Origin of the sequence: Pseudomonas migulae, assembly GCF_024169315.1 — a bacterium.
GTDB lineage: Bacteria > Pseudomonadota > Gammaproteobacteria > Pseudomonadales > Pseudomonadaceae > Aquipseudomonas > Aquipseudomonas migulae_B.
This window is the reverse complement of the sequence record NZ_JALJWR010000001.1, coordinates 4504778-4562448: the sequence shown is the minus strand read 5'-3', so window position 1 is coordinate 4562448 and position 57671 is coordinate 4504778. Positions and strand designations below refer to the sequence as shown.

General features: G+C 60.2%; 53 protein-coding genes (1 of these 53 cut by a window edge). 33 read left to right on the top strand and 20 right to left on the bottom strand.

Annotated elements, in window-relative coordinates; genetic code table 11:
- From J2Y86_RS20920 to J2Y86_RS20895, 6 genes are all read left to right on the top strand, one after another.
- On the top strand, positions 1–1550 hold the 3' portion of the coding sequence (locus J2Y86_RS20920) for a TonB-dependent copper receptor (RefSeq protein ID WP_253435749.1). It extends 568 nt beyond the left edge of the window; 1550 of the gene's 2118 nt are visible here — the last part of the coding sequence; its start codon lies off the left edge, out of view; it ends in the stop codon at positions 1548–1550.
- A 154-nt stretch (positions 1551–1704) separates the two neighbouring features.
- A complete protein-coding gene (locus J2Y86_RS20915; protein WP_253435746.1) occupies positions 1705–3084 on the top strand; it encodes a PepSY-associated TM helix domain-containing protein in 1380 nt (459 codons plus the stop codon).
- 149 nt (positions 3085–3233) lie between these two features.
- Entirely contained in the window at positions 3234–5354 is a 2121-nt protein-coding gene (locus J2Y86_RS20910) for a TonB-dependent receptor (RefSeq protein WP_253435743.1), read from the top strand.
- Positions 5355–5495: 141 nt separating this feature from the next.
- Positions 5496–6284, top strand: coding sequence for an ABC transporter ATP-binding protein (locus J2Y86_RS20905; protein ID WP_253435740.1), 789 nt, complete (start codon positions 5496–5498; stop codon positions 6282–6284).
- Entirely contained in the window at positions 6281–7228 is a 948-nt protein-coding gene (locus J2Y86_RS20900) for an ABC transporter substrate-binding protein (RefSeq protein WP_253435737.1), read from the top strand. Before J2Y86_RS20905 ends, J2Y86_RS20900 begins: the two co-directional genes overlap by 4 nt.
- Positions 7225–8235 (top strand): FecCD family ABC transporter permease, encoded by a 1011-nt coding sequence (locus J2Y86_RS20895; protein ID WP_253435734.1) that lies wholly within the window; start codon positions 7225–7227, stop codon positions 8233–8235. The genes J2Y86_RS20900 and J2Y86_RS20895 overlap by 4 nt, the downstream gene beginning before the upstream one ends.
- A gap of 58 nt (positions 8236–8293) precedes the next feature.
- On the opposite strand, the gene J2Y86_RS20890 is transcribed toward J2Y86_RS20895, so the two are convergent.
- Positions 8294–12850: a DUF4329 domain-containing protein gene (locus tag J2Y86_RS20890; RefSeq protein WP_253435731.1), complete on the bottom strand. Its 4557-nt coding sequence runs from the start codon at positions 12848–12850 to the stop codon at positions 8294–8296.
- Positions 12851–13137: 287 nt separating this feature from the next.
- Between J2Y86_RS20890 and urtA the strand changes: the two genes are divergently transcribed.
- The 11 genes from urtA (at position 13138) to ureC (ending at position 23410) form a co-directional block, all read left to right on the top strand.
- Positions 13138–14403 (top strand): urea ABC transporter substrate-binding protein, encoded by a 1266-nt coding sequence (urtA, locus tag J2Y86_RS20885; protein WP_253435728.1) that lies wholly within the window; start codon positions 13138–13140, stop codon positions 14401–14403.
- A 227-nt stretch (positions 14404–14630) separates the two neighbouring features.
- The gene (urtB, locus tag J2Y86_RS20880; RefSeq protein WP_253435725.1) at positions 14631–16133 is read left to right on the top strand and encodes an urea ABC transporter permease subunit UrtB; all 1503 of its coding nucleotides are present in this window, start codon (positions 14631–14633) and stop codon (positions 16131–16133) included.
- Positions 16133–17212 carry an urea ABC transporter permease subunit UrtC gene (gene urtC / locus J2Y86_RS20875; RefSeq protein WP_253435722.1) on the top strand — a complete coding sequence of 360 codons (1080 nt, stop codon included), beginning with the start codon at positions 16133–16135 and terminating at the stop codon, positions 17210–17212. The genes urtB and urtC overlap by 1 nt, the downstream gene beginning before the upstream one ends.
- Entirely contained in the window at positions 17209–18078 is an 870-nt protein-coding gene (urtD, locus tag J2Y86_RS20870) for an urea ABC transporter ATP-binding protein UrtD (protein WP_253435719.1), read from the top strand. The genes urtC and urtD overlap by 4 nt, the downstream gene beginning before the upstream one ends.
- Before the next feature lie 105 nt (positions 18079–18183).
- Positions 18184–18882, top strand: coding sequence for an urea ABC transporter ATP-binding subunit UrtE (gene urtE / locus J2Y86_RS20865; protein WP_008031204.1), 699 nt, complete (start codon positions 18184–18186; stop codon positions 18880–18882).
- A 30-nt stretch (positions 18883–18912) separates the two neighbouring features.
- Complete coding sequence (locus J2Y86_RS20860) at positions 18913–19752, top strand: urease accessory protein UreD (protein WP_253435715.1); 840 nt, start codon at positions 18913–18915, stop codon at positions 19750–19752.
- A 138-nt stretch (positions 19753–19890) separates the two neighbouring features.
- Positions 19891–20193: an urease subunit gamma gene (gene ureA / locus J2Y86_RS20855; RefSeq protein ID WP_033055605.1), complete on the top strand. Its 303-nt coding sequence runs from the start codon at positions 19891–19893 to the stop codon at positions 20191–20193.
- Between the two features lie 9 nt (positions 20194–20202).
- Positions 20203–20736, top strand: a complete 534-nt coding sequence (locus J2Y86_RS20850) for a GNAT family N-acetyltransferase (RefSeq protein ID WP_253435713.1) — start codon at positions 20203–20205, stop codon at positions 20734–20736.
- Between the two features lie 6 nt (positions 20737–20742).
- Positions 20743–21276 carry a GNAT family N-acetyltransferase gene (locus J2Y86_RS20845; RefSeq protein ID WP_214380447.1) on the top strand — a complete coding sequence of 178 codons (534 nt, stop codon included), beginning with the start codon at positions 20743–20745 and terminating at the stop codon, positions 21274–21276.
- Positions 21276–21581 (top strand): urease subunit beta, encoded by a 306-nt coding sequence (locus J2Y86_RS20840; protein WP_253435711.1) that lies wholly within the window; start codon positions 21276–21278, stop codon positions 21579–21581. The genes J2Y86_RS20845 and J2Y86_RS20840 overlap by 1 nt, the downstream gene beginning before the upstream one ends.
- Before the next feature lie 128 nt (positions 21582–21709).
- A complete protein-coding gene (gene ureC, locus J2Y86_RS20835; protein WP_253435702.1) occupies positions 21710–23410 on the top strand; it encodes an urease subunit alpha in 1701 nt (566 codons plus the stop codon).
- Positions 23411–23471: 61 nt separating this feature from the next.
- Here the strand turns inward: ureC and J2Y86_RS20830 are convergent, their stop codons facing one another.
- On the bottom strand, positions 23472–23735 hold the full coding sequence (locus J2Y86_RS20830) for a hypothetical protein (RefSeq protein WP_367399717.1): 264 nt from the start codon (positions 23733–23735) through the stop codon (positions 23472–23474).
- A 383-nt stretch (positions 23736–24118) separates the two neighbouring features.
- On the opposite strand from J2Y86_RS20830, the gene J2Y86_RS20825 reads away from it, so the two are divergent.
- Positions 24119–25246 (top strand): sensor histidine kinase, encoded by a 1128-nt coding sequence (locus J2Y86_RS20825; protein WP_253435700.1) that lies wholly within the window; start codon positions 24119–24121, stop codon positions 25244–25246.
- Positions 25247–25308: 62 nt separating this feature from the next.
- On the opposite strand, the gene J2Y86_RS20820 is transcribed toward J2Y86_RS20825, so the two are convergent.
- On the bottom strand, positions 25309–25614 hold the full coding sequence (locus J2Y86_RS20820; RefSeq protein ID WP_064675666.1) for a chaperone modulator CbpM: 306 nt from the start codon (positions 25612–25614) through the stop codon (positions 25309–25311).
- 23 nt (positions 25615–25637) lie between these two features.
- Positions 25638–26585, bottom strand: a complete 948-nt coding sequence (locus J2Y86_RS20815; protein WP_253435698.1) for a DnaJ C-terminal domain-containing protein — start codon at positions 26583–26585, stop codon at positions 25638–25640.
- Between the two features lies 1 nt (position 26586).
- Between J2Y86_RS20815 and J2Y86_RS20810 the strand changes: the two genes are divergently transcribed.
- Entirely contained in the window at positions 26587–26808 is a 222-nt protein-coding gene (locus J2Y86_RS20810) for a hypothetical protein (RefSeq protein ID WP_253435696.1), read from the top strand.
- Between the two features lie 75 nt (positions 26809–26883).
- Entirely contained in the window at positions 26884–28158 is a 1275-nt protein-coding gene (locus J2Y86_RS20805; protein ID WP_253435694.1) for an Hsp70 family protein, read from the top strand.
- 118 nt (positions 28159–28276) lie between these two features.
- Here J2Y86_RS20805 and J2Y86_RS20800 read toward each other — a convergent pair whose 3' ends face one another.
- The 3 genes from J2Y86_RS20800 to J2Y86_RS20790 all read right to left on the bottom strand — a co-directional run bounded on the left by J2Y86_RS20800 (position 28277) and on the right by J2Y86_RS20790 (position 30701).
- Positions 28277–29290: an AI-2E family transporter gene (locus J2Y86_RS20800; protein ID WP_253435692.1), complete on the bottom strand. Its 1014-nt coding sequence runs from the start codon at positions 29288–29290 to the stop codon at positions 28277–28279.
- Between the two features lie 246 nt (positions 29291–29536).
- Positions 29537–29842 carry a PsiF family protein gene (locus tag J2Y86_RS20795; protein ID WP_253435690.1) on the bottom strand — a complete coding sequence of 102 codons (306 nt, stop codon included), beginning with the start codon at positions 29840–29842 and terminating at the stop codon, positions 29537–29539.
- A 64-nt stretch (positions 29843–29906) separates the two neighbouring features.
- On the bottom strand, positions 29907–30701 hold the full coding sequence (locus tag J2Y86_RS20790; RefSeq protein ID WP_253435688.1) for an AraC family transcriptional regulator: 795 nt from the start codon (positions 30699–30701) through the stop codon (positions 29907–29909).
- 97 nt (positions 30702–30798) lie between these two features.
- On the opposite strand from J2Y86_RS20790, the gene J2Y86_RS20785 reads away from it, so the two are divergent.
- Entirely contained in the window at positions 30799–31686 is an 888-nt protein-coding gene (locus J2Y86_RS20785; protein ID WP_253435686.1) for a DMT family transporter, read from the top strand.
- 102 nt (positions 31687–31788) lie between these two features.
- On the opposite strand, the gene J2Y86_RS20780 is transcribed toward J2Y86_RS20785, so the two are convergent.
- The 3 genes from J2Y86_RS20780 to J2Y86_RS20770 form a co-directional block, all read right to left on the bottom strand.
- Positions 31789–32679: an esterase/lipase family protein gene (locus J2Y86_RS20780; protein ID WP_253435684.1), complete on the bottom strand. Its 891-nt coding sequence runs from the start codon at positions 32677–32679 to the stop codon at positions 31789–31791.
- Between the two features lie 108 nt (positions 32680–32787).
- The gene (locus J2Y86_RS20775; protein ID WP_008031171.1) at positions 32788–33093 is read right to left on the bottom strand and encodes a DMT family transporter; all 306 of its coding nucleotides are present in this window, start codon (positions 33091–33093) and stop codon (positions 32788–32790) included.
- Positions 33094–33732, bottom strand: coding sequence for an FMN-dependent NADH-azoreductase (locus tag J2Y86_RS20770; protein WP_253435681.1), 639 nt, complete (start codon positions 33730–33732; stop codon positions 33094–33096).
- A 108-nt stretch (positions 33733–33840) separates the two neighbouring features.
- Between J2Y86_RS20770 and J2Y86_RS20765 the strand changes: the two genes are divergently transcribed.
- Entirely contained in the window at positions 33841–34788 is a 948-nt protein-coding gene (locus J2Y86_RS20765) for a LysR substrate-binding domain-containing protein (protein WP_253435678.1), read from the top strand.
- Positions 34789–34914: 126 nt separating this feature from the next.
- Positions 34915–35445: a ferritin-like domain-containing protein gene (locus tag J2Y86_RS20760; protein ID WP_017336293.1), complete on the top strand. Its 531-nt coding sequence runs from the start codon at positions 34915–34917 to the stop codon at positions 35443–35445.
- 131 nt (positions 35446–35576) lie between these two features.
- Here J2Y86_RS20760 and J2Y86_RS20755 read toward each other — a convergent pair whose 3' ends face one another.
- On the bottom strand, positions 35577–37652 hold the full coding sequence (locus J2Y86_RS20755) for an AsmA family protein (protein WP_253435675.1): 2076 nt from the start codon (positions 37650–37652) through the stop codon (positions 35577–35579).
- A 389-nt stretch (positions 37653–38041) separates the two neighbouring features.
- Between J2Y86_RS20755 and J2Y86_RS20750 the strand changes: the two genes are divergently transcribed.
- From J2Y86_RS20750 to J2Y86_RS20720, 7 genes are all read left to right on the top strand, one after another.
- Positions 38042–38596: a hypothetical protein gene (locus tag J2Y86_RS20750; protein ID WP_253435672.1), complete on the top strand. Its 555-nt coding sequence runs from the start codon at positions 38042–38044 to the stop codon at positions 38594–38596.
- Between the two features lie 172 nt (positions 38597–38768).
- Positions 38769–39401, top strand: coding sequence for a TetR family transcriptional regulator (locus J2Y86_RS20745; protein WP_253435670.1), 633 nt, complete (start codon positions 38769–38771; stop codon positions 39399–39401).
- A gap of 309 nt (positions 39402–39710) precedes the next feature.
- Positions 39711–40211: an urease accessory protein UreE gene (ureE, locus tag J2Y86_RS20740; RefSeq protein WP_253435666.1), complete on the top strand. Its 501-nt coding sequence runs from the start codon at positions 39711–39713 to the stop codon at positions 40209–40211.
- On the top strand, positions 40208–40882 hold the full coding sequence (locus J2Y86_RS20735) for an urease accessory protein UreF (protein WP_253435663.1): 675 nt from the start codon (positions 40208–40210) through the stop codon (positions 40880–40882). Before ureE ends, J2Y86_RS20735 begins: the two co-directional genes overlap by 4 nt.
- A gap of 24 nt (positions 40883–40906) precedes the next feature.
- Entirely contained in the window at positions 40907–41521 is a 615-nt protein-coding gene (gene ureG / locus J2Y86_RS20730; RefSeq protein ID WP_253435659.1) for an urease accessory protein UreG, read from the top strand.
- A gap of 34 nt (positions 41522–41555) precedes the next feature.
- Positions 41556–42128: a HupE/UreJ family protein gene (locus J2Y86_RS20725; protein ID WP_253435656.1), complete on the top strand. Its 573-nt coding sequence runs from the start codon at positions 41556–41558 to the stop codon at positions 42126–42128.
- A 173-nt stretch (positions 42129–42301) separates the two neighbouring features.
- Positions 42302–43429 (top strand): AGE family epimerase/isomerase, encoded by a 1128-nt coding sequence (locus J2Y86_RS20720; RefSeq protein WP_253435653.1) that lies wholly within the window; start codon positions 42302–42304, stop codon positions 43427–43429.
- 119 nt (positions 43430–43548) lie between these two features.
- Here the strand turns inward: J2Y86_RS20720 and J2Y86_RS20715 are convergent, their stop codons facing one another.
- From J2Y86_RS20715 to amaB, 8 genes are all read right to left on the bottom strand, one after another.
- On the bottom strand, positions 43549–44316 hold the full coding sequence (locus J2Y86_RS20715) for an SDR family oxidoreductase (protein WP_253435649.1): 768 nt from the start codon (positions 44314–44316) through the stop codon (positions 43549–43551).
- 842 nt (positions 44317–45158) lie between these two features.
- Positions 45159–45878 carry an ABC transporter ATP-binding protein gene (locus J2Y86_RS20710; RefSeq protein WP_253435646.1) on the bottom strand — a complete coding sequence of 240 codons (720 nt, stop codon included), beginning with the start codon at positions 45876–45878 and terminating at the stop codon, positions 45159–45161.
- Positions 45875–46747, bottom strand: a complete 873-nt coding sequence (locus J2Y86_RS20705; protein WP_253435642.1) for an ABC transporter ATP-binding protein — start codon at positions 46745–46747, stop codon at positions 45875–45877. The genes J2Y86_RS20710 and J2Y86_RS20705 overlap by 4 nt, the downstream gene beginning before the upstream one ends.
- On the bottom strand, positions 46744–48027 hold the full coding sequence (livM, locus tag J2Y86_RS20700) for a high-affinity branched-chain amino acid ABC transporter permease LivM (protein ID WP_253435638.1): 1284 nt from the start codon (positions 48025–48027) through the stop codon (positions 46744–46746). Before livM ends, J2Y86_RS20705 begins: the two co-directional genes overlap by 4 nt.
- Before the next feature lie 3 nt (positions 48028–48030).
- Positions 48031–48945: an ABC transporter permease subunit gene (locus J2Y86_RS20695; protein ID WP_253435635.1), complete on the bottom strand. Its 915-nt coding sequence runs from the start codon at positions 48943–48945 to the stop codon at positions 48031–48033.
- A gap of 299 nt (positions 48946–49244) precedes the next feature.
- The gene (locus J2Y86_RS20690; RefSeq protein ID WP_253435632.1) at positions 49245–50378 is read right to left on the bottom strand and encodes an ABC transporter substrate-binding protein; all 1134 of its coding nucleotides are present in this window, start codon (positions 50376–50378) and stop codon (positions 49245–49247) included.
- Positions 50379–50741: 363 nt separating this feature from the next.
- On the bottom strand, positions 50742–52025 hold the full coding sequence (gene amaA / locus J2Y86_RS20685) for an L-pipecolate oxidase (protein ID WP_253435628.1): 1284 nt from the start codon (positions 52023–52025) through the stop codon (positions 50742–50744).
- Positions 52026–52142: 117 nt separating this feature from the next.
- Entirely contained in the window at positions 52143–53633 is a 1491-nt protein-coding gene (gene amaB, locus J2Y86_RS20680; protein ID WP_150634650.1) for an L-piperidine-6-carboxylate dehydrogenase, read from the bottom strand.
- A gap of 174 nt (positions 53634–53807) precedes the next feature.
- Between amaB and J2Y86_RS20675 the strand changes: the two genes are divergently transcribed.
- The 3 genes from J2Y86_RS20675 to nadE all read left to right on the top strand — a co-directional run bounded on the left by J2Y86_RS20675 (position 53808) and on the right by nadE (position 56969).
- On the top strand, positions 53808–54719 hold the full coding sequence (locus J2Y86_RS20675) for a LysR family transcriptional regulator (RefSeq protein ID WP_253435625.1): 912 nt from the start codon (positions 53808–53810) through the stop codon (positions 54717–54719).
- 191 nt (positions 54720–54910) lie between these two features.
- On the top strand, positions 54911–56137 hold the full coding sequence (pncB, locus tag J2Y86_RS20670) for a nicotinate phosphoribosyltransferase (RefSeq protein ID WP_253435622.1): 1227 nt from the start codon (positions 54911–54913) through the stop codon (positions 56135–56137).
- A gap of 4 nt (positions 56138–56141) precedes the next feature.
- Positions 56142–56969: an ammonia-dependent NAD(+) synthetase gene (gene nadE, locus J2Y86_RS20665; RefSeq protein WP_253435619.1), complete on the top strand. Its 828-nt coding sequence runs from the start codon at positions 56142–56144 to the stop codon at positions 56967–56969.
- Positions 56970–57159: 190 nt separating this feature from the next.
- On the opposite strand, the gene azu is transcribed toward nadE, so the two are convergent.
- Positions 57160–57606: an azurin gene (gene azu, locus J2Y86_RS20660; protein WP_214380421.1), complete on the bottom strand. Its 447-nt coding sequence runs from the start codon at positions 57604–57606 to the stop codon at positions 57160–57162.
- Between the last annotated feature and the right edge of the window lie 65 nt (positions 57607–57671).

Here is a 57671-nt window from a genome sequence, read left to right as displayed (position 1 = left end):
TACTGGCCGGCTCCAATGGCCGCTTCGACAAAGTGGTGGATGCTGCCGCCGGCGGCCCGTTGGGGTACGTGCGCGTGATCGGCAACACCGCGCATTCCGACGACTACCGCGATGGCAACAATGACACCGTGGCTTCGCGCTACGACAAGTGGAACGGTGACGTCGCCGTTGGCTTGACCCCGGATGCCGACACGCTGCTGGAACTCACCGCCGGCAAGGGCGATGGCGAAGCCCGTTATGCCGGACGCGGCATGGACGGTGCGCAGTTCAAGCGCGAAAGCCTCGGCCTGCGCTTCGAGAAATCCAGTATCGGCGACGTACTGGACAAGGTCGAAGCACAGATCTACTACAACTACGCCGACCACGTGATGGACAACTACACCCTGCGCACGCCGTCCGGCACCGGGATGATGGCCGGGCCGATGGCCTCCAGTGTCGATCGCCGAACCCTCGGCGCACGGATCAAAGGCACCTGGCGCTGGGCCGATGTGCAATTGATCAGCGGCATCGACGCGCAGACCAACGAACACCGCAAGCGCAGCGCCATGGGCATCGACACCTACAAGGATCTGCCGCGCGACAAGGACGCCGACTTCCACAACTACGGCGTATTCAGCGAACTGACGTGGTACGCCGCCGACCGTGACCGGCTGATTAGCGGCGCGCGACTGGACCGCGCTTCGGCTAAAGACTTCCGCCAGACCACTGGTTCCGGAATGATGACCCGGCCTAACCCGACCGCCAACGACACCCGCGCCGACACCCTGCCCAGCGGCTTCGTCCGTTACGAGCATGATCTGGCCGACAGCCCTGCCACGCTGTATGCCGGCCTCGGTCACACCCAGCGTTTCCCGGATTACTGGGAGCTGTTTTCGCCTAACTCCGGCCCCGCCGGCTCGGTGAATGCCTTCGATTCGATCAAGCCCGAGAAAACCACCCAGCTCGACTTCGGCCTGCAATACAAGACCGAAGACCTCGAAGCCTGGGCCTCGGGTTACGTCGGGCAGGTGCGCGATTACATCCTGTTCAACTACACGCCGGGAATGATGGGCATGACCTCGCAAGCCGAGAACATCGACGCGCGGATCATGGGCGGTGAACTCGGTGCGGCTTACAAATTGACCTCGAACTGGAAGGCCGATGCGACCCTCGCCTACGCCTGGGGCAAGAACAGCAGCGACGGCAACGCGTTGCCGCAAATGCCGCCGCTGGACGCACGTTTCGGCCTGACCTACAGCGAAGACAACTGGAGCGCCGGCGCCTTGTGGCGAGTGGTCGCTGCGCAAAACCGCATTGACCAGAACAAGGGCAACGTGGTCGGCAAGGACTTCGACAAGACCTCGGGGTTCGGTGTGTTCTCGCTCAACGGTGCGTACCGCATCAACAAGAACTGGAAGGTCAGCAGCGGCGTCGACAACTTGTTCGGCAAGGCTTACGCCGAGCATTTGAACCTGGCCGGCAACGCCGGTTTTGGCTATCCGGCCAATGACCCGCAAGCCATCAAAGAACCGGGGCGCACGCTCTGGACCAAGGTGGACATGAGCTTTTAAGAGCATCGCGGGCAAGCCTCGCTCCTACGGGATTCGCGTCGATCACAAACGGTGCGATCACCACTGGACCTGTAGGAGCGAGGCTTGCCCGCGAATGACTGCGCAGCAGTCACCAGACAACAACAAAAGAACCAAGCCAAGCGGAGCACAACCGATGAAACAGCCCAAACCGAATTTCTACAACCTGGCCTGGCGTTGGCATTTCTATGCCGGTCTGTTCGTCGCGCCATTCATGGTGATGCTGGCCCTGACCGGCGTCATTTACCTGTTCAAACCGCAACTCGATCCGTTGATGTACGGCAGCCTGATGAATGTCCCGGCCGGCCACCACAGCGTCCCGGCCGACGACCTGCTCAAGCGCGTAAAAACTGCGTATCCACAGGCAACGATCAAGCAATACCTGCCGCCGATCAACGCCGAGCGCAGCGCGCAGTTTGTCGTGCTCGATGCCGGCAATGAGTTGAATGTTTTTGTCGATCCGTATCACGGCGACATCCTCGGAGAGCAAGACGCGAAGAAAAATCTGCAAGCGGTTGCCCGTGCGATCCACGGTGAGCTGATGATCGGCACGGTCGGCGATCGACTGGTCGAACTCGCCGCTGGCTGGGGCATCGTGCTGGTGGTTTCCGGGGTGTTCCTGTGGTGGCCGCGAGGTCAGGCCGCCGGCATCTTGTGGCCGCGCCTGAGCAGTCGCGGTCGCGTGCTGTGGCGCGACCTGCATGCCGTCACCGGGTTCTGGGGCGCCGCATTTCTGCTGGTAATGCTGCTGAGCGGCATGACCTGGACCGGGTTCTGGGGCAAGCAATACGCCGGTGTCTGGAACGTGTTCCCGGACGCCATGTGGAATGACATGCCCAAGTCCGACGTCGAGGCCCGCAGCCTCAACACCGCCACGCGCCAGACCGTGCCATGGGCAATGGAAAACACACCGATGCCGATGTCCGGCGACCACGCCGAACACATGGCCCACGGCACTGCGCAAGCCGGCCCGGCGGCGCCGACCATCAGCCTGCAAGACGTGCAGAACATCGCCGAGCAACGCAAGGTCGAACCGGGTTACAGCATCACGTTCCCGACCACGGCCACCGGCGTATTCACCATCGCGGTATTCGCCGACGACCCACGCAACGATGCCACCCTGCACGTCGATCAATACACCGGCAAGGTCCTCGCCGATGTGCGCTTCGAGCAATACGGCACCGTCGCCCGCGCCACGGAAATCGGCGTGATGCTCCATGAAGGCAAGATGTTTGGCGTGTTCAACCAGATCATCGTGCTGCTGATCTGCCTGATGATTCTGCTCAGCGCCGTCAGCGGCGTGGTGATCTGGTGGAAGCGCCGCCCGCAGGGCAAGTTCGGTGTGCCGCCGCTGCGTCATGATCTGCCGAAATGGAAAACCGGCGTGGCGATCATGCTGGTGCTGGCGGTGGCGTTTCCGTTGGTGGGCGCTTCGCTGGTGGTGGTGTGGCTGCTGGATCGAGTGCTGCTTTCGCGCTTCAACCGACAAACTGAATCAGCCTCATCTTCATCATGAAACAGGCGAGATGCGTGATTTAGAGGGATCTGTAGACTTCGGGCGCTTATCGCACGGTCATTTTTAGTGTTACTGTATAACGAAAATGCACCGCCCAACCCGCAGCCATGGCTGCGGGTTTTCTTTTGAAGAAGTGATTCACCGTCCCGATGAACAAGTACCTCTTGTCCGGCCTCTGCCTGCTCGCCCTGAACAACAGCGCCCACGCGCAGCCGTTGACGTTGCCCACCGGCACCATCACCGCCGACGCCAATGACAACGAAACCGTCAGCCTGAACACGCCGACCACCGCCGGCTCGCGCCTGAAGCTCACGGCCCTGGAAACCCCGGCCAGCGTCGAAAGCCTGACCGGCGAACAGGTTCGCGCCCGCGGTGATCGCAGTGTTCAGGACGCCGTATCGCGCAGCACCGGGATCAGCCGCACCGGCACGCCGGGCGATGGCGGCACATCGTTGTCCGCCCGAGGATTTACCGGACAAAGTTCGGTGATGCAGTTGTATGACGGCAACCGGATGTACACCGGCATGGGCACCGTGACCTTTCCGGTCGACACCTGGTCGGTGGAGCGCGTCGATGTGCTGCGCGGGCCGGCGTCGGTGTTGTATGGCGAAGGCGCGACCGGCGCAGTGATCAACGTGATCCCGAAGAAGCCGTTCGAAGGCGAGATCGAAAACCACGTCCGCCTCGGCTACGGCTCCTACGACACTCAGCAACAGGCCCTGGACAGCGGCGGTTCCCTGAGCGACACCCTGAGCTATCGCTTGAACCTCAATCGTCTGCGCAGCAACGGCTGGGTTGATCGTGGCGATTCCTCCAGCGACTTCATCAGCGCCGCCCTGCGCTGGCAGGCGACGGACGATCTGGCGTTCACTCTCGCCCACGATTACGGCGACCAGAAGCCGATGAATTATTTCGGCACGCCGCTGATCAATGGCCGCTTCAAGGAAAGCCTGCGAGACAAGAACTACAACGTCAGCAACGACAAGCAACACTACAACGATCAATGGACGCGCCTGACCAGCGACTGGCAAATCTCCGACAGCGTCAGCGCCAGCAACGAGCTGTATTACCTAAAGGCCCAACGCCGCTGGCAGAACGCCGAGAACTACAACTTCGACCGCGACACCCAACACCTCAGCCGCAGCGGTTACTTCGGTATCGGTCACCGGCAGGAACAGGTCGGCGACCGTCAGACCTTCAACTTCAAGCACTCACTGTTCGGCCTCGACAGCCAGACCGTGACCGGCGTCGATTACAACCGTATCCGCTTTCAGCTCGACAGCAACTCGCCGTTCAATGACGTGTTGCCGGGTGGTCAGCCGGTCGATCTGTACCATCCGCAACGCGGCACATTTGAAAGTGCCGATCCGTATCGGGAGCAGTTTCAGAGCACCACCAGACAGATGTCGGTGTTCGCCGAAAACCGCACGCAGCTGAGCGAGCGCTGGTCGCTGGTGACCGGCGTGCGCCGCGATTACGTGCAGGTTGATTACGACAATCAGGTCGATGGCAGCCAGAGCGACAAAACCCTGACCGGCAACAACTGGAAGGCCGGGCTGGTGTTTGCCGTAACGCCGGACACGTCGTTCTACGGCCAGTACGCCACCAGCACCGACGGTGTCGGCGGCCTTATTTCCCTGAGCCCGAGCCAGCAGCAATACGACCTGGCCACCGCGAAACAAACCGAAATCGGCGTGAAGCAGATGTTCTGGGATCAGCGTGGCGAGTGGACGCTGGCGGCCTATCGCATCGTCAAAAAGAAACTGCTGACCGACGATCCGGGCAACCCGACGCTCAAGCAGCAGGTCGGCCAGCAATCGTCCAATGGCCTCGAAGCCAGCCTCGATCTGCAACTGCCACACGCCTGGCAACTGCAGGCCAACGCGGCCATCGTCAAAGCGAAATACGACGATTTTGAAGAAGTGATCGCAGGTGTGCCGGTGTCGCGCAACGGCAATCGCCCGGTGGACGTACCACGGCGTACGGCGAATCTGTGGCTGAGCAAAACGATCAACGAGGACCTGAAGGCCGGCGCTGGCGTGCGTTATGTCGATGCGCGTTATGCCGACATGGCTAACCGGAACGAGCTGCCGAGCTATACGGTGGTCGATGCCACGTTGTCCTGGCAAGCACTGCGTAACACGACGCTGGGGTTGCAGCTGAACAATCTGTTTGACCGGCAGTATGCGCAAAGCCAATACAATGAGGGGCAGCAGTGGATTCTCGGGGAGCCGCGGTCGTTTTTCGTCACGGCTGATTACACCTTTTAGGCATCTGGTCCCTTCGCGGGCAAGCCTCGCTCCTACAGGATTTATGTCGTACGCAATGTTTGTGATCGACACATATCCTGTAGGAGCGAGGCTTGCCCGCAAAGGCGTCATCAGTATCACCGCAAATCTTTGAGTAAATGCATGACCTCGCTGAACCTCACAAACCTCGCCTGGACACCCCTGGGCCACGGCCACTGTCATCACCAGTTCCAGCTGCGTGAGGCCTCGCTGCACGTGGCCGCCGGTGAGTTCGTCGGGTTGATCGGCCCCAACGGCAGCGGCAAGACCAGCCTGTTGCGCTGCGCTTATCGCTTCAGCAAACCGGAGAGCGGTGAGGTAAAACTCGATCACCACAACGTCTGGAAGCAATCCTCACGCTGGTGCGCGCAACGCATCGCCGTGGTGTTGCAGGAGTTCCCTGACGCCTTCGGTCTGACCGTTGATGAAGTGGTCGCCATGGGCCGCACACCGCACAAAGGTCTGTTCGACGGCGACACGCAAGAGGACCGAAACCTTGCGACTCAAGCTTTGGCATCGGTCGGATTGAAAGGCTTTGAAGACCACGCCTTCGCCACCCTCTCCGGCGGTGAAAAACAGCGGGTGATTCTCGCCCGCGCCCTGGCCCAGCAGCCGCACGTGTTGATCCTCGATGAACCGACCAATCACCTCGACCCGCGCTATCAGCTTGAACTGCTTCAACTGGTCAAACGCCTGAAGATCAGCACCCTGGCGAGCATCCACGACCTCAATCTGGCCGCCGCTTTCTGCGACCGGCTGTACGTGATCAATCACGGCCGCATCGTCGCCAGCGGCACACCGAAAGAAGTCCTGACCGCCCCGCTGCTGCGAGAGGTGTTCGGCGTCGAAGCGCTGATCGATGAACACCCCCTACACGGCTACCCACGAATCACCTGGATAACCCAACCATGACTTTGCGTTCCCTGCTGTGTGTTGCTCTGATGCTGGGCAGTGCCCAAGCGTTTGCCGAGGCGACGAAATATCCGCTGACGATCCAGAGCTGCAACCGTGATGTGACCTTCGCCCAAGCGCCGAAACACGCGGTCAGCCACGACATCAACATGACGCAGATGATGCTCGCCCTCGGCCTCAAACCGAGTATGGCTGGCTACAGCGGAGTCACCGGCTGGAAATCGGTCACGCCCGAGATGCAGACCATCCTCGACGGCCTGCCGGAGCTGGCGGCCAAGTACCCGTCGGTGGAAACCCTGCTCAACGCCAACGTCGATTTCTTCTTTGCCGGTTGGGACTACGGCATGCGCGTCGGCGGTGATCTCACGCCGCAGACGTTGCAGCCGCTGGGCATCAACGTCTACGAGCTGACCGAGTCCTGCGCCTTCGTGATGAAGCGTCCGGCCGCCACCCTGGAAGACACCTACAACGACCTGCGCAACCTCGGCAAAATCTTCGACGTGCAGGCTCGCGCCAACGCCTTGATTGCCCGGATGCAGGAGCAAATCGCCGAGGTGCGCAAGGAGCTGCCCGCCGATAAACCGCGCGTATTCCTCTATGACAGCGGCGAAGACCGCGCCATGACCTCCGGCCGCCTCGGCATGCCGCAAGCGCTGATCGATGCGGCGGGCGGGCGCAACATTCTGGATGACGTCGACGCGAGCTGGACCCGGGTCAACTGGGAGAACGTGGTCGAGCGCAATCCGCAGGTGATCGTGATCGTCGATTACGGCGAGGTCACCGCCGAACAGAAGGCGCAATTCCTGCGCAGCAACAAGGCGCTGCAATCGGTGGACGCGATCAAGCACCAGCGCTTCATTGTGATCCCGTACGTGCAGGCCACGCCGGGCATCGATAACGTGCTGGCGGTCGAAACCCTGGCCAAGGGTTTCCACGGCGAATGAATAACCGTCGCTACGCGTTATTGCTGATCGCCCTCGGCGCACTGTTGCTGGTGTCTTGCGTGGTATCGCTGGGTTTCGGCCCGGCGCGGGTGCCGGTGGACGTGGTGTGGAGGATTCTGCTGCACAAGGCGTTCGGTCTCGGCGACGTGAGCTGGGCCGCCGGACAGGAACATATCGTCTGGTTGATCCGCGTGCCGCGCATGTTGCTCGGCGCGTTGGTGGGCGCTGGCCTGGCGTTGATCGGCGCGGTGCTGCAAGCGGTGACGCGCAATCCGCTGGCCGATCCGCATTTGCTCGGGGTCACCTCTGGCGCCACGCTGGGCGCGGTGATCGTGGTGCTGCATGTCGGTGAAATCGTCGGCCTGTTGACCTTGCCCATCGCCGCGTTTATCGGTGCGCTGCTGAGTATGCTGATCGTGCTGATCATCGCCAACCGTAACGGGCGGCTGGACAGTGACCGGCTGCTGTTGTGCGGCGTGGCGGTGTCGTTCGTGATGATGGCGATCGCCAATCTGCTGCTGTTTCTCGGCGATCACCGTGCCAGTTCGGCGGTGATGTTCTGGATGCTCGGCGGGCTCGGACTGGCACGCTGGGAATTGCTCGCGGTGCCGGCGGCGAGCGTGTTGCTTGGCCTGGTTTTGTTGCTGGGCATGGCCCGTCCATTGAACGCGTTGATGGCGGGTGAACAGACGGCGGTAACCCTCGGACTCAATGCCCGCACTGTGCGGTTGCGGGTGTTTTTGATTGCGTCGTTGATGACGGGAGTATTGGTGTCGATCAGCGGGTCGATCGGGTTTGTCGGGTTGATGGTGCCGCACATTGCACGCCGATTGGTCGGGGCCGAGCACCGACGATTGCTGCCGGTGTGCGTGTTGCTCGGCAGCATCTTCCTGGTCTGGGTCGACGTCGCCGCCCGTACCCTGATTGCCCCGGAAGACCTGCCTATCGGTGTCGCCACCGCTGCCATCGGTGGCTTGTTCTTCATCGGCCTCATGCGTCGCCGCTGAGTCTCTCATACCTTGAAGGCTCAGTGTTCCAGGCCGTCAGCGCTGTAAGGGCAGTGTTTCAAAGCTCGTCATGCACGGGCCTGACCGTCGGTTGCAAGGCGCTTTTCCAATCCGTCCCCACGATCCCGCGGCGCCAATAGCCATCGCCATCCAGCACCTCAAGCCTTCCGACGCTGGCGAGTCTGGCAAGGAAGTCATTGAGCCCCTTGTTGCTCTCTTCATCAAAAAATGCCGCCTCCTGCGCGGAGAAACTGGGCGTGAATTTGAACAGCGACCCACCGCGCCCGGTGAAATAGCAGCTACCACCCAAGGCACCGCTTTTGCTCACTACATTCGTGCAGAACCTCAGGTCTGCCAGGGCCAGGTGGTTCATCAGCAAGCGATCAGCAGCGCTGAGCCCCGTCACAAACTGATTGAACGCTTTGTAAAACTGATGAACCGCCACCCACTTGTAGCCCTGAGGAAAAACCGGTATCGGCAATTGCGGCGCCCCCGGCACCGTGACCGGTGCAATCGGCCCTCCCGGCCCCGAGTAAAACAATCGGCTGGCGGCGCCACTGTCTAACCCGTCCGCGAGCGGCTCAACGGCTACAAACGAAGCAGTGGCCTGACGAACCAGAACCCCGCCCAGGGACTGTTGACCCACATACTCACCAACCAGTCTCTGGGCCGAGCGGGCGGCATCATCGGCATGGGCGAATATCGGCCCCAGCGCAAACCGGTTGTCCTGCGGCCAACTCACAAGCCCGCCACCGGTCAGGGCGCCCTTGGCAATCCCCTTTAAAGGCGACCAAAAAGTGCTGCGCACCACCGCGCGTAATTCACCGTGCCGGATCACCTTGCGCAAGTACTCGACCAGCGACTCCCGACCCGATTGCAGAATTTTCTCGTAGGCAACCGTTGCCTGAAAAGAACCCCACTGCGCAGCGTTGGACGTTGGTTCGTATTGCAACAGGGCACCGTCGGCACAGGAGAGGTAGACACTGCGATAAGTAAACCCTTTAGCCGTGGTCACCATGACCGCCTCCATTCCTCGCACCAGATCCAGGGGCGAAATGAAGCTGAGCGTAAAGTCATGGGCCCGCTGCCCGGAAGCTGTCGAGGGACACAAATAGATCCCTTGAATGTCATATCCCAGCGGTAGCAATCCATTCGGGAACACCCGATCGAGAGAGAGACGCCCTTGCTCCCCGACTATCGGCAGCGTCGTCACATACCGCTCACTGCCAAGCGACTTGAGTACAAACCCGAACCTCAGGCGGGTGCGGGGGGCCTCCATTCGATGGATGTGGCGCACGGCGTCATCCATTTGTGTGAAGACCGGGCTGAGTGTCGGATCGGCGACGGCAAACCGGTGCAGCTCGGGCGAGATAACATCAGGATAAGGAACCCATCCCGACACTTGCTTCGCCTCCCCCCACAGTCGACTGCCCTGGACCACTTGCAACAGACCGGCCCTGGCAACCTGATTGACGTAGTCACTGGGGGACAGCGCGCCGCTGCGCATCTGCAGTTCTATCGCGTTATGCCAGCGCTGTAGTTGACTGGGGGCTGCCAATGCGCCGGCCAGCTTTTTCTCGGCAGCATTCCCGCTGAGGGTGTAGCTGATCAGGCTGTTATCGAGCCCCAACAGATACTCCTTACCGGGAGACAGCGATTGGGAACCTACGGAGGTGGGCAGAATGTCCGACAGGAAATTGGTCGAAAACATATTGAGGTACACGTCCCGTTCTCGGCTCGACAGCGCGAAGATAGGCTCGATGTGAACTCGAGAGTGGTATCGGGCGACGACCGTACTGCCCGCCAGAAACAATCCTTTTTCTGCCAGGTCGTCCAGGCGAATCCAGTTGGCCGGGAAGTTCTCGACGGCCACCGCCACCGGTAATGTCGCGACAAACAAACCATCAACCCGGCGCAACACCAGGCCACCGTAAACCCGTTCACGCCGGGAGCCCAGCTGCGCCATCGCATAGCGCACCGCGTCATCCTGTAGCAGAAAAACCGGGCTCAGGGCGCGCCGCTGGAGCTGTGCATAAGGCTTCCAGTCAGCGTCGACAACCCCCGGCTCATCCCACAGTTCACTGGTACGCAGCACCTCCAGCTCTCCGGCACTGGCGATCAAGCGGATCACCTTGGCATAGGGTGGTGTGTCATTGGCCAACACCGACGCCAGTTCTTGCGCGCCTTTTTTGTCGAACTGCGTAGAAGAAGACGAATACTTGAAGCGCAGCAATGCGCCATCCAGCGTCGCGATAAAGATGCTCAGGTCCTGATGATGAGTGAGACGTTGCGTATCTTTGTCATCGTAGATTGCCGCTGCCAGATCGCTGACGGGTACAAAGTGTCGGGCGAACCAGGCGTCCGCCGTCGACAACCGTTGAGGCATCCAGCTTGCCGAGTAAAAAAGACCGAAGGTGTGGAACTCTTCGATCAAGACGGGAGCGCCAAAATCACTGGACTGGTTCAGCACCTCAAGGCGCCGCGCTGGCACCGTTTCGGTCGCCACATATTCATTGCGGTTCTTGTGCCTGAGAATAAACCCCAGCCCGGAGGCAGCCGCACGGTAATCGCCCCGGGCTCGATCACGAGCGCTGAGCACCACGTCCTCGGGACTGGAAAAAACCGCACCCAGCGCCGGAGCGGCAACATCCGATGAGCCGATTTCATTGCTGACATCGTCACCCAACACCGTACCTCGCGGGCCCCATACTTCATTACCGACCACCACGCGCAATCTGCCGGTCCTGGCCAGTTCATCGACTACCTTGCCGGGCTCAAGCGTGCCGGCCGTCAGCTCTCGAGCAATCAGGGTGTTGCCATCAGCGAGCATGGCAACCCGCTCCTGCAACCGCTTGGTTGCCCCCACACTCCGTTCATCCGGGCTATAAACCAACAGACTGTCTGCCGAGCCTGAGAGATAAAATGCAGCGACATGCTTTCGTTTTTCGAGCACCGCGCGAATGTCGTTGTCGGTAAACATTTGCGCCAGCATCAACCGCTCCTCCTCGTCGGCGTCTGACACGACCCTGGAATCCGCTCGCCAGCGAGAGGCGTACATCCCATGCAGTGAATAGCCTTCAGTCAGGATGACCGGCGCCCCCGACGCATCCAGAGGACACAGTCTGTCCAGCGCAAATCGTTGCGTTGCCGTCCACACCGGCTCGGTCGCGACGAAGCGGTTGTGCCGATCCTGCAGGATCAATCCCACGTAACCCTGGTCACGTCGACTGCCAATTTCATCATGGGCGAAACGTGCGGCGTCGTCCGCCATGACAAAGACAGGACTCATGCGCCGCGATCCGGCGTAGGGCTCCCAGTCAGGCCCCACGATCCCGACGACATCCCACAACGCGCTGTCCTTGAGGACCGTCAGTTCACCGGCGGCGGCCACCTGCCGGACATAATCCATGGGTTTGAGCGTGCCAGCCTTCAGTTGCGCATTGAGGCTTGCACTGTCCTCCAGAGGGACTTCCTTGATGTGCACAGAGGGACGGTATTGCAATACAGCACCGTCTCCAATCCATCCGTACACCTTTAGATAGTCGGCGTACTCCTGCCGATAAACATCCTGCGTCGAAAAACTGATGCCTGCCGCCAGGTTGTCCGTTGAAAAAAAACGTTCATACAGCCACGGCTCGCTGGCACTCTGAACTGCGTCGGGCTGTGAGACAAAATAAACACCGTCGAGGGCGTAGTCCAACACCGGTTCGAGCTTGCGATCCGCTGTTGTGGGAAAGGTTTTGAGTAATGCCGTTTGCGGTGGGCTGGAGGGCGTCGGGTACGTTGCAACGCAGTCCGGACTGCCGGCGGATTTCAGCACGAAGCCAAGCCCGGCGCTGTCGTGAGACGTTGTTAGCGTCTGTGCTACGGCCTCAATGGCCTTGTACGCTCGGTCGAACACGGGACCATAAAATGGCTGCACATTCACAGTCATCAGCCTGGACGTCACAGCAGTACCGGGTGTCCAGTTGCCCGGCACTTGCCCTCGCACGCCACCCCACTGCGCATTGGCAACCAGCACGTTCAAGGTGCCGATCCGGACCATTGTCTGAATCAGACGCTCAACGTCAGCAAACGACGCGAAGGGCTTGATGGCGGGTTCAAAGAGCTTTTTATCCGCTGACACATCAGAAGACTGGTACTTGATCAATGAACCGTCCGGCCCTGAGACGTAGTGTCGTTGGCCGTAGCTGCTCGGGTCCTGCATGTAGCTGACGATATGCGCCCTGGAGAAAAACCCGAGATACAAACCGATCTGGTCAGCCGTCCAGTCCGGATGAAAACGCAGGACGTCGGCGTGCTCCGCCGGATTAAACAGGTAAAAAGCCGCACCACTGCATCCCACAGGAGACAACAGCTCCCCAGTGGGGGACCCGATGTACAGCAGCGCACTGAAATCGAAAAACCCCGTTCTTCCAGCCACTGGCAACGTGGGCTGAAATTTCCCGTCGCTGCGCTCCACGATCACGCCGCCATAGGCCTTGTCACGGCGTCCAGCCATCTGTCGATGTACCCAATAGGCCGCATCGTCCGCGCTGATGAAGCTCGGTCCCAGTGCGGGGAATTTGACCGCCACCGGGGATTTTGAAGAGGTATTGATAGAAGTGTCGTTCATGTTCTGCTCACTCGAATGGAGTGCTCATGATCAAGATTCCTCAGCGCGGCGGGCGGTACATATATATCTGTGCGGCTTTTGTACGGAACGCAATCGGCACCAATCCCGCGCACAGCAGTGCACCCCTCTCGCAAACCGGCCCCAGCCTGGTGCGCGATCGTTCCGGCTGACACGTTAAAAACGATACTTCATGGCCTTTTCCCGACCGGGCACAGCCCTTGCAAAACACCCTTCAGTAGTCCGCATCTGCCAACCAAGAAAATTCATAAGTTCATGGAGATCGCACAATGAAGCGTCGCAGCTTGATCAAGGCTTTTACACTCACGGCAAGCATTGCCGCGATGGGCTTGACCTGGACCGTCCAGGCCGCCGAGACCATCAAGGTCGGTATTCTGCATTCGTTGTCCGGCACCATGGCGATCTCCGAAACGTCGCTGAAGGACATGGCGTTGATGACCATCGACGAGATCAACGCCAAGGGCGGCGTGAACGGCAAGATGCTGGAACCGGTGGTCGTGGACCCGGCGTCGAACTGGCCGCTGTTCGCCGAAAAGGGCCGGCAGTTGCTGACGCAGGACAAAGTCGCGGTGGTGTTCGGTTGCTGGACGTCGGTGTCGCGTAAATCGGTATTGCCGGTGTTCGAAGAACTCAACGGTTTGCTGTTCTACCCGGTGCAGTACGAAGGTGAAGAGATGTCGCCCAACGTGTTCTACACCGGCGCGGCGCCCAACCAGCAGGCGATCCCGGCCGTGGAATATTTGATGAGCGAAGAAGGCGGCAGCGCCAAGCGCTATTTCCTGCTCGGCACCGACTACGTCTATCCGCGCACCACCAACAAGATCCTGCGCTCGTTCCTGCACTCCAAAGGGGTGGCAGACAAGGACATCGAAGAGGTCTACACCCCGTTCGGCCACAGCGACTATCAAACCATCGTGGCCAACATCAAGAAATTCTCGGCGGGTGGCAAGACGGCGGTCATCTCCACCGTCAACGGCGACTCCAATGTGCCGTTCTATAAAGAGCTGGCCAACCAGGGTTTGAAAGCCACCGACGTTCCGGTCGTGGCGTTCTCGGTGGGTGAAGAAGAATTGCGCGGCATCGACACCAAGCCGCTGGTGGGCAACCTCGCGGCGTGGAACTACTTCGAATCGGTGGAGAACCCGGCGAACAAGAAATTCGTCGCCGACTGGAAAGCCTACGCGAAGAAACACAACTTGCCGGGCGCCGACAAAGCGGTGACCAACGACCCGATGGAAGCCACCTACGTCGGCATTCACATGTGGGCGCAAGCGGCGGAGAAAGCCAAGTCCACCGACGTCGACAAAGTCCGCGAAGCCCTCGGCGGCCAGACCTTTGCCGCGCCGTCCGGGTACACCCTGACCATGGACAAGACCAACCACCACTTGCACAAGCCGGTGATGATCGGCGAGATCCAGGCGGACGGTCAGTTCAATGTGGTGTGGCAGACCGAAGGACCGATCCGCGCCCAGCCGTGGAGCCCGTTCATTCCGGGTAACGACAAGAAGCCGGAGTATGCGGTGAAGAGCAACTAAGCCATTGGGTGTCGGGCCTGGGTACGGAGCTTAGGCCCGACACAAATCCCTGTGGGAGCGGGCCTTTGTGGTGAGGGGATTTATCCCCGTTCAGCTGCGAAGCAGACGTCAACTCATTACATGCGGTTGGACTTTGAAATGCTGGGCGCCGCTTCGCGACCCAACGGGGATAAATCCCCGCGCCACAAAAGCCCGCTCTCACATTTAGTCCGCGCAAGGCCAAAGACATGCCGACTGCCCTTTACCGTTTCATTCTTGCCATCGCACTCTTGCTGCCGATGACCACGTTCGCCAGCGACGCCGAAGACTTCGTCGCCGCCAATCCCGTGCAGCAAGCCAAACTCCTGGAGGCCTGGGCCGCGCAGCCCAATCCGGCGCGTATCGAACTGATCAACGCCCTGCAACAAGGCGAGTTGACCGTCGATGGCCAAGCCAAAACCCTGCGTTTGAACAATCGCCTGCGGGGTCTGATCGACACCGCACTGGCCAGCCACCAATTGCTCGCCGCCGACGCCAAAACCCGTCTGGCTGCCGGGCAGCAATTGCAGAAAAGCGCGAAACCCGCGCAGCTGAAATTCCTCGACCAGCAACTGGCGGGTGAAAAAGATGAAAGCGTCCATGCCGCATTGAGCCTGGCCCTGGCCAACCTGCAACTGGTCGACACCGACCCGGCTGTGCGCCTCGCCGCAGTGCGCCTGCTCGGTGAAACCGGCGATCCACTGGCGCGCACCCGTCTCGAAAGCCTGCTGCAACCGGGTGTCGAAGCGGATGCCGCCGTGCGCACCGCCGCTGAAACCAGCCTGGCCCAGGTCAAACGCAAACTGCTGATCGGTGAAATGCTCGGGCAAGCCTTCAGCGGCATGTCACTCGGCTCGATCCTGCTGCTCGCGGCGCTCGGCCTGGCGATCACCTTCGGCCTGCTCGGCGTGATCAACATGGCCCACGGCGAGATGCTGATGCTCGGCGCCTACTCGACGTACGTAGTGCAATTGATGTTCCAGCGTTTCGCCCCGCAAGCCATCGAGTTCTATCCGCTGATCGCATTGCCGGTGGCGTTCTTCGTCACTGCTGCGATTGGCATGGCGCTGGAACGCACGGTGATTCGTCACCTCTACGGCCGCCCATTGGAAACCCTGCTCGCGACGTGGGGCATCAGCCTCATGCTGATTCAGCTGGTCCGATTGCTGTTCGGCGCGCAGAACGTTGAAGTCGCCAACCCGGCCTGGTTGTCCGGCGGGATTCAAGTGCTGCCGAATCTGGTGCTGCCGTACAACCGCATCGTGATCATCGCGTTCGCGCTGTTTGTGGTGGTGCTGACCTGGCTGCTGCTGAACAAGACGCGCCTCGGTTTGAACGTGCGCGCCGTCACTCAGAATCGCAACATGGCCGCCTGCTGCGGCGTACCCACCGGGCGGGTCGACATGCTCGCCTTCGGTCTCGGCTCGGGCATTGCCGGTCTCGGTGGCGTAGCCCTCAGCCAGATCGGCAACGTCGGCCCGGACCTCGGTCAGAGCTACATCATCGACTCGTTCCTGGTGGTGGTGCTCGGCGGTGTCGGTCAACTGGCCGGTAGCGTGCTCGCCGCGTTCGGCCTGGGTATCGCCAACAAGATTCTCGAACCGCAGATCGGCGCCGTACTCGGCAAGATCCTGATCCTCGCGCTGATCATTCTGTTCATCCAGAAACGTCCGCAAGGCCTCTTCGCACTGAAAGGACGGGTGATCGACTGATGAACCAGCCCCTGCTCGTTACCGCGACACAAAAAGCCGGCCCCAAAGTCACGCTGATCGTCGGCGTCGTGGTGCTCATTCTGCTGCTGACATTGCCGCTGCTATCGCTGTTGTCCGCCGACAGTGCGCTGCATGTCTCGGCCTACACCCTGACCCTGGTGGGCAAGATTCTTTGCTACGCCATCGTCGCACTGGCGCTGGATCTGGTGTGGGGTTACGCCGGCCTGTTGTCCCTCGGCCATGGCCTGTTCTTCGCCCTCGGCGGTTATGCGATGGGCATGTACCTGATGCGCCAGGCCTCGGGCGATGGTTTACCGGCGTTCATGACGTTCCTGCCGTGGACCGAATTACCGTGGTACTGGACCGGTACCAGCAGCTTCCTCTGGTCGATGTGCCTGGTGGTATTGGCGCCGGGGTTGCTGGCGCTGGTGTTCGGGTTCTTTGCCTTCCGCTCGCGGATCAAGGGCGTGTATTTCTCGATCATGACCCAGGCCCTGACGTTCGCGGGAATGCTGTTGTTCTTCCGCAACGAAACCGGGTTCGGCGGCAACAACGGCTTCACTAATTTCCGCACCATTCTCGGCTTCGGCATCACCGAACCCGGCACCCGCGCGGTGCTGTTTTTCGCCACGGTGGTGTTGCTGGTGGCAAGCCTGTTTATCGGTTGGCGTCTGGCGCAGAGCAAGTTCGGTCGTGTGTTGACCGCCCTGCGCGATGCGGAAAACCGTCTGATGTTTTGCGGTTACGATCCACGCGGTTTCAAGCTGTTTGTCTGGGTCTTGAGCGCTGTGTTGTGCGGTTTGGCTGGCGCGCTCTATGTGCCGCAAGTCGGGATCATCAACCCGAGCGAAATGTCGCCGACCAACTCCATCGAGGCCGCCGTGTGGGTGGCGCTGGGCGGACGCGGCACGCTGATCGGCCCGCTGCTTGGCGCCGGCGTGGTCAACGGCATGAAGAGCTGGTTCACCGTGGCGTTCCCGGAATACTGGCTGTTCTTCCTTGGCGCGTTGTTCATCGTCGTGACCTTGTACCTGCCCAAAGGGGTGATCGGCCTGCTGAAGAAAAGGGGTGACCAATGAGAGTGACTGCGACGGCTGAATTCATGCTCGAACCGGCCTTTTATCCACCGCATCCGAACAAGGACGCCGGCAGCAGCCGCGACGCCATCGGCCTCGGCCAACGCGTCGGCCCCGGCCTGGATACCCGCCACGGCACCATCCTGACCCTGGAAGACATCAGCGTCAGCTTCGATGGTTTCAAGGCGCTGAACGCGCTGAACCTGTACATCGGCGTCGGCGAACTGCGCTGCATCATCGGCCCCAACGGCGCGGGCAAGACCACCTTGATGGACGTGATCACCGGCAAGACTCGCCCCAGTCACGGCAAAGCCTGGTTCGGTGAAACCCTCGACCTGACGCAGATGAGCGAAGTGCAGATTGCCCAGGCCGGCATCGGCCGCAAGTTCCAGAAGCCAACGGTGTTCGAAGCCCTGAGCGTGTTCGAGAACCTGGAGCTGGCGCAGAAAACCGACAAGTCGGTGTGGGCCAGCCTGCGGGCGCGTTTGAGTGGCGAACAGAAGGATCGCATCAGCGAAGTGCTGGAGACCATCCGCCTGACCGCCTCGGTCAATCGCCCGGCAGGTTTGTTGTCCCACGGTCAGAAGCAGTTTCTGGAGATCGGCATGTTGCTGATGCAAGACCCGCAACTGCTGCTGCTCGACGAACCGGTGGCTGGCATGACCGACGCCGAAACCGAGTTCACTGCCGAACTGTTCAAGAGCCTGGCGGGCAAGCATTCGCTGATGGTGGTGGAGCATGACATGGGTTTTGTGGGCTCCATCGCCGACCACGTCACCGTGTTGCACCAGGGTAGCGTGCTGGCGGAAGGGTCACTGGAACAGGTGCAGGAAAATGAGCGGGTGATCGAGGTTTATCTCGGAAGATGATTTTGCTCCCGTAGGAGCGAGGCTTGCCCGCGAAGCTTTTGGCGGCCTTGAGGCCCCCTTCGTGGGCAAGCCTCGCTCCTGCAAGGGGATTGAGGAGTATTTAGAATGCTGCAAGTCGACAAGCTGCACCAGTACTACGGCGGTAGCCACATCCTGCGCGGCCTGACGTTCGACGTGAAGGTCGGTGAAGTCACCTGCCTGCTCGGGCGCAATGGCGTGGGCAAGACCACCCTGCTCAAATGCCTGATGGGTTTGCTGCCGGCCAAAGAAGGCGCGGTGAACTGGGAAGGCAAGCCGATCACCACCTTCAAGCCGCACCAACGGGTACACGCCGGAATCGCTTACGTACCTCAAGGCCGGGAGATTTTTGGCCGGCTGACCGTGGAAGAAAACCTGCTGATGGGCCTGTCGCGCTTCCCCGGCTCCGAAGCGAAGGAAGTCCCGGCCTTCATCTACGAGCTGTTCCCGGTGCTGCTGCAAATGAAGCAACGGCGCGGCGGTGACCTGTCCGGCGGACAGCAACAGCAGCTGGCCATCGGCAGGGCATTGGCCAGCCGACCACGGTTGCTGATCCTCGACGAGCCCACCGAAGGCATCCAGCCGTCGGTAATCAAGGAGATCGGCGCGGTGATCAAGAAGCTCGCGGCACGGGGCGACATGGCGATTCTGCTGGTGGAGCAGTTCTACGATTTCGCCGCCGAACTGGCCGATCAATACCTGGTGATGTCACGCGGCGAGATCGTGCAGCAGGGTCGCGGAGAAAATATGGAAGCCGAGGGTGTACGCGGTCTGGTAACGATCTAATCTGTAGCGTCCTAACGATAACTGAAAACCATGAATTTACCTGCCCACACCACGCTGTTCACGCCTAGCTGGCATGCCGAGCTGGAACTGGGCTATGCCCGATTCGGCGACAGCACGCGCCCGGTTCAGCGCCGGCACAAGGGTCCGTTGCGCGTGCAGAAGCATCTGTATGCCGAAGGACCCGAAGTGTGCCAGCACATCATCGTGCACCCGCCCGGCGGGATTGCCGGTGGCGACCGGCTCGACATCAGCGCCAGCGTCGGCCATGGGGCGTGGGCGCAAATCACCAGCCCCGGCGCAGCCAAGTGGTATCGCGCAGCCGGGCCGGCTTATCAGAACCTCGACTTGAAAGTGGCCGCCGGCGCGACACTGGAGTGGCTGCCGCAAGAGACAATTATCTTTAGCGCTGCCCAGGCCGAGCTCAGCACGTCCATTGATCTGGAAGGCGACGCGCGGTTGTTCTACTGGGACGTCGTGGCGCTGGGCCGCCCGGCCAGCGGCGAGCGCTTCGACCTCGGACATTTTCAGGCGCAGCTGGATATTCGCTGCGACGGCCAGTTGCTCTGGCACGAACGCCAGCGCATTGTCGGCGGTGATGGTTTGCTTGATTCGCCGATCGGGATGGACGGGCAACCGGTGTTTGCGACGTTGCTGGTGACGGGGGAGATTGATAGTGAGTTGCTGGAGAAATGCCGCTCGTTGCCCAACGATGTGCGCGGGGATTTGACGCAGTTGCCGGGGCTTTTGGTGGCTCGATGCCTGGCCGGTGAAGCGCTGTTGGCGCGTGGTTGGCTGATCGAATTATGGCGATTGCTCAGGCCGGCGTTGCTTGGCCGGGAAGCCGTCCCCCCCAGAATATGGAGCACCTGAACACCGCAATCTGTAGGAGCGAGGCTTGCCCGCGAAGCTTTTGGCGGCCTCAAGGTCCCCTTCGCGGGCAAGCCTCGCTCCTACAGGGTCTGTGTTTACAGTTCCGAACTTTTTTATCTGCCCAGATGGATTCCAACGATGGACCTGACCCCACGCGAAAAAGACAAGCTGCTGATCTTCACCGCCGGCCTCGTGGCCGAGCGGCGTTTGGCGCGCGGTGTGAAACTCAACTACCCGGAAGCCATGGCCTACATTTCCGCAGCGCTGCTCGAAGGCGCGCGTGACGGCCGGACCGTGGCCGAGCTGATGCACTTCGGCACTACCCTGCTCAGTCGCGAACAAGTGATGGAAGGCATCCCGGAAATGATCCCGGAGATTCAGGTCGAAGCCACCTTCCCCGACGGTACCAAGCTGGTCACCGTTCACCAACCCATCGCCTGAGGCCGCGCCATGACTTACCACATCCGCGATGCGGTGCACGCCGACCTGCCGGCGATCCGCGACATCTACAACGATGCCGTGCTCAACACCACGGCGATCTGGAACGAACAGGCCGTCGACCTGGGCAACCGTCAAGCCTGGTTCAGTGCCCGACAAGCCCAGGGCTATCCGATCCTGGTGATCGTCGACGGCGATAACAGCGTACTCGGCTACGCTTCATTTGGTGACTGGCGACCGTTCGATGGTTTCCGCCACACCGTCGAGCACTCGGTCTACGTGCGCAGCGACCAGCGCGGCAATGGTCTCGGCCCGCAATTGATGGACGTGCTGATCGAGCGCGCCAAAGGCTGCGACAAGCATGTGATGGTCGCTGCCATCGAAAGCGGCAATGCCGCTTCCATCCGCCTGCATGAACGCGTCGGTTTCGTGACCACCGGGCAAATGCCTCAGGTCGGCACCAAGTTCGGCCGCTGGCTGGACCTGACCTTCATGCAACTGACCCTCAACCCTGGCGCCGAACCGCCGCTCGCCAGCAAGGAGTAATGCCCGATGAACGCCGCCCAACTGCGCCGCGTCAATGTTGAAAGCTTTGCGCACTATCGTCAGGGTTTGATTGATCTGCTGCTCGACGCCGTTGGCTATGGCGCCAGTGTCGGTTTCATGGCCGATCTGGATGCCACTCAGGCACGTGCCTATTTCGATGAAGTTCAGGACAACCTCAACAAGGGCAACGTGCTGCTGTGGGTGGTGGTCAAGGACGAACAGGTGCAGGCCAGCGTGCAACTGACCCTGTGCCAGAAAGCCAATGGTCTGAACCGCGCCGAAGTGCAGAAACTGCTGGTGCGTGAACACGCGCGCCGCCGCGGGTTGGGCCAACAGTTGATGAGCGCCCTGGAACAGGCTGCGCTCCAGCACAAGCGCGGCATGCTCTACCTCGACACCGAAGCCGGCTCCCCCGCCGAGGATTTCTACAAGGCGCTGGGTTACAACCGCGCCGGCGAAATTCCCGACTACGCCTGCGATCCGAGCGGCCGGTACAAGCCAACTGCCCTCTACTACAAGATTCTCCAGGGAGCCCATTGATGATTCCCGGTGAATTCCAGATCCAGCCCGGCGACATCGAGCTCAACGCCGGCCGTCGCACCGTCAGCCTGAAAGTGGCCAATAGCGGCGACCGGCCGATCCAGGTCGGCTCGCACTACCACTTTTTCGAAACCAACGACGCCCTGACCTTCGACCGCGCCGCCAGCCGTGGCATGCGCCTGAACATCCCCGCCGGCACCGCCGTGCGCTTCGAACCGGGGCAGAGCCGCGAGGTCGAGCTGGTCGACCTGGCCGGACATCGCCGGGTGTTCGGGTTTGCCGGCAGGATCATGGGTGACCTTTAAGTCATTCAGCGCCGGTACCGGCCCCTTCGCGGGCAAGCCTCGCTCCTACAGGTGATCGCATACCCCTGTAGGAGCGAGGCTTGCCCGCGAATGCGATCTCCCATTCAATCAATTCCCAAGGCATGCGCATGAAAATCTCAAGACAAGCCTACGCCGACATGTTCGGCCCCACCGTCGGTGACAAGGTCCGCCTGGCCGACACCGAGCTGTGGATCGAGGTGGAAAAAGACTTCACCACCTACGGCGAAGAAGTGAAATTCGGCGGCGGCAAAGTTATCCGTGACGGCCAGGGTCAGAGCCAGCTATTGGCCGCCGAAGTCGTCGACACCGTGATCACCAATGCGCTGATCATCGACCACTGGGGCATCGTCAAGGCGGACGTCGGTCTCAAGGATGGACGCATCGCCGGCATCGGCAAGGCGGGCAATCCGGACGTGCAGCCCAACGTCACCATCGCCATCGGCGCCAGCACCGAAGTGATCGCCGGCGAAGGCATGATCCTCACCGCCGGCGGCATCGATACGCACATCCACTTCATCTGCCCGCAGCAGATCGAAGAAGCCTTGATGAGCGGCGTCACCACCATGATCGGCGGCGGCACCGGCCCTGCCACCGGCACCAACGCGACCACCTGCACCTCCGGGCCATGGCACCTCGCGCGAATGCTCCAGGCCGCCGATGCCTTCCCGATGAACATCGGCCTCACCGGCAAGGGCAACGCCAGCCTGCCGGAGCCATTGATCGAACAGGTCAAGGCCGGCGCCATCGGCCTCAAGCTGCACGAAGACTGGGGCACCACGCCGGCGAGCATCGACAACTGCCTGTCCGTCGCCGATCAATACGACGTGCAAGTGGCAATCCACACCGACACCCTCAACGAGTCCGGCTTCGTCGAAACCACCCTCGCCGCCTTCAAGGGCCGCACCATCCACACCTATCACACCGAAGGTGCCGGCGGCGGCCACGCGCCGGACATCATCAAGGCCTGCGGTTTTGCCAACGTGCTGCCGAGTTCGACCAACCCGACCCGGCCGTTCACCCGCAACACCATCGACGAACACCTCGACATGCTGATGGTCTGCCACCACCTCGACCCGAGCATTGCCGAAGACGTGGCCTTCGCCGAAAGCCGCATCCGCCGCGAAACCATCGCCGCCGAAGACATCCTCCACGACCTCGGCGCGTTCTCGATGATCAGCTCCGACAGCCAGGCCATGGGCCGCGTCGGCGAAGTCATCACGCGCACCTGGCAGACCGCCGACAAGATGAAAAAACAGCGCGGCCCGCTGCCACAGGATGGCGAGGGCAACGACAATTTCCGCGCGAAACGCTACATCGCCAAGTACACCATCAACCCGGCAATCACCCATGGCATCAGCCACGAAGTCGGTTCGGTGGAAGTGGGTAAATGGGCGGACCTGGTGCTTTGGCGCCCGGCATTCTTCGGGGTCAAACCGACGCTGATCCTCAAGGGCGGGGCCATCGCGGCCAGCCTGATGGGTGACGCCAACGCGTCGATCCCGACACCGCAACCGGTACATTACCGTCCGATGTTTGCCAGTTATGGCGGCTCGTTGCACGCCACCAGCCTGACCTTCATCAGCCAGGCGGCGCAGGAGGCAGGACTTCCCGAGGCCTTGGGCCTGAAGAAGAAAATCGCCGTGGTCAAAGGTTGTCGCGAGGTGCAGAAAACCGACCTGATTCACAACGATTACCTGCCGGACATTGATGTCGATCCGCAGACTTATCAGGTCAAGGCTGACGGCGTCTTGCTGTGGTGTGAGCCGGCGGATGTGCTGCCGATGGCCCAGCGTTATTTTCTGTTTTGACCGGCTGAGCAACTCGCTGGACCGGCACGAAGATCGTCAGTCTTCGTGCCGGTCTAACCGTTCAGGGATTTACGGTGAGAGGGATTTCGGTCCGTTGCAGCTTTGCCCGATCCATCGCTTGTTGGGTGAGCGTCTTGAGTAACGCCAGCTTCTGTTCATTGAGCAGATTCATTTCGGTTTCATACTCATCGGCGGTCATGACGCGGCCGGGGGCGAACTCGCTTTCCGGTTTGCCAAGCTCAGTCGCGAGAACCCTGATCTCTTCTTTCAGCTGCGCTTGTTCCTGCGCGGAAAGCGACTCGGTCGCCCGTTTTTCCAGCGCCATGTAAACTCCGTTGTCGCATCGAGCCGGCGCCTGATGGCCTTGAAAGGACCGTGATTGGAACCCTGAATGTAGGATTCCCGGAATGGCTGCTCGACCACTTTCGGAGAAACTCCCGACAGGGCTTTTTCTGGGACTACAGTCATTTTCGCAAGATCCCTATGCGATTATCAGAATCCCCAGCTTATTCAGCCTCCCCAAAAACAAAAGCTCAAAAATCTGCTGAAAAACACCGGAAAACTCAAAACAACACTTAACTTGAGCGCCTGAAAAATAACTAAATACCACCCTGCCCGCCGGATCGCTGATCCAGACCTTCAGCGGTAGTTTTTAACCCGGGACCAAAGGGACTAAGATTCCCTGACATTCCAAGCAGGAAACCGACCATGCGCCTTCCCGATTTCATCCGCCAACACGTGGACCGTATCGTCGATGAATGGGAACAGTTCGCCAAAACGATCATGCCGGCAGCCGAAAACATGGATCGAGTGGCCTTGCGCGATCACGCCAAGGCGATCCTGCTGGCCGCCGTACGCGACATGGTCACTGCGCAAACCCGCAACGAACAACTCGCAAAAGCCAGGGGTGAAGGCCCGGAGAAAACCCCGAGCCTGGACGAAGCCGGTGCCAGCCATGGTGAACTGCGTCATACCGTGGGTTTCGATCTGGTGCAGATGACCAGCGAGTTTCGTCATTTGCGCGCGTGTGTCATCCGCCTGTGGGTCGACAGCCTGGAGTCACCGGACCTGACCTATTTCCAGGACATGATCCGTTTCAATGAAGCCATCGACGAAGCCCTCGCCGAATCCACCGCGGCCTATGCCGAACAAGTGAATCGCTCGCGGGATATCTTTCTGGCGATTCTCGGCCATGATCTGCGTGCGCCATTGCAAGCGGTGAGCATGTCCACTGAACTGCTGTTGCGCAAAGTCACGCTCGAAGGTGATGCGCTGGCCTGTGCGAACAACATCAAGCATGGCTCGCGGCACATGGCGGCGATGGTCAGCGATTTGCTGGAGCTGGTCCGTAGCCGGTTGGGCAAGAGCCTGCCGATCGAACCAGCGCCCATGGACATGGCTGATGCAACGCATGCGGCAATCGCCGAAGCCTGCGCCGGTAATCCGGAGTGCGACCCGACGGTGAGGGTTGTGGGAGACACTCGCGGTGTCTGGGATGCCGGGCGGCTAGCCCAGCTGTTACAGAACCTGATCGGCAACGCGTTGCAGCACGGTGCAAACAAGCGCGACGTGACGGTGACCCTCAGTGGTGAGCCCGATACGGTTCGCCTCACGGTGCACAACTACGGGGTGCCGATTCCGGAGGAGGCCATCGGCACCATTTTCGATCCGCTGGTCCGCAGCGCCGACGAAGAACTCGGCCAGCCAAGCACCAGCCTTGGCCTGGGTTTGTTTATCGTCAAGGAAGTGGTCGACGCGCATAACGGAACGATTGAGGTCAGCTCGAACGAGACCGACGGCACGCTGTTTACGGTGGTGTTGCCCAGGAACATCTAGGGTTGTTGTGGGGAAAAGGCTTTTGTGGCGAGGGAGCGACCTCCCTTGCCACAGGTTCAGCGCTATTCAACCACCAACCGTCCCAACCGCTGCTTGAGCATGCGGTTCTCGGCCCGCAGTTGCTGAACCTCTTCGAGCAGGTCCAGCGCCAGGGCGACGCCTTCCCATTCCAGCTCCAGGTCGTGCCGAAGCTTGGCGGCACGCTTGGCCAGCGCCAGCTCATAATCGTTGAATCGCCAGTCCTTGGGCTGTTTGCCCTGAGGTTCGAGGATGCCGTGCTCGACGATTTCGATCACGTAGACGTCCGACAGGTCGGTCGCCTCACAGAATTCTGCCATGTCCAGTTGAACGATCAGGGGGTTGCTCATGATGGGCTACTCCGTCTCTTGGATCAGAAATTTTCTCTCGGGTTGAAAGCCGCTTTTTTCGCCAGTTCCTGCCACAACGCCTTGACCTCGTCGTCCGCGGCTTTAGGCATGACGGCTTTGAGTTGCACGAACAGATAACCCCGCTGGCCGGCCTTGTTCAGCAAACCATGGCCCTTGGCGCGCATGCGTTGGCCGTTCTGGCTGCCCGCCGGCACCTTGAGGTTGATCTTGCCTGTCAGGGTCGGCACCGCGACTTCGGCGCCCAACGCCAGCTCCCAAGGTGCCATCGGCAGGGTAATGATCAGGTTTTCGCCTTCCACGTCGAACTTCGGATGCGGCGCAAAACGAATGATCAGGTACAGGTCGCCATTGGCCCCGCCACCTACGCCCGGAGCACCCTGGCCCTTGAGGCGGATGCGCTCGCCGTCGGTGACACCGGCGGGGATTTTCACGTTCAGGCTTTTGCTGGTGTTGCTGACATGTTGGCCGGCAGCGTTGTACTGCGGCACCTGGAAGGTGACCTTCTTCGATTCGTTCGCGAGGGTTTCTTCCAGAAAGATCCCGAGTTCCATTTCCACGTCTTGCCCTCGACGTCCGGTTTCTCGACGCGATTGTCCACCACCAAAACCCGGCCCACGGTTGCCGAAGATCGAACTGAAGAAGTCCGAAAAATCGCCCGTGTCCTGGCCACCACCAAAACCGCCTGCGCCACGACCCTGCCAACCCGGCGGGCCCTGGAACGGTTGGCCGTGCTGGCCGTATTTGCGCAAGTCGTCGTACTCGGCGCGCTTGTCGGCGCTTTTCAGCGCTTCATAGGCTTCCGAGGCGTCCTTGAACTTGGACTCGGCGTCCTTTTCCTTGCTGACATCGGGGTGGTATTTGCGCGCCAGCTTGCGATAAGCCGCTTTGATCGTCTTATCGTCCGCAGTCGGTTCCACACCGAGAATCTTGTAATAGTCTTTGAAGTCCATCGTGGGAATCACCATCCGTTATCAAAATCGCGCCGTCACCGGCAGCATGCGCTCATTGCAAGCTGTCAGGTTGACCGATCTCAAGGTTGTGACCGGGGCGCGCATCAGAAGTTTATCGGCAGCAGTGGGCGGTTCTTGCGACCCTCAGATGGCTGCCAGGCTCAATGCAGACAAGTTTGGGGCATCCCGCCAGCTTATCAAGGCGCTATTGGCTGAGATTTAGCGGATAGTCGGCCTTCGAATCTGCGCCGCACTGACATACACTGCGCGGCCGTTTTTTAACCGGAACCTGATAGACATGAAAAACGCATCTCCAGCCCGTGCCTGTGGTATCGACTTCGGCACGTCCAACTCCACCGTCGGCTGGCTGCGCCCCGGCATGGAAACGCTGATCGCGCTGGAGGACGACAAGATCACCCTGCCCTCGGTGGTGTTCTTCAACATGGAAGAACGCCGCCCGGTGTACGGCCGGCTGGCGCTGCACGAGTACCTGGAAGGTTACGAAGGCCGGTTGATGCGCTCGCTCAAGAGCCTGCTGGGCTCCAAGCTGATCAAGCACGACACCAGCGTCCTCGGCACGGCGATGCCGTTCAAGGACCTGCTCGGGCTGTTTATCGGCCAATTGAAGAAGCGTGCCGAAACCGCCGCTGGTCGCGAATTCGAAGAAGTGGTGCTGGGTCGCCCGGTGTTTTTCGTCGATGACGATGAAATGGCCGACCAGGAAGCGGAAAACACCCTGGTGGACGTGGCCCGCGCCATCGGCTTCAAGGATGTGTCGTTCCAGTACGAACCGATTGCGGCGGCGTTCGACTATGAGTCGACAATCGAAAAGGAAGAGCTGGTGCTGATCGTCGACATCGGCGGCGGTACGTCCGACTTCTCGCTGGTACGCCTGTCGCCTGAACGCCGCAACCACGACAACCGTCACGATGACATCCTCGCGACCGGCGGCGTGCACATCGGCGGAACCGATTTCGACAAGCAGCTGAGCCTGCAAGGCCTGATGCCGCTGTTCGGCTACGGCAGCCGCATGAAGAGCGGTGCCTACATGCCGACCAGCCACCACATGAACCTGGCGACCTGGCACACCATCAACTCGGTGTACTCGCAGAAGTCGACCCTGGCCTTGGGCAGCATGCGTTACGACATCGAAGACACCGGCGGCATCGATCGCCTGTTCAAGCTGATCGAGCAACGCGCCGGGCACTGGCTGGCGATGGAAGTGGAAGAAACCAAGATCCAGCTGACCCACGCTGAAAGCCGTCATGTGCCGCTGGACCGTATCGAGCCGGGCCTGAGCGTCGAGCTCAGCCGGGCGCTGTTCGAGTCGGCCATCGACAACCTGCTGGAACGCGTGCGCAACAGCGTGACCCAGCTGCTCAACGACGCCAACGTGCGGGTCGATCAGGTCGATACGGTGTTCTTCACCGGCGGTTCGAGCGGGATTCCGGCGCTGCGCAACAGTGTGTCGGCGATGTTGCCGAAGGCGCGGCATGTGGAAGGGAACATCTTTGGCAGCATCGGCAGCGGGCTGGCGATCGAAGCGGCCAAGCGCTACGGCACGATGGACTGATCCAAGACCGAGGCGCGCCCTTCGCGGGCCAGCCTCGCTCCTACAGGATTGATGTGGTCCTTGTAGGAGCGAGGCTTGCCCGCGAAGGCGTCAGATCAGGCACTACATCTCGACCTGATCAAACCATCCCCACCTGCTTCAATTCACTCTTCAGATACGCGTAATAAATCGGCCCCGCCACCACCCCCGGCAGGCCGAACGCGGCCTCGAACACCAGCATTGCCAGCAGCAACTCCCACGACTTGGCACTGATCTGCCCGCCGACAATGCGCGCGTTGAGGAAGTATTCGAGCTTGTGGATAACAATCAGATAACCCAACGCCGCCACCGCGACCCAGATCGACAGCGACAAGCCGACGATGGTGATCAGCGTGTTCGACATCAGGTTGCCGATCACCGGCAGCAAGCCGAGCAGGAACGTCAGGACGATCAGGGTCTTGGTCAGCGGCAGCTTGATGCCGAACATCGGCAAGACCACCGCCAGGAAAATCCCGGTGAAGAAGGTGTTGAGCAGGGAAATCTTGATCTGCGCGAACACGATGTTGCGGAAGGCCTGCACCAGCAGGTGCAAACGATCGAACAATGCGGCGGCCAGCGGTTTGCGCTTGGTCAGGTCCGGTATACGTTGCAAGGCGATGATCGCCCCCAGCACCATGCCGATCAGCAACGTCACGAACATGTGCGCCGCGTCTTTGCCGACGAGCTGCAAGTCGCTGAGGTGTTTGCTCACCCACTCGCCGATGGCCACGCGGAACTCGGCCGCGCTGGCGGGCAGGTAAGCGTCGATGAACGGCGGCAATTGCCCGCGCGCCCGATCGACCACGCCCATGAATTTGTCGAGGGACGCGCCGGGGTTTTCTGCTTCATGCAGCAGAAAGCTGATGGCACCGGCAAAGATCAGCGCCAGCACACTCACCACCAGCGTCCCCAGCAACGCGACCGCCAGCCAGCGCGCACGCCGACCTTCGATCAGCCGCTGCAATTGCGGGGTGAGCATGTTGACCAGTTCGAACACCAGCAAACCGGCGAGCAGGCTCGGCAGCAAGCGCAGCGGGATCACCAGCAGCAAACCACCAAAGATGATGACCCAACTGATCAGCAGCAAAACTTGGCGTTGAGAAAACGTTGGCATACAGCCTCAAAACGAGCGGCGTAAAAGGATTGGCAGTCTGCCAGCGTTCGGGTGTCAGCACTAGGGATTGTGTGGGGCGACCTTGGTCGGGGGCTCGGGTGTTTTTTTGCAGTGACCTTACCGGCCCCTTCGCGAGCAAGCCCGCTCCCACATTCGATCGCATTTCATCTGGAGGAACTCGGCCGAATGTGGAGCGGGCTTGCTCGCAAAGAGGCCCTCACAACCGCCACATATCCCACCCCAAAGCTATTTTTTCTTAAGGCAATCACTCATGAACGCCTTGCGCTCATCACCCTTCAGAGCTTTGGTCGCCGCATCCGCATTACAGGTCTTCATCTTCTCTTGCTGCGGGGTCAACGCTTTCGCGTCATTGGCAGCAGGCTCGGCTTTAAGGCATGTACTCATGAAGGCTTTGCGCTCATCGCCCTTGAGACTCTTCGCAGTAGCGTCGGCATTGCACGTGGTCATCTTGTTCTGTTGGGCCGTGGCGGCGAATCCTTGGGAACAGAGCAGCAAACCGATCATCAACAAAGGGACACGCAACATCTTCATGGAGTTTTCTCCTTGTTGCCGCACCGAGGGGTACGGCCTCGTTCTGGAGTGTAGACAAAGCCTGTTACACCTTCCTGCTCTCGAGATGGCTGCGTCGATACTGTTCCGGCGTGCACCCGGCCTGACGTTGAAACATCGCGATGAACGCCGAACCGGTGCTGTAACCCATGTCGAAGGCGATCTCCTGAATGCTGCGCTGACTGTCCAGCGCTTCGATCGCCGCCAGAAAGCGCAAGCGCTGCCGCCACTCGCCGAAACTCATGCCCAGCTCGCGCACAAACTGCCGTGCCAGCGTTCGCTCGCTGACATGGATTTGCGCGGCCCACGCCGACAGCGGCCGGTTATCTCCGGGCTCTGCCTGCAAGGCTTCCAGAATGCCGAGCAGCCCGGGGCTGCTGGCGTAGGGCAAGTAGCACTCATGAACGGGCGCCTGTTGCAGCTGGTCCACCAGCACCTGCGCCAGGCGTTTGTCCGCAGCCTGTTCGGGAATCTTCACATCGCGGGCGGCGAAGTCCTTGAGGATCGCTTTGAGAATGTCGCTGATCGCCAGGGTGCAGGCCTGTTGCGGCAGCTCCTGGCAGAGCGCCGGCGCGAGGCAGACCGCGCGGTAGTTGATCGGTTGATTGCTGTAGAAACTGTGCTCGATCTGCGGCGGTACCCACACGGCATATTGCGGCGGCGACATGAACCGGCTGCTGCCGATTTCCATGTGCAGGACACCGTTGGCCGAATACTCCAGCGTGCCCCAGGGGTGGCGATGGGCCGAGGCATATTCGTGAGTATCGAAGTCGGCATACCGGAAATACACCGGAGAAGGCAGTTCGCTGAAATCCAGCAGGTCGATGTGTTTACTGCTCATGCTGTCCGTCATCCGGGGCCGGTTGTCTGGATCGAAGTATAGGCTTTCATCCAGACAGGCGATAATCACCCCTCATTAACGTTTCTGGTTTTTTCCAATGCAATACGCTTATCCCCTGCTGGCCATTTTCATTTGGGCCGGCAATACCGTGATCACCAAAATGTCGGCCGGGGCGATCTTCCCCGCCGAGATCGGTTTTTACCGCTGGTTGCTGGCCGGCTTGTTGTTCACGCCGTTCATGCTCAAACCCGTCATCGCCCATTGGTCGGCCATTCGTCCTAACCTGGGGAAGATTTTCATCCTCGGCGTGCTCGGTATGGCGGTTTATCAGAGCCTGGCGTATTTCGCGGCGACGCTGACCTCGGCCACCAACATGGGCATCATCCTGTCGCTGATGCCGTTGATGTCGCTGGCCATGGCGATCGTCAGCCTCGGCCAGCGCCTGACGGCAGGCGCGCTGGCCGGTGCCGTGTTGTCGTTTGCCGGGGTGGTTGTGGTGGTGTCGTCCGGCAGCCTCGCTGCCTTACTCGAACACGGAGTGAATCTGGGCGATGCGATGATGCTGATCGCCACGCTGGCCTACGCGATCTACAGCACGCTGCTGAAAAAGTGGCAGCTGCGTTTACCGCCGCTGGTGTTGTTGTACCTGCAGGTGTGGGTGGCGGTGGTGGTGCTGTTTCCGCTGTTCGCCGTGTCGCCGAAAATCGGCCCGACGCTGCAGAACATTCCGCTGGTGCTGTATGCCTGCCTGCTGGCTTCGATGGTTGCGCCACTGGCGTGGATGCAGGCCGTGGTGCGCCTGGGGCCGAGCAGGACCACGCAGTTTTTCAATCTGCTGCCGTTGCTGACGGCGCTGATTGCCGCGGTGGTGCTGCATGAGCAATTGGCGATGTATCACCTGGTGGGCGGTGTGCTGACGTTGGGTGGGGTGATTGTTTCGGAGCGTTGGACCACGGTGTTGGGCCGCAAGATTAGCGTCGCCTGATCTGTGGCGAGGGGATTTATCCCCGTTGAGCTGCGAAACGGCGCCAAAAAAAGGGACTGCTACGCAGTCCAACGGGGATAAATCCCCTCGCCACAACGCGGGTTAAACCCCCGCCGCTTTCAACCGCGCCGCATGCTCGACAAACAACCGGATCGGCTCGGCCCCCTTCCCCACCAGTCCCAGCGACTGATTGACGATATCGAAGTGATCCAGCGGATACTCATCGCCAATCACCGTCCCGAGATGCGAACTGTAGCGCCCGACCATCCCGTCACAATGCCCGACTTCACGCACGAAGGTTTTGGCAAACAGTCGACAACTGCGGTTGGTCCCGTCGAACAGATTGCGCCCGCGATCGGTCTTGCCCGGCTGCAAGGTGCCGGACCACGAGTAATAGCGCACGCCGTTGACCTCTTCCGGCCCGTGCCCGCCCCAGGTTTCCGGCAAGCCCTGTGGATAACGCTGATTGAACAGCGTCACCCCGGCTGTCGTCAGCGACTCATGGGAGGCGTGGATATCCACCGGCAGCTTCGGCCCGCGATAGCCGGTTTCCAGCAGGCTCATCACCGTACCGATGATCCGAAGAAAAAAGGCGAGTAACCGTCCCTTCGCGCTGTCCGCCGGGTAATGTTTGTGCAGGTAATCCGCCAGTTCCGAGCCGTGATTGGGGCCGGCCACCGACGTGACCGACGCCACACGATCCGGGCGTTTCGCGGCGGCATAACGGGCGGTCAGCGAGCCTTGGCTGTGGCCGATCAGGTTGACCTTCTCGGCGCCGGTTTCCCGCAGAATCTCGTCGATTCGCGTCAGTAATTGCTCGCCGCGCACCTCGGTCGAGTGGAGCGGCGAAACCTGCACCGCAAACACCGTCGCCCCGCCTTGGCGCAACGCCGCGACAATCCCGTACCAGTACGGATACAGCACCAGACGGATAAACCCGAGCATTCCCGGGACCAGCACCAACGGATAACGCGTGGCAGAACCTTGCGACATGGGCGGACGTCCTTGTGATCGATGAGGTGACGCAAGGCTGAATGCAAGACATCAGCCAAGCATCGTTATCAAAAATGACAACTCGACGACCAGTCTATGACATCCGTCTTACTTCAGCCCTGCCACCCCCGCCACGATCAATCCGACCGACACCAGTTTGACCGCCGTCAGGCTTTCCCCGAGCAGCGCAAACCCGAGAAACACCGTGCCCAGCGAACCGATGGCGGTCCAGATCGGATAAGCGATGCTCACCGGCAATTCGCGCATCGCCAGGGTCAGGAAGTAGATCCCGCCCACCGCCGCCACGACCGTGATCAGCGACGGCCAGAGCCGGGTGAAGCCTTCGGCGTACTTCATGCCCATCGCGAAGGTAACTTCGAACCCGGCGGCGATCAGCAAAAACACCCAGGCCATCTAGAACTCCCTGGCCAGCGCCAGCAAACGCTGCTCGGCCTCGGCGACGGAGACCTCGAAGGTGCGTTCGGCGGACTCTTCGCCCTCGGCGGCGACCACGGTGACGTCGGTAATGCCGATGAAACCCAATGCCGTGCGCAGCAGCGTATCGGCATGATTCAACGCTTCGAGTTCACCCCCGGGCCCGAAACCGAACCCGCCACGGCTGGTGACGATCAGCGCTTTCTTGCCCTGTACCAGCGGCTCGTATTGCGCAACGCCGTTGTCCAGCGTGTGATTGAAAGTCAGGCCGAGCCGCACCACCTGATCGATCCATGCCTTGAGGCCGCTGGGCACGCTGAAGTTGTGCATGGGCGTGGAGATCACCAGTAAATCGTGGCCCAGCAACTCACCCACCAATTCATCACTGAACGCCAGATCGGCCTGCATCGACAACGGCCGCGCCTCGGATTCCGGGTAGAACGCGGCGGCCACGAAGGCTTCGTTGACCGGTGGAATCAACGCCCGACCGACTTCCCGACGAGTCAGTTGCGATTGCGGATGGCGCGCCTGCCAGGCGCTGAGAAACACTTCGGTCATGCGACGGGAGTGGGAACGTTCGCCCCGTGGACTGGCGTGGATGGCAAGAACTCTGTTCATCTGAATCTCCTGAAGACTAAACTCAAACGGCTTGTGGCGTGCAGATTGAGCTCGCCGCTGTCTCGCCTCAAATGAGCAAAAATCAGTCTGGATGAATTCATTTCATCCATGGAGTGTTCAATGTTTGCCTCGCTGCCGCTGACCGCCCTGCGCGCCTTTGAATCAGCCTCTCGCCTGTTGAGCTTCAAGGCCGCCGCCGAAGAACTGTCCGTGACGCCAACGGCGGTTTCCCATCAGATTCGTTCGCTGGAGAGTTGGCTCGGCGTACCGCTGTTTGAGCGCCTGCCACGACAGGTTCGCCTGACCGAGTGCGGCGAGCGTCTGTTCCACAGCCTGCACGGGGCTTTTCTGGAAGTGGCCCAGAGCGTCGACACCTTGCGCCCGCAACGCAGCGGCACAAGCCTGACGATTTCCACCACGGCCGCGTTTGCCGCACTGTGGCTGGTGCCTCGGCTTGGGCGGTTTTACGCCCGGCATCCGACCATCAGCCTGCGCCTGGACACCCATTGCGAAGTGATCGATTTGCATCAGGATGCCAGCGTCGACCTAGTGGTGCGCTACAGCCTTGATGACTATCCGAACCTTTATGGTTTGTGTCTGTTCGATGAGTCGTTCGGCGTTTATGGCTCGCCGGAACAAGTCGCGCGGGCCCGAAGTGGTCAGGCCCCCACGTTGATCAGCGTGCGCTGGCACAACTCGAAGCTGTACGCCCATGGCTGGGAGGCGTGGTGCGCGCAATCCGGCGAAACCTGGCTGACGGGGCAACCGCCGGTCCGGGAATACGACGAAGAGCATTACGCCCTGCAAGCCGCCATTGCCGGGCAAGGCCTGGTGCTGGCGAGCAATATTCTGGTGTCCGAGAGTGTGGCCAGTGGTTTGCTGGTGGCTTACCGGAGTGACATCCAGGTGGAGGGCGCCGGCTACAGCGCGCTGTGCGTACCGGGTCGTGAACGCCATCCGCCCGTGCGTGTATTTTTTGCCTGGTTGCAGGAAGAAGCGCGATTGTCTGGCCTGCTGCCAAGATCGCAGGCCGCGCGAGAACGCATCCCGGTTTAGAAACCTGCGATGTTTTCGATTGGCAAATTACATCAAACTTTTCGCTGCGCTCATCACTCACACCTTAGGAGTGATCACTTCCCCAGAAAGTGACGCAAACCCGGATTAGCCTCCAAGGAGAACGAGATGAGTGACATGCATTTGTCTGATGTAACGACTCTTCGCGCACGTGCCCGCCAGAACGTCGAAAATGGTGCGGTAACCGAAAGCTACAGCGCCGACCTCGACGAAGTGCTGCGTCTGCTCAACGAGTCGCTGGCCACCGAACTGGTCTGTGTCTTGCGCTACAAACGCCACTATTTCATGGCCAATGGCTTGAAAGCCCATGTCGCCGCCGACGAGTTCCTTGAGCACGCGAACCAGGAAGCGGCGCATGCCGACCGATTGGCCGAGCGCATCGTGCAGCTGGGCGGTGAGCCTGAGTTCAACCCGGACCTGCTGTCGAAAAACTCCCACGCGCAGTATGTGGCCGGCAACTCACTCAAAGAAATGGTCTATGAAGACCTGGTCGCCGAACGCATCGCCATCGACAGCTACCGCGAGATCATTCAGTACATCGGCGAAAAAGACCCGACCACCCGGCGCATCTTCGAAGACATCCTGGCCCAGGAAGAAGAGCATGCGGATGATATGGCGGACATTCTGAAAGATTTGTAGCGCCTGACAGTCCACCTTCGCGGGCAAGCCTCGCTGCTACAGGATTCGAGTCGGTCACCAGTTATGGGGACGACGCTAAACCTGTAGGAGCGAGGCTCGCCCGCGAAGGCGTCTTCATAGACGCCGAAGATTTATTTGGTGGGCTTAACGGTCACCGGCGCCTTCCCCGCCTTCATCTGCTGCAACAACGGCGCACACTGATTCGGTTCACCACCACTCGGCGCCACCAACGCCAACAACCCCGCCGCCGGCGCCGCGATCACACCCAACGCCACCATCCCCGCGCCACGCAACATCAGAGGCACCGCTTTCACACCGGCATCCGGCTTGATGAACTTGCCCCGCACATACAGCGGCGAACGCAGCGAAATCAAACGCCAGCCCTTGGATTCCGGCGTCACCGTCAGGTCCAGTTGCTCGGTCGCCATGTTCGCCGTGCCATCGATGTAGATGATCGCGTTCTCGGTATCGAAGACGAACAGACGCGTGGTTGCCAGGCCTGTCTTGATGTCGAAGTCGGCGGCCGCGCAATTGATCTTCACTTCCTTGTCGCCAAAGATCTTGCCGACCACATAGTTGCCGACGTTGAGCCCGGCCAGCTCCATCAACTCGCGACTGATCGCCCCGTCGTTGATCAGCATCTTCAGATTGCCGTTGGCCGAGCCCAGCAGTTTTGCCACCGAGTTGCCGCGACCGTTGATATCGGCATCACCATTGAGTTCGCCGAAACTGGTCTTCATCGGTTCGAAGGTGGGGAACAGCTGCTTGAGCTTGAAACCGCGCGCGGTGAGTTTGGCACTGCCTTCCAACGGTTCGGTGCGCCCGTTCAGGCGAATCTGCGCATCCAGCTTGCCGCCGGCCACACCGAAGCGCAGGGGTTCGAGGCTGAGCACGCCATCGGTCAACACCAGGTGGGTATAAAGGTCATTGAACGGCAGTTTTTCACTGTGGACGATGCGTTTGCCGGTGAATTCGACATCGGCGTCCATGTCGCGCCAGCGCTCGGTCTTGAACTCCTCGACCGGCAGCACTTTGTCTGCCGGTTGCTTGCTTTCACCGCCCCGGGCCTTTTGCTTGGCGTTGGAGTCAGCGCCAATCAAGGGTGCGAGGTCAGCAAACAGCAGCTGATTGGAAAGCAGTGAACCGCTGAGTTTCGGCCGTGGCTGGCTGGCGACATAGGCCAGGCTGCCATGAATGTCGCTCTCGCCGATCTTGCCGTTGAACTCTTCATAACGGAACACCGCGCCGCCCGCCTCGTGCAGCTTGGCGATCAAGTGACCGTCGGTGGCGTAGGGCGGTGTATCCGGCAGGGTCACGCCGGTCAACGGATAGAGGTTGCCCAGGCTGCTGCCGGCCAGTTTCAGTCGCAGGTCCAACGCGCCGAGATTGAGTGGATCGGTCAGCGTGCCCGCGAGTTCGACGCTGGTGTCAGCGATCTTGACCTGGGCCTGGAGCGGAAACGGGCGGGCCGAATCCTGCAAGGCCAGCAAACCACCGACCTTGCCGTCGCCAGCGAGTTTCTGGCCGTGGTATTGGCCTTTGACCTTCAGCGCGAACGCGTAATCCTGAGGTGCGGCGCCCTTCTCCTGAGCGCTTTTCGCCGCTTTGTCGCCAACGATTTCGCTGAACGGAATCGGTTTGCCCAGTGGGTCGATGATCAGGTCGAGCTGAGTCTTCAGGCTCTGGTCGTCAAGGGTGACGTGACCCTTGTCGAAGCCGATTGCGCCGATGTCGACCACCCAGCTGGAAGGCTCGGCGTTCGGGTCTTTCGGGTCAAATTTGAATGTCCAGTTCGCGCGGCCATCGGCCAGGCGCTGCAGGTCTGCGTTCGGTTCGGTCAAGTCGATACGCGGGATCGCTACGCGTTGCGCCAGCAAGGCCAGTGGCGAAAGGCGCAGCTCGACGCGCTTGAGCGTGACCATCTGCGGCTGCTTCGACCAGTCCGGGTTGCCGAGGCTCAGGTCCTCCGCCACCACATGCGGCCAGGGCACCCACGCCCGCCAACCGCCCTCATCGGGCTCGCGCTGCCAGACCACCGCGAGGTTGCCATTGATGGCAAACGGTCGATGCAGTTCTTCGGAGACTTTGGTGTTGATGGTGGGTTTGATCCGGTTCCAATCGAAGAACACGATGATCAGAACCAGTATTGCCAGCAACACAACCAGGCTGGCAAAGGTCCAGGCAAAGATTTTCGGGGTGCGCGTCATTGCACAGGGCTCCTGAATACGACTGAGCGCCCTGACTGCGACGCACGTGTGAAACGTTAGGCCAGAACCGGCCTGCCATGAATCCTAGGACTGGGAAACGGCGCGCAGGTTTAACCAAAAATGGGCTTAACGTTCAAATAATCGGTCGGGGACACCCTGCTCTCGCAAACCCGGCGTTACCGACCCCGCACTTTTGCGCGGCACGAGTGGGTCGAAAATACCCACATCAGTGCGAAAACCCTCGCCGGAGAGGCCCGTTCTAGAGCCTTCGAATGGAACAATCAATTCTGTTGATTATTACCATTGCGTTTATGAACTTTTATATCGACTTATCGAGAGTAGCATTGCCCTCGTACCCACTTTATCGCCCTCCTACGGAGCACCCAATCATGAAACGCCAATTACTGCTTAGCCTTTCCCTCTCACTGCTGGCCAGCACCGCTTTCGCTCTGCCAGCTGCTGATCAGGCAACCCCACAAGTCAAATCGAGCCACTCGGTGTTCAGCCAGACCGTTGCCGAAGGTGGTAACGATCGCCTGAAAGAAAAAGGCCTGATCACTCAAGACGGTTCGGACCGTACCCCACAAGGCCAATCCCTTGCCGCTGATGGTTCCGATCGCACTCCACAAGGTCAAACCCTGGCCGCTGACGGTTCCGATCGCACTCCACAAGGTCAAACCCTGGCTGCTGACGGTTCCGATCGCACTCCACAAGGTCAAACCCTGGCTGCTGACGGTTCCGATCGCACCCCACAAGGTCAAACCCTGGCTGCTGACGGTTCCGATCGCACTCCACAAGGTCAAACCCTGGCTGCTGACGGTTCCGATCGCACCCCACAAGGTCAAACCCTGGCTGCTGACGGTTCCGATCGCACTCCACAAGGTCAAACCCTCGCTGAAGGTGGTGGTGACCGTGTAATCGAACGCAACAGCGCTTTGAGCTAAGCCCATGGCGGCCCTGAAAAAAAGCCCAATCCACGGATTGGGCTTTTGATTTTATAGAAGCACCCTTTCCCCGCCTGTCTCTCTTTCAGTTGCCCCCTCCGATAGTCGTTCGACGCCAGCAAAGCCGATTTGCTAGAGTGCGCCGCTGTCTTGTCCAGAAAACACCCTTGCGATGCTGCCCCGCGCCGAACAGAAACAACAAACCCGCAACGCCCTGATGGACGCTGCACGCCATTTGATGGAATGCGGCCGAGGATTCGGCAGCCTGAGCCTGCGCGAAGTGGCGAAAACCGCCGGCATCGTCCCCACCGGTTTCTACCGGCATTTTACCGATATGGATGAACTGGGCCTGGTGCTGGTGAGCGAAGTCGGTCAGACCTTCCGCGAAACCATCCGCCTGGTGCGCCACAACGAGTTCGTGATGGGCGGCATCATCGATGCCTCGGTGCGGATATTTCTCGACGTGGTGTCGGCCAATCGTTCGCAATTCCTGTTTCTCGCCCGCGAGCAGTACGGTGGATCGCTGCCGGTGCGTCTGGCCATCGGACGCTTGCGCGAAGACATCAGCTCGGACCTGGCGGCCGACTTGTCGTTGATGCCTAAGCTGCAACACCTGGACATCGCCGGCCTGAGCGTCATGGCCGATCTCATCGTTAAAAGCGTGTTCGCAACCTTGCCCGACATCATTGATCCACCGGCAGAAGCATTGCCCGAGCATCTGACGCCTCAGGCGAAAATCACTCAGCAATTGCGGTTCATCTTCATCGGCCTAAAACACTGGCAAGGCCTCGGCAGCACGGAATAACACCGTTTCCATGAACAACACACTTCCCTGTGGGAGCTGGCTTGCCAGCGATGGCGGTGGGTCAGGCCACATCATTGTCGCCTGAAAGGCCGCTATCGCTGGCAAGCCAGCTCCCACAGTAGATCTGCAGCGTGAGACCGATCTGGCGCACGATGCATGCCGTCATTTGGTGCGCCAATCAAAGCCGCGCACCAAATTGCCGCAACAACTGAATCGCCCGCCACGCTCCGACAGCCATTTCCTACGAATCCCCCGATTGGCAAGCCCCTTGCTCTAGCCACAGCAATGTCCATTGCTGGAAGCCTTCCGATGCTGGTGATTCATCGCAGAATCAACCCTCAACCCGTCTGGGCCGCTGAATTGCACCTGACCTTCGAAGCCCGGAGCAAAAGCCGTTTGCGCTGTTTCAGTGCCGAGGGTGAAGACGTCGGTTTGTTTTTGGAGCGCGGTCAGCCGCCGCTGTATGACGGCGAATGCCTGGAAGCCGAGGATGGTCGCATCGTTCGCGTCTGCGCCCGTCCCGAGCAACTGCTGCATGTCACCTGCGCCAACGCTTTCGAGCTGACCCGCGCGGCTTATCACCTCGGCAACCGCCACGTCGCCCTGCAAGTCGGCGATGGCTGGTTGCGCCTGCTCGATGATTACGTGCTCAAGGCGATGCTCGAACAACTTGATGCCAAGGTCGAAAACATCGAAGCACCGTTCCAGCCAGAACACGGTGCCTATGGCGGTGGCCATCACCATTCGCGGCATGGCGACGAGGATTTCAACTATCCGCCGAAACTGCACCAGTTCGGCGTACGCCTATGAACCCGGCCTGGGCGCTGCTGCGCCTGGCCAGTCCGCAATTGCCGATTGGCGGCTACAGCTATTCCCAGGGCCTGGAAATGGCGGTGGATAACGGCCGGGTGAACAATTCCGACAGCGCCCGGCGCTGGATCAGCGATCAATTGCTGCTGAACCTCGCGCGCTTCGAGGCGCCGCTGTTACTCGCCCATTGCACAGCCGCCGCCGAAGAAAACTGGGCTGAACTGCTGAAACGCTGCGAAGAACACCGCGCCAGCCGGGAAACCCGCGAGTTGCATCAGGAAAGCCGGCAGATGGGTTATTCCTTGCAGCAACTGCTCAACGGTTTACCGGAACTCGATGCACCGGCCCGCGCCTTTCTCGAGCAACGTCCCGAACCGCACCTGGCCCTCGGCTGGTCACTGGCCGCGCGCGCCTGGCGCATCAGTCCGCAGGACGCGTTGGCCGCCTGGTTGTGGAGCTGGCTGGAAAACCAGCTGGCCGTGCTGATGAAAACCCTGCCGTTGGGCCAGCAAGCCGCGCAACGCCTGACCAGCGAATTGCTGCCGCTGCTGCAAGAAGCCCAACAGAACGCCACCCGAATCAACCCCGAACACTATGGCAGCGCCGCTTTCGGCCTGTCCCTGATGTGCATGGCCCATGAGCGCCAGTACAGCCGTCTGTTCCGTTCCTAGGGCCTTTTTATTTTGGAGAAGCACATGAACACACAACCTCTGCGCGTCGGCATCGGCGGACCGGTCGGTTCCGGCAAAACCGCTCTGACGCTGGCCCTGTGCCTGGCGCTGCGCGACCGCTACAACCTGGCCGTCGTGACCAATGACATCTACACCCGCGAAGACGCTGACTTTCTGGTGCGCAACGAAGCCCTGGCGCCGGAGCGGATCATCGGCGTGGAAACCGGCGGTTGCCCGCACACGGCGATCCGCGAAGACGCCTCGATCAACCTCGAAGCCGTGGACCAGCTGAACCGCCGCTTTCCGGGGCTGGACCTGATTCTGGTGGAGTCCGGTGGCGACAATCTGTCAGCCACCTTCAGCCCGGAACTGTCGGACCTGACGATCTACGTGATCGACGTCTCGGCCGGCGACAAGCTGCCGCGCAAAGGCGGGCCGGGGATCTGTAAATCCGATTTGCTGGTGATCAACAAGATAGACCTCGCCCCTTTGGTGGGCGCATCGCTGGAGATGATGGACAGCGACACCCAGCGTATGCGCAACGGAAAACCGTTTGTCTTCAGCAATCAGAAAACCGGGCTGGGCCTGGAAGCAATCATCGCGTTCATCGAACGCCAGGGCCTGCTGAACGCAGCCTGATCCTGATCAAACTTATCAACAAGGAAGCTTATCCATGTCACTTAAACGCATTTTCGGCGCCATGGCCCTGCTGCTGACCCCGGCCATCGCCTTTGCCCATCCCGGTCACGGCGATAATGGCTTGGTTGCCGGTATCAGCCACCCGATTGGCGGCCTCGATCACCTGCTGGCGATGCTCGCCGTGGGACTGTGGGCCGCGCAGCAGAAAGGCGCGGCGCGCTGGGCGCTGCCGTGCACGTTTGTCGGCACCATGCTGTTGGGTGGAGTGTTGGGTTTTGAAGGGTTGAACCTGCCGGCGCTGGAAAGCGGGATCGCCGCGTCGGTGCTGGCGCTGGGTCTGGCGGTGGCACTGGCGGTGCGTCCGCCTTTGAGTGTGGCGGTGGGTGCGACGGCGTTGTTTGCGTTGTTCCATGGCGTGGCGCATGGGCTGGAATTGCCGGACATGTCGAGTCCGTGGGCGTATGCCGCAGGGTTTGTGGCGGCGACGGCGGCGTTGCACGCGGCGGGTTATGCGGTGGTTCGGGTGTTGCCGCAAGCGGCGGCGCCGTTGGTTCGTTTGGCGGGTGCAGCTTCGGCGGCGGCTGGGGTCTGGTTGTTGGCGGGTTGATTCTTTACCGTCAGTGATGGCCTCATCGCGGGCAAGCCCCCTCTCACAGTAGATGCGTGTACGCAGAACCAGTGTGGGAGCTGGCTTGCCAGCGATGGCGGCCTGACAGACACCACATCTCTCAGGCCTGATAACATGTCGCGCAATCGACCCTGCCGTGACGACGCCAGCCAATGCCTCATTCTCCCCGCTCCGCCTCCCAGCCTGAATTGATCGCGCTGTTCGCCTCAGTGCATCAGCATTTCCAGGACGTGATCGTGCCCCTCTGGCAAGGCCCCGGCTGGAATGCCGAGCTGGCGCTGCCCTACGAGGCGCTGGACGCCGGGCATCAACCCTTGCCGCCTCAACGCTACCGGGCCATGGCTTGCGCGCGGCAGCTGTATCTGTTTTCCAGCCTGATAGGCCAGGTGCCGGGTGCCGAAGAGCGTGCCGCGGCGTTGTTCCGCTCGTTGCAGCAACATTTCCATGACGCCGAACACGGTGGCTGGTTCTACAGCATCGATCCGCAAGGCGCGCCGCTGGATCAGCGCAAGGATCTCTACACCCACGCTTTCATTCTCTTCGCCTGCGCCCATTATTGGGACAAGGTTCGCGAGCCGCTGGTGGAATCGGTGCTCAACGCCGTGCTGGAAGTGGTTGCGCAGCGTTTCGCCACGGGCGACGGCCTGTACGAAGCCACCCTTGAACGTGACTGGTCGTCGCTGAATAGCGGACCGCTGCAAAACCCGCTGATGCACCTGGCCGAAGCGTTCCTCGCCACCCTGTCGGTGCGTGATGACGTCGCCGTGCAACGCGCGCTCGTCGAGTTATGCACAGCCATGCAGCAGCGCTTTATCGATCCGCAGCACGGTGTGCTGATGGAAAAGCCGCTGGGCGCTGTGGATAACTGGTTTGAACCGGGGCACCAGTTCGAGTGGTATTTTTTGCTGGAGTCTTCGCCGTTGTTGCGTGGTTCCAGGCTGCACGCCTCCCTGGAGCGCGCCTTTGCATACACCGAGCAGCTGGGGGTCGATCAATCGAGTGGGGCGGTGCGGGCAATGCTCACGCTGGACGGGCATTCGAAGGACGGCACTCAACGCATCTGGGCTCAGGCGGAATACTTGCGTGCGCTGACCTTGCGCCCGGACAGCGAGGCCTCGGTGTTGCGTCAATTGCAGGCGCTGCAACAGCGCTCTCTGCATGCGGGTGGCTGGCATGAATGTCGCGATGAGAACGGTGAAGTGAGCCGTCAGGACATGCCTTCGACCACGCCTTATCACTTGGCGACTTGCTACCGCGGTTTGGCCGAATATTTGCGCTGACTGACAGATCGCTATCGCGGGCAAGCCCGCTCCCACAGGGCTCGTGTCGTTCGCAAAGTGGCGATGCAACACAAAACCTGTGGGAGCGTGGCTTGCCCGCGAATGGCCGTCACACGGTCTCAAGCCTTCGCATTACGCTCAATCGCAAACCCGCTCCACGTCTGGCTCACCGGCATCAGCTCAAGGCTGTTGATGTTGATGTGTGCCGGCGCATTGAGCACCCAGAAAATGGTGTCGGCGATGTCTTGCGGCTGGATCGGCTCGGCACCGGCGTAGGTCGCGTTGTACCGCTCCTGATCACCGGCAAAGCGCACCAGCGAGAATTCGCTCTCGCACAGGCCCGGTTCAATGTTGCTGACACGCACGCCCGTGCCTTGCAGGTCACAGCGCAGGTTCAGGGAGAACTGTTTGACGAACGCCTTGCTCGCGCCATACACGTGGCTGCCCGGATACGGGTAGTTGCCGGCGATGGAACCGAGGTTGACGATGCTGGCGCCACGACCGTGGGCGATCAGGCGTGGCAGCAGCAGACGAGTGCTGTACATCAGGCCCTTGATGTTGGTGTCGACCATGGTGTCCCAATCATCAAGGTTGCACTTCGGCGCCGGGTCCACGCCGAGCGCCAGACCGGCGTTGTTGATCAGCCCGCGCAGCTTGGCGAAGGACGGCGGCAGGTTGGCAATCGCCTCCTCCATGGCCTTGCGGTCACGCACATCGAGCACCAGGCCATGGACCTCGGTCTGCTTCGACAACTCGGCACACAAGGCATTTAGGCGTTCTTCACGACGACCTGTCAGCACCAGTTTCCAGCCAGCCTCGGCAAAACGACGGGCACAGGCTTCACCAAAACCGGAAGTCGCGCCGGTAATAAACAGGGTGTTGGACATCGTGTTCTCCTTGCTTCGGCCGACGGGCAGCCATTGGAATAGAAAATCAGCTGGCAGCATGCCCGGCCTTGCCGACAGCGGCAACCACCACAAAAGCTGTACGAAAAACGATCAATGCCAGCGACACCATATCCCACGTGGCCTGCAGCCATGTACGCGCACGTTATCCACAGGCCGGTCCACAGTTTTCGGGGGCAAGTAAAAAAGCTGCAAGCCTCTGTGCACAAGGCTTTGCGAGCAGATTACAAAGTTTTTCGCTTGACCCTGGAGTCCTCACTGTGTAGCCCATGGCATTTTGCACGATTGATTCGATCAATTAGCGATGGCGCCAAGCCAGTAACTACGGCCCTCAGCCAAGTCTTTCCAGAGTTTAACCACAGACTTATCCACAGGACGCGCGCCTGCGTTTCCGACTGATTTTCCAGCCAATAAAAAGATTGACAAAGCCGAGCTTCGGCCACGTAAAAACCCCTGATCAAAAAACAACCACAACTCTGCAAGCCACGTATCCAAAGGCCTTCAGCCAGCTACTCCCACGTTATTCACAGCCAGCTCCACAGCAAACGGGGACAAGTCAAAACCGTGACAAAACAACTATTTGCAGCGGCTTTATGTCGCGCTTTAAGAGCTTGGTGAATTTGTTTTCCACAATTTCCAGAAAGCACACATCAGACACGTGTGGGAGCGGGCTTGCTCGCGAAAGCGGCGGCACAATCAGCATTGCTGCGACTGACACACCGCCATCGCGAGCAAGCTCGCTCCCACAGGGATTTGCGGTGGTTTGGAGATGTAAAAAAGCCCCGGCGATTGCTCGCCAGGGCTTGTTGATTACAACGGTGAACTCAGTGCCCGCCGAGATAGGCGTTACGCACCTCCTCGTTCACCAGCAACTCCTTGCCAGTGCCTGTGATGCGGATCTCGCCGTTGACCATGACATACGCCCGGTCCGACAGCTTGAGCGCGTGGTTGGCGTTCTGCTCGACCAGAAAGATGGTCATTCCGGTCTTGGCCAGTTCCCGCAGCGTGGCAAAGATCTGTTTCACCACGATCGGCGCCAGACCCAGACTCGGCTCGTCGAGCAGCAGCAGCTTGGGCCGACTCATCAGCGCACGGGCGATGGCGAGCATTTGCTGTTCACCACCGGACATGGTCATGGCGCGCTGGGTGCGCCGCTCTTCGAGCCGCGGAAACAGCTCGAACATGCGTTGCATGTCTTCCTTGGCGTATTTGTCGCCGATCGGAATGGTGCCCATCAGCAGGTTTTCCTCGACGGTCATGTCGGGGAACACCCGCCGACCTTCCGGCGATTGCGCGATGCCGTTGGACGCGATGTAGTGGGACGACTTGTGAGTAATGTCCACACCCTGATAGAGGATCTGCCCGTCTGCCGCCCGCGGCTGACCGAAGATCGACATCAGCAGGGTCGACTTGCCCGCGCCGTTGGAACCGATGAGGCTGACGGTTTCCCCTTCATTGATGTGCAACGAGACTTTCTTCAGGGCCTGGATCGGCCCGTAGAACACGTCGAGGTCTTTGAGTTCGAGGATGGCACCGTTAGTCATACGAGCTCCTCTTCATCGGCGCCCAGGTAGGCCGCAATCACTTTCGGGTCGTTGCGAATCGCCTCGGGGCCGCCCTCGGCGATGACGATGCCGTGGTCCAGCACCACGATGTGATCGGAAATGCTCATAACCATGCCCATGTCGTGTTCGATCAGCACCACGGTCAGATCGTGCTCGTCGCGCAGCAGCCGGATCATCGCGCTCAGCGCTTCGGTTTCCTGAGGGTTGAGGCCGGCGGCCGGTTCGTCGAGACAGATGATCTGCGGCCGGGTGCACATGGCCCGGGCGATTTCCAGACGGCGTTGCTGACCGTAGGACAGTTCACCGGCCAGACGGTTGGCGCAGTCCACCAGGTCCACCACTTCCAGCCAATAGAAAGCGTGGTCCAGCGCATCGCTTTCGGCCTTGCGGTAGCCCTTGGTGTTGAGGATGCCGGCGAGCATGCTGCGGTTGACCCACATGTGTTGGGCCACCAGGAGGTTTTCCAGTACCGACATTTCCTTGAACAGGCGAATGTTCTGGAAGGTCCGCGCCAGGCCGGCACGGTTCACCAGGTGGGTGCCGCCAAACATCTTGTAGTGGAGCCGGCTGAGGAAGCTTTTCGGCGACACGAAATCGGTCGCCTTGAACGGCTCACCCAGCATTTTGATGACATCGGTCCGCTCGCCACGCACGTTGAGTTCGATCTTGCCGCCCGAGGCCTTGTAGAACCCGGTCAGGCAGTTGAACACGGTGGTCTTGCCGGCGCCGTTGGGACCGATCAGGGCGAAGATCGAGTTGCGCTTGACCTGCAGGCTGACATCGTTCAACGCCTTGATGCCGCCGAAGTGCATCATCAGTTTCTCGACCGAGAGTACGACTTCGCTCATGGCGCTACTCCTTTACGCGGGGTCACACCGGTACGGCTGATCCGAATCAGGCCGCGCGGTCGCCAGATCATCATCAACACCATCAGGATGCCGAACAGCAGCACGCGGTATTCCGCGAAGCCACGCAGCAGTTCCGGGGCCACGGTCAGCACGAAGGCTGCGATGACCACGCCGATGGTCGAGCCCATGCCGCCGAGTACCACAATGGCGAGGATCAGGGCCGACTCAAAGAAGGTGAACGAGGTCGGGTTGACGAACCCTTGGTAAGTGGCGAAGAACACGCCGGCGAGACCGGCCGTCGACGCACCGATGGTGAACGCCGAAAGCTTGACCAGAACGTGGTTCAGCCCCATGGAACGACAGGCGATTTCATCTTCACGCAAGGCTTCCCAGGCGCGACCGACCGGCATGCGGGTCAGACGGTGCTTGATGTACAGCACGGCCAGCACCACGAGGAACAGCACCGCGTAGATAAAGTAGTACTTCACGTCCGGGTTGTAGGCGATACCGAAAAACTCGTGGAAAGGGACACCGCCCTCTTTCGCTCTTTTACCGAACTCCAGCCCGAAGAAGGTTGGCAGCGGCGCCGCCATGCCATTCGGGCCACCGGTCAGGGACAACCAGTTGTTGAGGACCAAGCGGATGATTTCACCGAAGCCCAGCGTCACGATCGCCAGGTAGTCACCGTGCAAGCGCAATACCGGGAACCCGAGGATGCAACCGGCAAGACCCGCAGTGATCGCCGCCAGCGGCAGCACCGTCCAGAACCCCAGGCCCAGGTATTGATAACCGAGCGCCAATCCATAGGCCCCGATGGCGTAGAACGCCACATAACCGAGGTCGAGCAGGCCGGCCAGGCCGACCACGATGTTCAAGCCAAGCCCCAGCAGCACGTAGATCAACCCGAGGATGACCACGCCCAGCAGGTAGGAGTTGGAGAAAAACGGGAACACCACGGCAACGACGATCACCACTGGAATGATCCAGCGCAACCGGGTTTTGTAGTCAGGCGCAAGAACATGAACGCCGGAGCCGGTGCTTTCAAAACCCTCAAGGACTTTCAGGCCCTTGGGAGTTTGCAGAAACAGGCCCAGGGCAAAGCGGCCGACCATGACGATGGCGACAATCCATGCCACCCGGGTCGCTTCCAGATTAAAGCCGTAACCGTCGAGGACTACGCCAACAATCGGGCCGAACACAATGAGGGCGACCAGACCGGCAAGAATCGCGTCAACCAGGCTTCTTTTGAGATCAATGGTTTTTTTAGTGGTTGAGGACATCGCTTACACCTTCGACACAAGAGGACGGCCGAGCAGGCCTTGGGGCCGAAAGACCAGAACGAGAACGAGCAGCGAGAAGCTGAAAACGTCTTTGTAGTCCGAGTTGACCAGACCTGAGAACAGCGATTCGGAGATCCCGAGGATGATCCCGCCGAGCATCGCACCCGGCAGCGAGCCGATGCCACCGAGAACCGCTGCGGTGAACGCCTTGATGCCGATGATGAAGCCGGCATAGAAGTCGAACGTACCGTAGTTCATGGTGATCAACACGCCGGCCAGGGCCGCCATTGCTGCACCGATGATGAACACGTAGGAAATCACGCGGTCGGTGTTGATCCCAAGGATCGACGCCATCTTGCGGTCTTGCTGGGTGGCGCGGCACATGCGGCCGAGCTTGGTGTACTTGATGACGTAGGTCAGCAGGGCCATGCCGGCGAATGCGGCAATCAGGATAAATACCTTGGTGTAGGTCAACTGCACGAAACCGGTGCCGATTTCGACGCGCCAGGCTCCCGTCAGCAAGGTTGGAACACCTTGTTGCTTGGCACCTTGAGCGATCTGGGCATAGTTCTGCAGGATGAGCGAAATTCCGATGGCGCTGATCAGCGGTGCCAGTCGGGTGGAGTTGCGCAGTGGCTTGTAGGCGACGCGCTCGATGACCCAGCCATACACCGCCGTAACCACGATGGTGAAAATCAGGGTGCCAAGCATCAGTAGCGGGAAGGATTCAATACCGAAGTATGCCAGCAGAGCCAGACTGATCGCCGCGAGGTAAGCGGAAATCATGTAAACCTCACCATGGGCGAAGTTGATCATGCCGATGATGCCATAGACCATTGTGTAGCCGATGGCGATCAGGCCATAGACCGACCCGAGGGTCAGGCCGTTGACCAGTTGCTGCAGGAAAATACCATCCATAACGCAATCTCACGCATTTGAGAGACTGCACAGAAGCCGGGTGCGACGGACCGGGGTTCAGCCACCCGCGCAACACGGTTGTGTGCAGCTCTACGAGAAAAGACAGATGTGCCATGACTGATTTCAGTCGCTGAAGGTGAACACCTTGTGGCGAGGGGATTCATCCCCGTTCGGCTGCGAAGCAGCTGCAAGCCTGGTGACCACGGAGCATCTGAAACACCGAGATCGCAGGTCTTGGGGCTGCTACGCAGCCCAACGGGGATAAATCCCCTCACCACAGGGCCGGTTACACGCTCATATCACTTCTGTTTTTCCAGTTGGTGGTATTTGCCATCCTTGTCCCACTGATAAACCACGTAGTCGGAGACTTTCAGGTCGCCCTTGGCGTCCCAGGTCTTCTCGCCCATCACGGTTTTAACCGGGTTTTTCTTCAGCCACTCGGCCGCTTTTTCGCCGCTGTTGGACTTGGCGCCGTTGAAAGCAGCCGCCAGGGTCTGAACCGAAGCGTAGGCGTACAGGGTGTAGCCTTCAGGCTCGGTGCCTTTCTTGCGGAACTCGTCCACCACAGTCTTGCTGTCTGGCAGCAGGCGTGGGTCGGCACCGAAAGTCATCAGCACGCCATCGACGAATTGCGGACCGCCAGCGGTGGTCACCAGTTCGTCGGTCACGATGCCATCATCGGACATGAACTTGACGTCTTTGAGGCCTTGCTCACGCAGTTGACGAACCAGAGGACCGGCTTCCGGGTGCAGACCACCGAAGTACACGACGTCGGCGCCAGCGCCACGGATCTTGGTCACGATGGTGCTGAAGTCTTTCTCGCCGCGGGTCAGACCTTCATACAACACGGGCTTCACGCCGCGTTTTTCCAGTTGAGCCTTGGTGGCATCTGCCAGGCCCTGGCCGTAGGTGTCCTTGTCGTGCAGCACTACAACCTTTTTGCCCTTGAGCACGTCGACGATGTAATCGCCGGCCACGATGCCTTGCTGGTCGTCACGCCCGCACATACGGAACATGGCGCTCAGACCACGTTCGGTAACCGCCGGGTTGGTAGAACCTGGAGTGATTGCGATGATGCCTGCTTCGTCATAGATCTCGGAGGCCGGGATGGTCGACGAGGAGCAGAAGTGGCCGACCACGCCCGCCACTTTCTGGTTGGTCAGGTCCTTGGCGACCGTCACAGCCTGTTTCGGTTCGCAGGCGTCATCGCCCTTGACCAGTACGATTTTTTCCCCGTTCACGCCGCCCGATGCGTTGATGGCATCGGCCGCTGCCTGTGCACCCTTCATGTACTGCTCGCCAAATGCCGCGTTGGCGCCAGTCATTGGACCTGCCACACCGATTTTCACATCAGCCTGTGCAAACGCAGAAACACCCAACGCAGTTGCCACTGCGAGGGCCAAAAAGCCTTTTTTGTAAAACGTCTGGGACATGAGGTGGTGCTCCAAGGTTTTTTTTAGTTGGCACTGCGACTTCCTGAATGCTCAGAGCAAGGGCCGTGCCATCGGTTTTTTATTCTGAAAAAAGTCGCTGCTTTATTGTTTTTTCGACTGTTTCGAGCCCATTTTCATTGGGCGTGCAACCGTCTAAACCGCGGAAGGTGAAACCATTTATTTTTAAAGGCGCAACCCGCATGCGCCATCATTGCAACCGCGGCGCCAAACGACGTGCAACCAGCCTGTAACAACGTTCGTCACCGAAGTGCACACTGCTGGTGCGGTACTGCTACAACCCGCACCTTTTACAGGCTAGTCGCTGCGCCGAAAAGCGCCGCTCCCCGCAACAAATTTCAACAATCAAATCACGATCCGCAAGCACTGGCCCGCGTGATACAGCGAAAACCCCGCTTCATAAAGACAGCTACGCAGCCCTGCCCCAGCCAGCGGCTGCATGGGTGCGAAGGGAATTGGCAGTGCCTGAGGATTTCCGTTACACAAATAATCGGCAAAGGCTTTGCCCACGACAGTGCCAGTCGTCACGCCCCGGCCGTTGTAGCCGGTGACTGCCACTAAACCGGGCGCCGGCTCGAACAGGCGCATCAAATGATCGGGGGTGAAGGCGATGCAACCGGTCCAGGTGCACTCCCACTCCACCGGTTTGAGGTACGGGAAATAGTGCTGCTGAACCCGATCGGCCCACGCCTTGAGGAACCAGGTCGGCTTCTGATTGCCATTGCCCAGACTGCCGAGCAACAGGCGACCGTCTTTATCGCGACGAATACTGCTGAGCACCTGGCGTGTGTCCCAGGAACCCTGGCCACCGGGCAGGATTTGCTGTGCGGCGTCTTCAGTCAGCGGCACCGAAGCCACCTGATAGTAATAACCGGGGAAGAAATTGCGTCGAAGCTCCGTCCAGTCGCCTTCGGTGTAGGCGTTGGAAGCGATGACCACTTGCTCGGCGAGCACCGAACCCTGTGCGGTCTGCACTGACCACTTCTGGCCCTGACGTTCGAGCCGGGTCACGGGAGAATGATCGAACAGCTGACCGCCGAGGCCGATGGCCGCGTTGGCCAGCCCCGTAGTGTAGGCCATCGGGTTGATCGTGCCAGCACGTCGATCAAGCAGTGCGGCGGCAATTTTTTTGGTGCCGGTGGCCTGTTCGCAGGCTTGACCGGTCAGGAGTTCGACGGGGGCGCCGCGACGTTTCCATTGTTCTTCACGACTGCGCAAGTCCGCTTCGCCACGGGCGTTATGCGCCATGTGCAGCGTGCCCTCGCGGCGCAACTGGCAATCGATGTTGTATTTGTCCACGAGGCTGAACACCAGGGACGGTGCTGCGCCGAGCATGCGGTTGAGCTGACTGCCCACCGCTTCGCCGAACCCCGCTTCGATGTCGTCCGGTGGAATCCACATCCCGGCGTTGACCAGCCCGACGTTGCGACCCGAACCGCCATGACCGGCACGATGGGCTTCCAGCACGCATACCGTCTTGCCTTGTTCCAGCAAATGTACCGCCGCCGACAGACCGGTGAACCCGGCGCCGATGACGCAGACATCGACCTTCACCTCGCCCTTGAGCAACCCGTTGTCGGGCCTTTGCGGCGTCAGTTTTTCCCACAGACACTCTTCGCGTAACGGCATTGCCAGACTCCAACAGAAACCTAACAAACAACAAAAGCAGAAGCTTCGCGGGCAAGCCTCGCTCCTACAGGATCACTTAAAACCTGTAGGAGCGAGGCTTGCCCGCGAAGGGGCCCATCAGTCGAACGTAATCCCTTGAGCCAACGGCAACTCCAGCGAATAGTTCACGGTGTTGGTCTGGCGGCGCATGTACCCGCGCCATGCATCGGAGCCCGACTCACGACCACCGCCCGTCTCTTTCTCGCCGCCAAACGCACCGCCGATTTCCGCACCGCTCGGGCCGATGTTGACGTTGGCGATGCCGCAGTCGCTGCCGACCGCCGACATGAACTGCTCGGCTTCACGCACGTCGGTGGTGAAGATGCACGAGGACAGGCCTTGTGGCACGGCGTTGTTCAGGCGCAGCGCTTCGTCGAAGTCCTTGTAACCGACCACGTACAGGATCGGTGCAAAGGTTTCGTGGCAGACCACGTCACTCTGCTCCGGCATTTCAACGATAGCCGGCGAGACGTAGTAAGCGTTCGGGTATTTGTCTTCCAGCTGACGCTTGCCGCCGAAGACCCGACCGCCTTCGCTCAACGCCTGCTCCAGCGCGTCTTGCATGTTGTCGAAGCTGTGTTTGTCGATCAGCGGGCCGATCAGGTTGCCTTCCAGCGGATTGCCGATGCGCACTTTCGAGTAAGCGGCCTTCAGGCGGGTAACGATTTCTTCCTTCACCGATTCGTGAGCGATCAGGCGACGCAGGGTGGTGCAACGCTGGCCGGCGGTGCCGACGGCGCTGAACAGGATCGCGCGAACGGCCATGTCCAGGTCGGCGCTTGGGCCGAGGATCATGGCGTTGTTACCGCCCAGTTCCAGAATGCTGCGCGCAAAACGTGCGGCGATTTTCGGCGCCACTTCGCGCCCCATGCGGGTGCTGCCGGTGGCGCTGATCAGCGCGACACGCGGGTCATCGACCAGCGCTTCGCCAGCATCGCGGCCACCAATAATGACTTGGCTCAAATGCGGAGGGGCGTCGCTGAAGTTTTTCAATACGCGATCGAACAGTGCCTGGCAGGCCAGTGCGGTCAGCGGGGTTTTCTCCGACGGCTTCCAGATCACCGGGTTGCCGCAGACCAGCGCCAGCGTGGTGTTCCAGGCCCAGACGGCCACCGGGAAGTTGAACGCGCTGATCACGCCAACGATGCCCAGTGGGTGCCAGGTCTCGCGCATGTGGTGGCCAGGGCGTTCGGAAGCGATGGTCAGACCGTACAACTGACGGGACAGGCCGACTGCGAAATCGCAGATGTCGATCATTTCCTGAACTTCGCCCAGGCCTTCCTGAGTGATCTTGCCGGCTTCCCAGGAAACCAGCTCGCCGAGGTCGGCCTTGTATTCGCGCAGGATGTCACCCAGTTGACGCACCAGTTCGCCACGGCGCGGAGCCGGGACCTTGCGCCACAATTCGAACGCATGATCTGCGCGACTGATGTGCTGCTCGACTTCAGCGGCGCCTTCCCAGTTCACAGAGGCGATCTTGCTGCCATCGATCGGCGAATGCACCGGCACTTTGCCGTTCTGGTACAGGGCCGGGTTCACACCTAGACGATCAAGCAATGCGGCAACCATGGGTCACTCCTCGAGCAAAAAACAGAAAACGTGCAGCCGGAAAATCACGACTGATCAGACCTGTAGTTTTAGCTCGCCGGAGGTTACCCAACAAACGACCTTTAAGAGAGATATCATTCCGTTTATTCATGCTGCGAATTGCTGGTCAGAAAGAAACAAGAAAAAGGACAACCCATGCTGAATAAACGTTACCTGCCGTCGATCACCGCGCTGCAGTGTTTCGAGGCCGTGACCCGGCATTTGAGCTTCACACGGGCCGCCGAAGAGCTGAACCTGACCCAGAGCGCGGTCAGCAAACAGGTCGCGCAACTGGAAGAATTGTTGCAACACCTGTTGTTCCGCCGGGTGCGTCGACGCCTGCAAATGACCCCGGCCGGTGATTTGTACCTGGTTGAGGTACGAAAAATCCTCACGCAAGTCGAGATGTCGACCCACTACCTGCGTTCCTACGGTGGGGAAACCGAAGTCTTGCGCGTTTCCACTCCTCCGACCTTTGGCGCCCGCTGGCTGGTGCCCCGTTTGAAAGGTTGGCGCCTGCGTCACCCATCGATCCATCTCGACCTGTGCAGCGAGCAGGAAGCCGACGACCTGCTGCAAGGTCGCAGCGATCTGGCGTTCTATTTCGGCCAGGGCTCACGGCCCCGCACCGAATGCCTGAAGCTGTTCGGCGAGGAGCTGGTTCCCGTGTGTGCACCGGGTAGCCTGCCGGCGACACCGTTTACTGATCCCACCCAGCTCACCGACCTGGTCCTGCTGCAAAACGCCTCCCGACCACAGGCCTGGCACGACTGGTTCGACAGTCAGGGTTACCACACCGAACACAGCTACCACGGCCCGCGTTTCGAAACCTTCTACATGTGCATCCGCGCCGCGCAGGTCGGCTGCGGCGTGGCATTGTTGCCGCGTTTTCTGGTGGAAGAGGAATTGGCCGACGGCAAACTGGTCATACCCTGGCAGCACGCGATGCCCAGTTCCGACGCGTATTACCTGGCGTACCCGGAACATTCTGCGGAAGTGCCCAAGGTGCGGGATTTTGTGAAGTGGATGCTGGAGCAGATTGATAGCCCGGAAATTCCGCAAATTTAAAGCTTCACACTCCCCCCTGTGGGAGCGGGCTTGCCCGCGAAGGCGTCATCACATCCAGCATCAATGTGACTGATAAACCGCTTTCGCGGGCAAGCCCGCCCCCACAGGGATCTCCAGCAACCTGAAAAATCACTGGCAATCACCACCACCCCTATGCGCCACTATGCGTATTCAATGTGGAGAACCCCGTTATGAGCGAGAGTGTGTTTGCCGATCGCATCGTGCAGAACCTGCTCGACACCGACTTCTACAAACTGACGATGATGCAGGCGGTGCTGCACAACTACCCGAACGTGGACGTCGAATGGGAGTTTCGTTGCCGCAACAGTGAAGACCTGCGCCCGTACCTGGCGGAGATCCGCTTCCAGATCGAGCGCCTGGCCGAATTGAGCCTGAGCGCCGACCAGTTGAGTTTCATGGAGCGCATCAGCTTCATGAAGCCGGATTTCCTGCGCTTTCTCGGGTTGTTCCGCTTCAACCTGCGCTACGTTCACACCGGAATCGAAAACGGCGAGCTGTTTATCCGCCTGCGCGGGCCATGGCTGCATGTGATTCTTTTTGAAGTCCCGCTGCTGTCCATCGTCAGCGAAGTGCGCAACCGCTATCGCTACCGGGACATCGTTCTGGAGCAGGCCCGCGAGCAGCTCTATCGCAAGTTCGACTGGCTGACCGCCAACGCCAGCAGCGACGAATTGTCCGAATTGCAGGTAGCCGATTTCGGCACCCGTCGTCGCTTTTCCTACCGCGTGCAGGAAGAAGTGGTGAACGTCCTCAAGCACGACTTCCCCGGACGTTTCGTCGGCACCAGCAACGTGCATTTGTCCCGGGAACTGGACATGAAACCGCTGGGCACCATGGCCCACGAATGGATCATGGCCCACCAGCAACTCGGCCCGCGACTGATCGACAGCCAGATTGCCGCCCTCGATTGCTGGGTCCGCGAGTACCGCGGCCTGCTGGGGATCGCGTTGACTGACTGCATCACCATGGATGCCTTCCTCAACGATTTCGACCTGTACTTTGCCAAGCTCTTCGACGGCCTGCGCCACGATTCCGGTGATCCGGTGATCTGGGCAGAAAAGGCGATCGCCCACTATCAAAAGCTGGGCATCGACCCGATGAGCAAGACGCTGACGTTCTCCGACAGTCTGACGCTGCCCAAGGCGCTGGAAATATTTCGCGCGTTACGCGGTCGGATCAATGTCAGCTTCGGCATCGGCACCAACCTGACGTGCGATATTCCAGGTGTTGAACCGATGAGCATCGTGCTTAAAATGGCGGCCTGCAATGGCCAACCGGTGGCAAAGATCTCCGACGAGCCTGGCAAGACTCACTGCAAAGACCCGAATTTCGTCGCCTATTTGCGACACGTTTTCAAAGTTCCTGCCGCCCTTTCCAGCACACCAAGCAAGGAGTGAATTCATGCAAGCCGTACAGCGTGAGATTGCTGAGCAGCTCAAGGTTCAACCCCCATTCGCCGACAAAGCCGCTCTCGAGGCGGAAATCGCCCGGCGCATTACCTTCATTCAGGATTGCCTGGTCAATTCCGGGCTCAAGACCCTCGTGCTCGGTATCAGCGGCGGAGTCGATTCCCTGACCGCAGGCCTGCTGGCCCAGCGCGCCATGCGCGAACTGCGCGCCCGCACCGGTGATGACAGCTACAAGTTCATCGCCGTGCGCCTGCCGTACGAAACCCAGTTCGACGAGCACGACGCACAGGCTTCGGTGGACTTCATCAAGCCAGACGAGCGTCATACCGTGAACATCGGCCCGGCGGTCAAATCCCTGGCCAATGAAGTGGCAGCCTTCGAAGGCAAGCACGCGGTTTCGGTGGATTTCGTCCTCGGCAACACCAAGGCGCGGATGCGCATGGTCGCCCAGTACACCATCGCCGGCGCGGCGCATGGCCTGGTGATCGGCACCGACCACGCGGCGGAAGCAGTGATGGGCTTCTTCACCAAGTTCGGTGACGGCGCGTGCGACCTGGCACCGTTGAGCGGCCTGGTGAAAAACCAGGTCCGGGCCATAGCCCGTAACTTCGGTGCGCCGGAATCGCTGGTGGAAAAAGTCCCGACCGCCGACCTGGAAGACCTGTCCCCGGGCAAACCGGACGAAGCGTCCCACGGCGTGACCTACGCCGAGATCGATGCATTCCTGCACGGTGAGCCGGTGCGTGAGGAAGCGTTCAAGATCATTTGCGATACGTATAAAAAGACCCATCACAAGCGGGTGATGCCGTTTGCACCCTAAGTAAGGCGGTGTCTGGACCGACGCCTTCGCGGGCAAGCCACGCTCCCACAGGTTTTGTGTCGTGCCCATTGCCGGCGTCCGACACAAAACCTGTGGGAGCGTGGCTTGCCCGCGATGAACGATGACTCGGTCAAACGTCAGGCACAAAAAAAGCGTCCCTCGCAGGACGCTTTTTTATGACCCGATTCGCTTACTTCAGCGTAACCGTACCTTTCATCATCGAGATGTGGCCGGGGAACGAGCAGAAGAAGCCGTATTTCTCGGCCGCATCAAGCTTCGACACATCGAAAGTCACCGAGTCGGTTTCCTTGGCGCCGATGATTTTGGTATGGGCGATAACGCGCGCATCACCTTCCTTCAGGTAGTTCTTGTCGATACCAGCGGCCAGGCCATCGGTGGCGATCGGCTGCATGTCAGCCTCTTTGCTCAGCACCCAGTTATGGCCCATCACGTTTTTCGGCAGGTTGCCGGAGTGGGTCAGTTCAACGGTGAAAGTCTTGCAGCTTTTGTCGATTTCAATGGCCTTGGTGTTGAAGGACATTTGATCGGTGGAGTCGATGGTCGTCTTGCACTCGGCAGCCATCAGTTGGCTGCTGGCCAGTGTCAGCAGGGATACCGCAACAAGTTTGGCAAACATGGTGAATCTCCAAGGCAGGGTTAACAAAAGTGCGAATGGACAGAAGACTGCCTGAAAACTTCGCA

Bases quoted from the DNA above. Each gene is read 5' to 3' on its own strand.
- J2Y86_RS20805 (WP_253435694.1), top strand. From the start codon at position 26,884: ATGAAAAACGCATCTCCAGCCCGTGCCTGTGGTATCGACTTCGGCACG.
- azu (WP_214380421.1), bottom strand. From the start codon at position 57,606: ATGTTTGCCAAACTTGTTGCGGTATCCCTGCTGACACTGGCCAGCAGC.
- J2Y86_RS20785 (WP_253435686.1), top strand. From the start codon at position 30,799: ATGCAATACGCTTATCCCCTGCTGGCCATTTTCATTTGGGCCGGCAAT.
- J2Y86_RS20720 (WP_253435653.1), top strand. From the start codon at position 42,302: ATGCCTCATTCTCCCCGCTCCGCCTCCCAGCCTGAATTGATCGCGCTG.
- J2Y86_RS20725 (WP_253435656.1), top strand. From the start codon at position 41,556: ATGTCACTTAAACGCATTTTCGGCGCCATGGCCCTGCTGCTGACCCCG.
- J2Y86_RS20690 (WP_253435632.1), bottom strand. From the start codon at position 50,378: ATGTCCCAGACGTTTTACAAAAAAGGCTTTTTGGCCCTCGCAGTGGCA.
- ureG (WP_253435659.1), top strand. From the start codon at position 40,907: ATGAACACACAACCTCTGCGCGTCGGCATCGGCGGACCGGTCGGTTCC.
- J2Y86_RS20845 (WP_214380447.1), top strand. From the start codon at position 20,743: ATGAACGCCGCCCAACTGCGCCGCGTCAATGTTGAAAGCTTTGCGCAC.
- J2Y86_RS20755 (WP_253435675.1), bottom strand. From the start codon at position 37,652: ATGACGCGCACCCCGAAAATCTTTGCCTGGACCTTTGCCAGCCTGGTT.
- J2Y86_RS20705 (WP_253435642.1), bottom strand. From the start codon at position 46,747: ATGAGCGAAGTCGTACTCTCGGTCGAGAAACTGATGATGCACTTCGGC.
- J2Y86_RS20825 (WP_253435700.1), top strand. From the start codon at position 24,119: ATGCGCCTTCCCGATTTCATCCGCCAACACGTGGACCGTATCGTCGAT.
- J2Y86_RS20745 (WP_253435670.1), top strand. From the start codon at position 38,769: ATGCTGCCCCGCGCCGAACAGAAACAACAAACCCGCAACGCCCTGATG.
- amaB (WP_150634650.1), bottom strand. From the start codon at position 53,633: ATGGTTGCCGCATTGCTTGATCGTCTAGGTGTGAACCCGGCCCTGTAC.
- urtD (WP_253435719.1), top strand. From the start codon at position 17,209: ATGAGAGTGACTGCGACGGCTGAATTCATGCTCGAACCGGCCTTTTAT.
- J2Y86_RS20910 (WP_253435743.1), top strand. From the start codon at position 3,234: ATGAACAAGTACCTCTTGTCCGGCCTCTGCCTGCTCGCCCTGAACAAC.
- J2Y86_RS20840 (WP_253435711.1), top strand. From the start codon at position 21,276: ATGATTCCCGGTGAATTCCAGATCCAGCCCGGCGACATCGAGCTCAAC.
- J2Y86_RS20890 (WP_253435731.1), bottom strand. From the start codon at position 12,850: ATGAACGACACTTCTATCAATACCTCTTCAAAATCCCCGGTGGCGGTC.
- J2Y86_RS20675 (WP_253435625.1), top strand. From the start codon at position 53,808: ATGCTGAATAAACGTTACCTGCCGTCGATCACCGCGCTGCAGTGTTTC.
- urtC (WP_253435722.1), top strand. From the start codon at position 16,133: ATGAACCAGCCCCTGCTCGTTACCGCGACACAAAAAGCCGGCCCCAAA.
- ureA (WP_033055605.1), top strand. From the start codon at position 19,891: ATGGACCTGACCCCACGCGAAAAAGACAAGCTGCTGATCTTCACCGCC.
- urtE (WP_008031204.1), top strand. From the start codon at position 18,184: ATGCTGCAAGTCGACAAGCTGCACCAGTACTACGGCGGTAGCCACATC.
- J2Y86_RS20775 (WP_008031171.1), bottom strand. From the start codon at position 33,093: ATGGCCTGGGTGTTTTTGCTGATCGCCGCCGGGTTCGAAGTTACCTTC.
- pncB (WP_253435622.1), top strand. From the start codon at position 54,911: ATGAGCGAGAGTGTGTTTGCCGATCGCATCGTGCAGAACCTGCTCGAC.
- J2Y86_RS20795 (WP_253435690.1), bottom strand. From the start codon at position 29,842: ATGAAGATGTTGCGTGTCCCTTTGTTGATGATCGGTTTGCTGCTCTGT.
- nadE (WP_253435619.1), top strand. From the start codon at position 56,142: ATGCAAGCCGTACAGCGTGAGATTGCTGAGCAGCTCAAGGTTCAACCC.
- J2Y86_RS20905 (WP_253435740.1), top strand. From the start codon at position 5,496: ATGACCTCGCTGAACCTCACAAACCTCGCCTGGACACCCCTGGGCCAC.
- urtA (WP_253435728.1), top strand. From the start codon at position 13,138: ATGAAGCGTCGCAGCTTGATCAAGGCTTTTACACTCACGGCAAGCATT.
- J2Y86_RS20830 (WP_367399717.1), bottom strand. From the start codon at position 23,735: ATGGCGCTGGAAAAACGGGCGACCGAGTCGCTTTCCGCGCAGGAACAA.
- J2Y86_RS20780 (WP_253435684.1), bottom strand. From the start codon at position 32,679: ATGTCGCAAGGTTCTGCCACGCGTTATCCGTTGGTGCTGGTCCCGGGA.
- J2Y86_RS20760 (WP_017336293.1), top strand. From the start codon at position 34,915: ATGAGTGACATGCATTTGTCTGATGTAACGACTCTTCGCGCACGTGCC.
- ureE (WP_253435666.1), top strand. From the start codon at position 39,711: ATGCTGGTGATTCATCGCAGAATCAACCCTCAACCCGTCTGGGCCGCT.
- J2Y86_RS20710 (WP_253435646.1), bottom strand. From the start codon at position 45,878: ATGACTAACGGTGCCATCCTCGAACTCAAAGACCTCGACGTGTTCTAC.
- ureC (WP_253435702.1), top strand. From the start codon at position 21,710: ATGAAAATCTCAAGACAAGCCTACGCCGACATGTTCGGCCCCACCGTC.
- amaA (WP_253435628.1), bottom strand. From the start codon at position 52,025: ATGCCGTTACGCGAAGAGTGTCTGTGGGAAAAACTGACGCCGCAAAGG.
- J2Y86_RS20790 (WP_253435688.1), bottom strand. From the start codon at position 30,701: ATGAGCAGTAAACACATCGACCTGCTGGATTTCAGCGAACTGCCTTCT.
- J2Y86_RS20750 (WP_253435672.1), top strand. From the start codon at position 38,042: ATGAAACGCCAATTACTGCTTAGCCTTTCCCTCTCACTGCTGGCCAGC.
- J2Y86_RS20765 (WP_253435678.1), top strand. From the start codon at position 33,841: ATGGAGTGTTCAATGTTTGCCTCGCTGCCGCTGACCGCCCTGCGCGCC.
- J2Y86_RS20735 (WP_253435663.1), top strand. From the start codon at position 40,208: ATGAACCCGGCCTGGGCGCTGCTGCGCCTGGCCAGTCCGCAATTGCCG.
- J2Y86_RS20770 (WP_253435681.1), bottom strand. From the start codon at position 33,732: ATGAACAGAGTTCTTGCCATCCACGCCAGTCCACGGGGCGAACGTTCC.
- J2Y86_RS20900 (WP_253435737.1), top strand. From the start codon at position 6,281: ATGACTTTGCGTTCCCTGCTGTGTGTTGCTCTGATGCTGGGCAGTGCC.
- J2Y86_RS20800 (WP_253435692.1), bottom strand. From the start codon at position 29,290: ATGCCAACGTTTTCTCAACGCCAAGTTTTGCTGCTGATCAGTTGGGTC.
- J2Y86_RS20695 (WP_253435635.1), bottom strand. From the start codon at position 48,945: ATGGATGGTATTTTCCTGCAGCAACTGGTCAACGGCCTGACCCTCGGG.
- J2Y86_RS20915 (WP_253435746.1), top strand. From the start codon at position 1,705: ATGAAACAGCCCAAACCGAATTTCTACAACCTGGCCTGGCGTTGGCAT.
- urtB (WP_253435725.1), top strand. From the start codon at position 14,631: ATGCCGACTGCCCTTTACCGTTTCATTCTTGCCATCGCACTCTTGCTG.
- J2Y86_RS20815 (WP_253435698.1), bottom strand. From the start codon at position 26,585: ATGGACTTCAAAGACTATTACAAGATTCTCGGTGTGGAACCGACTGCG.
- J2Y86_RS20850 (WP_253435713.1), top strand. From the start codon at position 20,203: ATGACTTACCACATCCGCGATGCGGTGCACGCCGACCTGCCGGCGATC.
- J2Y86_RS20715 (WP_253435649.1), bottom strand. From the start codon at position 44,316: ATGTCCAACACCCTGTTTATTACCGGCGCGACTTCCGGTTTTGGTGAA.
- livM (WP_253435638.1), bottom strand. From the start codon at position 48,027: ATGTCCTCAACCACTAAAAAAACCATTGATCTCAAAAGAAGCCTGGTT.
- J2Y86_RS20820 (WP_064675666.1), bottom strand. From the start codon at position 25,614: ATGAGCAACCCCCTGATCGTTCAACTGGACATGGCAGAATTCTGTGAG.
- J2Y86_RS20895 (WP_253435734.1), top strand. From the start codon at position 7,225: ATGAATAACCGTCGCTACGCGTTATTGCTGATCGCCCTCGGCGCACTG.
- J2Y86_RS20860 (WP_253435715.1), top strand. From the start codon at position 18,913: ATGAATTTACCTGCCCACACCACGCTGTTCACGCCTAGCTGGCATGCC.